This window comes from Thermotoga sp. SG1, assembly GCF_002865985.1.
Taxonomy (GTDB): Bacteria; Thermotogota; Thermotogae; order Thermotogales; family Thermotogaceae; genus Thermotoga.
Genome location: NZ_LNDD01000002.1, coordinates 57672 through 115342, shown reverse-complemented (window position 1 = coordinate 115342; position 57671 = coordinate 57672). Strand labels below are relative to the sequence as shown.

The window sequence follows — 57671 nt, the reverse complement described above, 5'->3', positions numbered from 1 at the left end:
TGAAACAGACAAGGACGATCAATAAATTGAGAATTCTCAACACAATAAGGTTTGAACCGGGGGTCACTCGAAACATGATCTCGGAAAAAACAGGGCTTGATCCCAGCACCGTTACAAAGCTTGTGAACGAGATGAAGAGAAAGAAGATGATCTACGAAAAGGGAATTCTCCCTTCCAAACTCGGAAGGCATTCCAAAAGGTTATATGTGAACAGAGAATTTTCCAGAGCGGTAGTGGTCGATCTTGGAGTGACACACTCTCTTGTGGGACTTTCCTTTTTCGATGGTTCTGTAGAGGTCATCGATGAATTCGACACACCGGATACACCAGAAGAATGCTTTAAAGTTCTGACGGAGAGAATTTCCAGATTCCCCGGTGTGTTTCCTCTCATCGTGATAGGTGTTCCTGGATCTGTTGACAAGACCCACAAAAAGTTGGCATTCGCTCCGAACCTGAACAGATGGCGAGACGTCGATGTAGAGAAGTACTTCAAGGTGTTCGAAGTCTATCTGGAAAACGATGCAAATCTTGCAGCCCTTGCAGAGACGATGAAAAACAAACACTTCGGAGATCGAAAAAACATCGTGTACATTCTCGTGAGGGAAGGAATAGGTGGAGGAATAATCATTGAAGGAAGGTTGTACAAGGGATCGTTCAACGCAGCTGGAGAAATAGGCCACATGAAGATGTACGACAGAGGGCCCTGTTTCTGCGGAAGAGTGGGGTGCTGGGAGGCGAATACATCCATATCCCACTGTGTGCATCAGTACGAAAAGGAAAAAGCCCTTCCTGGAAAGACCATGTACGAGAAATTCGAAGCTCTGTGCAGTCTGTACGAAAGGGACGACCTTGCAAAGAAGATCCTGGACGAGTTCACAACCATCCTGATAGATGGGATTGTAAACCTTGTAAACATATTGAGCCCAGAAATAGTAATCGTTGGAGGAGAAGGAGTGTTTCTTCCCGAAAGTGTTTTTGAGAAAATTGTATCGGAGACAAAAAGACAGGTTCATCCCATGGACAAAGAAGTTTCTGTTGAAAAAGGAAGCTTTTCGAACAAAGAAGTGGTTCTGGTCGGAACTTCGATCCTTTCTTCTATGATGATAAGTGAGAAACTGGTATAAAAGAAAGAGGGGGAACTCCCCCTCATTTCTCTTCGAAGATTCTTATCTTTCCATCTCCACAGGGAATCAAGAGTTGACTGCCTACCTTCACAAAATGTCCCACCTTTTGATCCGATACCTTCAGTTTGGTTTTCAAAGTTAGTTCCGGAAAATCGAAAACATACAGGTTTCCGTTCCATGTTCCGACAAAAAGATTTTCTTCGCTGAAGAGCAAGGAAGATACGGCCTCACCCAGAGAGATCTCCTTCACCTTTGAACCCGTGTTCAAACTCCAGAGTACGATCTTTCCATCTTCACCACCGGACACAAGGTAATTCCCTGAGAACTTTACGACGTTCACATTTCCTTCATGGGCATCAAGAGAGAACACCTTGTCACCCGTTTCCATGGAAAGAACTTCCACATATCCTGTTTTTCCCTTTGGATCTGAGTAAGATACTCCAATCGCAACGAACTTTTCATTCATATCGATAGTTTGAACGATCTCGTGCTCTGTATCTTTTCTCCATATCTCGTTGAAGGAAGGATAATCGAACAGTGCAACACTTCCATCGTAAAAGCCAACAGCAATTTTCCCATTGAAAAGAGCTATGTCCATGGTACTGGTTGTTCCAACTTTTAACCTTTTGATCAGTTTTCCATTTTCTAGGTTGTATATCTTGATTGTGTTGCTGTCCAGACAGGAAATGATGGTGTTTTCAACTATCAGAAGTTTTCTCACACTTGCAAGCGCTTTGATTCTGTGTGTTACCCTTCCTTCTTCCACGTTCCAGACAAGTATCTCTCTATCGTCGCCGCCACTGGCCAGTGTCTTTCCATCGTCTGAAATTGCCAGCGCATTCACCGAAAGTTTGTGCCCAAAGAGAGAGTACTTGAGTTCCAGCTGTGCACTCCAGACGTTCACAATGCCGTCCATTCCATAGGTGACTATGGTGTCATCGTCTGATGAGACCAGAAGGACAAAGTTGTTGTGCGCGTTCACAGATTTTACCGTCTCTCCGTTTTCAACGTTCAGGATCACGGCTTTGTAGTCGTCTGTTACGAAAACAACCATGTCGTTGCCGAGGAAATCAACATCATTCACTGTTATGACATGGTCTTTTTGAAGAACGAGTTTTCCATTCGAAGCATCCCATACCTTCACCGAGTTTCCTCCACACGTGGCTATGAGTTTGCCATTTTCAGAGAAGACAATCTTCTTTATCCCTTCTGGATGGGCTTTGAGAGGAATAGAAAGAGATGGATTCGAAAGATCTCTGATCACAGCAAGTCCATTAGCTAAACCAACCACATACCTGCTGCCACTTGCAGCAATTTGGACGACAGAAGGTCCAAATCTTTGGTTAGATATCTCCTTTCCGTCTGGGAAAGACCATATCTTCACTGTTCCATCGAAGGAGGCGCTGAGGATCTTCCCGTCCGAAACAGTAACAGAAGAAACCCCCTTCATATGACCTTTGAGCAAAGAAATCTCTCCCGTTTCGATGTTTGTAACGCCGACCGTTTTATCGTCAGATGCGCTCACAATGAAACCATCACTGTACACGACACTGTTTACCCTATTTTCATGGACTTTAAATGCCATGTAATAGAATCCATCTTTGTAGACAACGATTTCTCCATTTCCCGTTCCAAGTATGAGATAACCATTTTTAAACGTCATGGCGGAGACTTCACTGAACCCAAGGATCTTCTCCAGGTGGAAAGTCTGTGGAAAGAGAAGCACCGTTGCAAGAACCAGGATACCGAATACCAGTTTTTTCATCGTAAATCAACCTCCCGAATTGAATCTCAAAGCCCCAGCAGATGCTGGGGCTTCTTGTGGCATTTTATCACTTCCTTCATTCCCTGTACAGAACGTAGGCAGAGAGTGGTTCCAGTTCGATCGTTCCTTCTACAACCTCGATCACTTCTGTACCCGCTTTTTGTCCATTCACAACGAGGTTCCACTTTCCTTCCGGAAGTTTGTATGTTTCTTTTTCTAGATTTCCGTTGTAAATCACCACTATGTCTTTCCACGGATCTCCACCTGCGTGATCTTTGAGCATGAACGCAACGATCCTTCTTCCACCAGGCAGAAACTCCAGGTGCTTTTTAATCTCCTCTGCAGTTTTTAGTCTGAATGCAGGATGTTCCTTTCTGAGTTTTATGAGCCCTTTGTAATAATTGAACACATCTATGAACTGAAGCTTTCTTTCGTAGTCGAATCCGTTTATCGAGATGGGAGCGTTGTAGGAGTTGTCGTTGAAGTTCTTCGTCCTGCAGAAATCCTGCCCTCCGTGGAGGAAGGCAACCCCTTGAGAAGTGAGTATTATTGCCCCAGAAAGCTTTTGAGCGTTCTTCAACTCTTCTTCGGTCCATTTTTTCTTTTTGTCTGCTTTTGCGGCAAGGTAGTTTTTATCCCACAAGGTGTGGTTGTCATGACAAGCAACGTAGTTGATGGTCTCTTCGGGGTCTGAAGCAAAACTCTTTATGAGTTTTCCATCGTAGTTGATGCTTCCCACAACACCTCTTTTGATCTTGGTCTCTTTTCCATATCCACCCATCGCAAATCCTTTGACGCTTGGATTGAACACAGAACCTCTTATTGCATCTCTGAACTCATCGTTGAAGGCGGCTACGTGTGTGCCGGTAACATCGTTCTTTCCAAACCTTATGGGAGCACCCCAGCCGCCCCAGGGTTCACCGTAGATGATGATCGTTGGATCGATCTTGTGGAGGGCTTTCTCCAATTCCAACATGGTCTTTTTGTCTATAAGACCCATCTGATCGAATCTGAAACCGTCTATGTGGTACTCTTTTACCCAGTATGTCACAGTATCCACGATGAATTTTCTCATCATGGGTCTTTCACTTGCGATGACGTTTCCTACTCCGCTTTCGTTCAGATATGCTCCTGTCTTGTCGATCCTGTAGAAGTAGTAGGGTACCGTCTGATCGAAGGCAGAGAGTTCTCCAATACCGTAAGTGTGAGGAAACACCATGTCCATAATCACGCCTATACCGTTTCTGTGCAGGGCTTTCACCATCTCTTTGACTTCTCTGATTCTCGTGTATGGATTCTTTGGATCCGTTGAGTATCTCCCTTCAGGTACCATGAAAAGGTAAGGATCGTAGCCCCAGTTGTAGTACTTTTCGAAGTCTTTGTCCAGTTCATCCCCCGTGTAGAAATCGAAGAAAGGCAGTATGTGAACGTGCGTAACACCAAGTTCCACAAGGTGTGAAAGGCCCGTTGTCACTCCACCAGGCCCTTTAGTGTTCCCCTCTGTGAGTCCAAGGTAAAGTCCTCTGTTTTTCACTCCGGAGTTTTCAAGACCGGTTATGTCTGCTATGTGAATCTCGTAGATTATAGCGTCTTCATATCCTCCGATCTGTGGCCCTTTGTCGCTTTCCCAGTCTTCTGGATTCGTTTTAGAGAGATCCACCACGGCGCTCTTTTTGCCGTTTGCGTAAACTGCTTTGGAATAAGGATCGACCGTTGTTCTCACCTTTCCATAACTTTCCAGTTGGTAAAGATAGAAAACTCCATCCAGATTTCCTTCCACCACCGCTTCCCACACGCCGTTTCCTCTGTAGTCCATATCCACTTCTTTGAACGGTTCTGCGTCATCTCCGTTTCTGAAAAGAAGCACCTTCGCCCACTTTGCAACGGGAGACCATACTCTGAAGATCGTTCTCTCAGGAGAGTAAATGGCTCCAAGTTCACCGTCGTAATAGTAATCGTCCAGGATCTCCATCATGATGACCCTTGCAGGTTTGTATCCTTCCACGATCAGCTCCACATCTTTTCTGAGATCTTCTTCCCTCAAAGGCTCAGAGAGAACGACCCTCACGTAGTTTGTCACATCCACATCCGTAGGATCTGCCTTTTCCACCCTGGAGATGGGAATCTCTTTTCCGTCTACTGTAACTTTGAAAAGATCTTTCTTTTTGGTATCAAGCGGGTTTGTTAAAAATGCCTCTATCACTTTGTTCGATCTTGCCTGTGCAAAGAAGATTCGAGGAGATGTGTCTGGTTTTTCGTAGAATATCTCCTCCACTCCTTGAAGGATCCACACTTCTGCTTTTCCGTCTTTTATCTCTATGAATCTGTCTTTTGCAACGTCTTTTGCCTGCCACTCGTTGAGTCTCACGATGATCCCCACCTTTGTAAGATCAAGAGGCAGTTTCACTATAGCAACTTTACCAAAGTCGTCTTCATCTGTAAACTGGTAGGCTTTCCCTTCCTGGGAGACGGGTTCTACAGGCCATATCCAGAGGTTCCATCCGTCGTACTTTCCATCGTACCGGTGGTAGTGAACTATTATGGTGGTTTCGGAAAAGATCAGTGCAGCAAAAAGAAGAACAAGCAGGATCCAGAGTCTGACCTTCATGAAAAGATCACCTCACCTTCAGAAATTGACTTCACCGTAGAAGTTCATATAGATGTTCTTGTAGGCATCGTATATAACACTGAGCCTTGCCTTTGCCGTGTCGTTTCTGAGTTCTCCAAAGACAGAAATCCAGTCAGGATCAGTTTCAAAATTGTTGTAATCACCATATCTGTAGGAAAGACCAAGAACATAAGTATCATCGAACACGTATCCTGCACTCACGGTGTAGGTGTTGTTGTTCATGTTGTAATCTCCATAAAGTTCCAGATTGAAGATATCCAGACTGGCCTTCAGAAGGCCTTTATCGTCGGTGGAGGTTTTCTCGTAATAGAGGTAGTTCAGATCGTAGGCATCGGCATCGATTGAAAGATTCACGAAATAAAGAACAGGCTTGTCGAAAATCGTTCCTGTCCAGATGGTCGTCGTGGCACCGAGAAGATCAAAGGAGAAGAAGCCCAAAAGATTCACCTTTTCCACTCCAAGAAGGTAGTTGATACCAAAATACGCACCGAAGTTTTCTCCTGAAACACCAAGGAGAAATCTTTCTTTTTTGGCATCGGTGTCGAATCCTACATCAGCTATGATCTCGTACGAAAGAACGGAAATTCCCAGACCAAAACCGGTTTTGTGGAACCATCCTTCGTAAGGTGTTTCTTCACCCAGAATGGGTGCGTTGTAGTGACCAAAGACCTTGAAACCATCGCTTTCCACATCTATCTTTGCACTTTCAAGCAAAGATCCACCAGGGTTGAAACTGAGAGTTGCCTTCAAAAGATCGGTTCGCACTCCAAGAGTGAGATTATGAGAGCCTACGAGAGGATTCAAAAACGTATCCGTTGCATACTGATAAGTCAAGTAAATGGAGTATTTTCCAAAGAACGGTGTTTCACCGCTTGTTTTCTCCTCAAGTGGTTCTATCACCAGTTCTCCATCTTTCTCCACGAGCCTGAAGGCACCATTTTTTCCTCCAAAACCATCGGGCACATAGGAAGGAGCGTAAGGATCTTCCTGCCAGACCTGGCTTCCTGCTATCGTGAAGACATATTTGTATTGGTAGGTTCCTGGTGTCAATTTGATCCTTGCTACCCACAGATCTCCCTTTCTTTCCATTGGGTTTGCCGTTGTACTCCAGTTGTTGAAGCTTCCAGCAACATAAGCTTCAGAAGCTTCTGGTTTCTTAACGGCAAAAACGACGTATCCACCTTCCACAGTGAGACCCTCTTTGAGAGTGCTTTCCTGAACAACAGGTTCTTTTTCTTCAGCGATGCTCTTTTCCTTTTCAACAGGAGATTTCACCTTCAGTTCCCCGTTCTCTTCATAGACTTCGAAAACTCCATTTTTTCCTCCAAATCCATCGTCAACGAACGCGAACGCATTTGGATCTGTGACCCATTTTTCTCCGTTGACAACAAACTTGTATTCGTAGATACCAGGACCAAGTTCCAGAACTCCCTCCCACCAGCCGTCCTCTATTGGGTACATTTCTATCTCCTCTGCGTTCCAGTTGTTGAAATTTCCGGCTATGGTTACAAACTCAGCATCGGGGTTGTAGTATCTGATAACCACAACGCCATCTTCAACAAATATGGTGTCTTCCCTTTCTGGATTGGGTTCGTATTCTTTTTCCTCTCCTTTCTTCTGAGGGCCAACGATAAAGAGTTCTCCGTCTTTTTCTACGAGGGTGAATATTCCGTTGTAGCCCCCAAATCCATCGTCCACGTATCCTGGAGCGCGTGGATCTTCCTTCCACATGGTGCCATCTATCACGTACTTGTACTGGTACGTTCCAGGTTCAAGTTCAAGCTCTACTCTCCAGAGTCCGGATTCAACTTCTTCCATTGGAAGGGCCGTTGGACTCCAGTTGTTAAAAGTTCCGGCAAGATAAACCACTTTTGCACCTTCCCACTCGAAGGTGAAAACCACCTTGCCGTTTTCGACGAAGACATCAGAGAACGCGAAGATACTCATCAGCAAAACAGCAAAAAGCAGGATCTTTTTCATGCCCCAAGCACCTCCTTACCACCATGTTGAAAATTCAAGGGTAACCTTTTTCTGAAACGTCGTTTTGCTTGAAAAATCTCCATCACCGAGGGCGATTTTGAACTCAGAATTTCCCTGGGACACCTTCAACTCGTAATAGGCTGTGTACGCCTCTGTGTAGAGCGTGTTCAAGTACTGCCATTTGGCGAAGAAATTTATGCTCCCAAAGGATCTGGAAAGTTCTGCGTAGAAAACCTCTCCCATGGCCGTTGTGGAATCGTGAGCGGGCTTTCCAAACCTGTAGGAGACCTTTCCATTGAAGCCTATAAAAGTGAAGTTCTTTCCAACTTCCATTCCAAAATCGTCCCAGTTGAGAATATCGGAGTCAAACTTCGTTCCTTCTTTCCAGACTTTGAACCAGAGGTCGTTTGCTGAGTACTCAAAACCGTACTTTGGGGTTTTTGACTTGAACCTGTAATCCATCCAGAGTTTGAAATCTCCCAGTGTTGTCCAGAGGTTTGCGAGTATCTCCCCTTTCAGGCTATTGTCGTTCACGAAGTCACAGTAATCCAGACGTGTTTCGGATCCAACGCCAGTTATCTTCGCACCGTGTCTCCAGTCAACGGAAGAGATTCCCATCATGTAGAAGAAATTCTCTGCGCCCACTTTTTCCTCGTAACTCACGCCGATTTCTCCAAAGTATCTCAGGTTGGGCTCCCAGTTGAAATCAAAGTAAAGGTCGTTGACCGTGGAATGTTTTCCTGCCATCATGCTGAAAGAAATATCAGAAAAACCACCACGGTACTGAAGGTACTGAACATCGCCTGCGATCACGCCCCTGAATCCAAAGGATGTGACCTCAACACCGTTTCTCTGCTCTCCATCGTCGTCAAAGGTGTATATTCCCATCCAGTCTCCTGTAGAACCAAACAACCTGTTGTAATATGCCTTCAGGTCTATCAGATCTGTATCGAGGTTTATGTATCCGGAGTCGAGTTTCAGGTCTTTCGTTGTGAACTCACCGGAGAGGTTGTTCCCCGAAAGATAGAGTTCTGTGTAGCTCGACCCGGTTTGATTTTCCAGACCGTAGGAATAGCCAACCTTCATGGATCCTGACGGGGAGAACGAAAACGCATAACTCAAAATCAACACGCTGAAGATGAATATCCAGAGTTTTTTCATCTTTCTCACCTCACTCTACACGTGCTTGAAGCGTGCTTGTCCTTGGATCGTACTCTATGACGAGCGTTCCATCTTTGTCGGCGGTGAAGGTTGCGTCCATACCGTATCCAGCGTTGTAACTTGTCCCATCGAACTGTTCTTCGTACGGCTTCCAGTCCTCGCTTCTTGCGATTTTGTATTTTACCGTTTCACTAGCAGAGATGGTGTATCCCGTGTTCAGTATGAACTTTCCATCTTGAAGGGTCATCTCTTCAGGTGCCCAGTTGTTGAAATCTCCAGCACAGTACCAGGGAGGTGTTTCTTTTTCTGAGTCTCCCACTCCTTTTGCCGTGTTGTTTTCCATCAAGTTCGGTGTTGCGTACACTGTAACGCTATCTCCTACAAGTTGCTTCCACAATGGAATCCCAGAAGAGGTCTTCACCACCTCTCCATTTTCGACGACCACGACCTGATACCATGCGATGTCATTTTCAAAGTTCAAAACGGAGGAAGAAAGCTCCAGGGTGTAAAAATCACCCTGAAGCGTCATTTTGTACTCTGGATTCGGTACTCCGTTTGAAAAGTCCCCAACGACGTAAACCCCATCTGGAAGCTTTATATTGAGCAAAGTCATGCAACCAGAAAGAAACACAACTAGCAAAAGAGCAGAAATTATCTTTTTCAAGATACTCACCTCCTCAATTTACAGAAAGAAAGTACAAGCTTGTGAACGTGTCAGAATCACCCCATTCATTAGCGTTATCACCAACAGTACTATCATCAGGAATACTATCCACAGCTGAAGAATTGTCGCCTCCTGCCACCCAGACAATCAAAGCTATATCCTGCTTTCCACCAATTTTTTCCCAGGGAATAGCGATCTCCATCGTTTGAAGACCATTCGTTGTGTCTCCTGTATGAGCAAATATTCCTGAAATATCGGTTATCGTCTTGTAATCCCAGCTAGAACCATCAAACGTACAGAAATTGTTACTGCCTAAACCAGATCCTCCGTCCCACCAGAAGTAGATCTCATAATCCACAGCATATCCAGCATCGAAGTTTATCTTTCTTCCCCATGCATCATTGTCTCCAGTATAATAACCGCCTGGTTTTGTGTCGATACCTATTCCATAAGCAGCACCCCAAGATTCTGAGTTTCGAGTATCAAATCCTATATAGAGATATGTTGCATCGTAAGTTACATAAAGCTGGTACAGGTCTGCACCGTTTCCTCCACCAGGATTTGTACTCGTTGCAACGGGAGTTCCAAGATCACTCAGATCTCCATCTACAACGATTGTAGTTGAAGGTTCTGGGGTGGTGGGTTCTTCTGGAGTGGGTTCTGTCTGATTTGCCTCTTCTGTCACATTGCCCTGGCTGTCACACACAACGAAGTTCACAACGGATGCTGGCTGTGGAAGACCACCATCCGATGTTGCATCGTGATCAGGATGATTAGGATAGAAGTCTCCAATCCACTGGTTTCCTCCGCCTGTTCCACCACTGATGGCAAAGGCGGCCTTTACCTGATCAACCTGTTCGGTGATGGGAATTGAAAGCTCAACTATTGTAGAACCTGTTCCAAACTGCGCACTCACCTGATCTGTTATCTCTGTCAGCGTGCCGTCTTGCGCTACTCTCCAGACTTTGTAACTGTTATCCTGGGCTACTTCGACTATGATGTCTATGTCTCCATATTCATTCTTGAACTCTCTTGTTGCATTGTTTAAACCCGTGTAAGAAACTGTCTGAGATCCACTCACACCAACAAGGTCGACCAAAGCCAGAAACACGTTTTGATTGCCGTCACCACCAAGAACATATTCGCCAGAAATGTAGACATTTTCTCCATCGAACAAAAGCCCTGCCTTCAAAAGTTCGTTGTCCGAGCCCCACTTTGAATCGTCAGCGGCATCGGATTTTACTTTGTCTCCCCAGTCATTCAAATCCCCATCCACAGAAACCATCCCTTTAACCACCGGCGGTGTCCTCAGACATCCATAGAGCACAAAGGAAACAACCAGCAAAACCAAAAGTAACTTCTTCATTTTCGCACCTCCTCACTCTTTGATGAATATGTATGCCTTCATTGGAGAAACCGTGAATGTTTCTCCGGCTGAGAAAGATCTTTTATTTTCATTCCAAGTGAAACTCTTAAAATCCACCTCAAGGATCATGACCATATCCTTTTCGAAAGTGAAAGTATTTTGCCATGTTGGATCAGGATTCAAAACCACAAGTAATTCTTCATCACTGGAAATCCGATAGAAAGCTATTAGGTTTTTCCAGTCTCTGAAGATTTTCTGATCTCCATTCAAAATGGCGTTGTGCTTTTTTCTGAAATTCAACATGAATTTGAAGAAATTCAAAAGGCTTTGTGAATCTTTTTCCTGTTCTTCAACAGAAAAACCATCAAATGGATCATCGTATATGCATCCGTCAACGTTTGCGTCTCCAAATGTTACATTTTCCTTTTGATACACCTCTTTGGTCCAGAAAGTTTGCCCTTCTCCACTTCCACTTGAATACCATTGCATGGGTTCTCTTAATGGCTCATCGTAGACGGGACCGTACCACTTGAACCCCCTTGTTCCTATCTCTCCTCCGTAGTAAATCACAGGAGGACCTTTTACTGTGAAAATTAGGAAATACCACAGGGCTACGCGCTTTTTTACAGATTCGTAATAGGATGTATCAAACATGTTATATACATCCTGGACGTGTGAGAAGAACCGATTTAAATCGTGGTTTTCTAGAAAAGGGAATGAATTTTCAACCCAGTTGTTTTCCAAAAGCCCATCGATTCCTTCGATGTTGCTTCTTATACCATACATAAGAGCAAAGTTAAAAACAGGGATGGGATAGATCGAAAGGTCGTATGTGCTCCCACTAAGTACTTCACCCACAATTACGGCATCGGACTTTCTAGAAAGAACGTAATCTTTGAACCAATAGAAATAGTTTGCCGATGACTCAATTCCGTCGTCCCAAGACCATCCATATATGTGCTTCGCGGCATCTATTCTGAAACCGTCTACTCCTTTTCCTAACCAAAAATCAACTATATTTTTCACTTCTTCTCTCACTTTTGGATTATCGTGGTTCAAATCTGGCATCGTATGACCAAACAACCCAAAATACCATACCTTTTGCCCTCTTGAATTCACCTTCCAGTGCCAATGATCCTGGCCGGAGTGGTCTTCAAGGCTCATGATGTAGTAGTTCCAGTACGATGAGCTCGTTGTATTCTCTACGGCGTCTTTGAACCAGGGATGTTGATCGGAGGTGTGATTGATTACAAGGTCCATAATAACTTTGATGCCGTTTCTATGAAGTTCTTGAACCATATTTTCAAAGTCTTCCATTGTTCCATAATCATCTTCTACATCGTAGTAATCAACAACGTCGTAACCATGATATGAGACAGACTCATTGAAAGGCATGAACCAGACAGCATCTATTCCCAGTCCTTTAAGGTAATCGATCTTTTGCGTTACTCCTTCGAAATCCCCTATGCCGTCACCATCGCTGTCATAGAAAGACCTTATGAATATTTCATAAATTACTGGATATTTAGGATTAGAAGAGTTGGAAAAGAAGAAAATCAATGGCTGGGATTGTTGTTCAATTGTTCGAGTACAGGAGGAAACGAAGATGAAGAGAATTAAGCACACTATAAGAAGGAATTTTTTCATAAATGTTCCTCCTTTTTGGCAAAACATTACAGCATCAATAAATTAACACCTCCTCGACTGTTTATATTAACCCTGAATTCACATCATGTCAAGAGAGTTAACAAAATTCTGGGTATTATGATCAAAAACTCGATATATTGACAATTTCACGAGGTAGTTTTTATTAATCGTGGATTGACACAAATTGACACAATAAAAAATTGGTGTTAAAATCCTGGGTGGAACGTTGTACGAATTTCGTGATAGTGAAACTTTTATTAACAAAAGGAGGTGTCCACAGTGAAAAGGGTTCTTGTTTTGATGCTGGTTTTGGTGTCTGCCTTGATGTTAGCGCAGGTTAAACTCACCATCTGGTGTTCCGAAAAGCAAGTTGACATCCTTCAGAAACTCGGAGAAGAGTTCAAAGCAAAATATGGGGTACCTGTCGAAGTTCAATACGTTGATTTTGGTAGCATCAAGTCCAAGTTCCTGACCGCCGCTCCACAGGGACAGGGTGCAGATATCATCGTCGGTGCACACGACTGGGTTGGAGAACTTGCTGTCAACGGTTTGATAGAACCCATTCCGAATTTCGCTGATCTGAAAAACTTCTATGAAACGGCTCTAGATGCCTTTTCCTACGGCGGAAAACTCTACGGTGTTCCGTACGCAATGGAAGCGGTTGCTCTCATTTACAACAAAGATTACGTTGCTGAACCACCGAAAACCATGGAGGAACTCATCAATCTTGCAAAACAGATCGATGAAGAATACGGCGGAGAAGTCAGAGGCTTCATCTACGATGTTGCAAACTTCTATTTCTCTGCACCATTCATTCTTGGATACGGTGGATACGTATTCAAACAGACAGATGAAGGCTTGGATGTAACAGACATCGGTCTTGCAAATGAAGGAGCTGTAAAAGGTGCCAAACTCATAAAGAGAATGATAGACGAAGGAATTCTCACACCAGGCGATAATTACGGAACAATGGACTCCATGTTTAAAGAGGGTCTTGCTGCCATGATCATCAACGGTCCGTGGGCTATAAAGTCTTATAAAGACGCCGGTATCAACTACGAAGTTGCACCCATACCAGAACTCGAACCGGGCGTTCCCACAAAACCATTCGTCGGTGTTCAGGGATTCATGATCAACGCAAAATCTCCGAACAAACTGATTGCAATCGAATTTCTCACGAACTTCATCGCTAAAAAAGACACCATGTACAAACTTTACCTTGCAGATCCAAGACTTCCCGCAAGAAAAGACGTCCTTGAGCTTGTAAAAGACAATCCTGATGTTGTTGCATTCACACAGAGTGCTTCCATGGGAGTGCCGATGCCCAACGTTCCAGAGATGGCTCCTGTTTGGTCTGCCATGGGAGATGCTCTGAGCATCATAATAAACGACCAGGCTTCCGTTGAAGATGCATTGAAAGAAGCTGTTGAAAAGATCAGAACACAGATCGAAAAATAAATCAACCCACAAGTAATATAGAGAGAGGGGGTATTCCCCCTCTTTTAAAAATCTAGGGAGGTCTGAGCGCTGTGAGAGGCATTCTAAAAGTCTTTTTGATAATGCTTCTTGCACTCTTCAATGCTGGAATAGCCTGGGCCGGCGTTTTTCTTTTTCAAAACGCTTATTATGAGCTGGGAATTGTGCTTTTAACTCTTCTTGTTCTCATAGATTTCTTCGTATTCAACCCCAGAGCCTATCCCTACAGATACACCATTCCAGCCCTCATCTTGCTTTTCGTACTCGTGTTGTATCCAATATACTTCACCGTGAAGATCGCGTTTACAAACTACGGAACAGGACACTTGATGACACGGCAGGAAGCGATAGAGAGGATTCTATTCGACCCGAATTTCACTTATGTACCAGAAGATGTAAACCCTGTTGCTTACAGGGTTTTCAGCGTTTACGAAGGATTGAAACCAACGGAAGATTTTTTGATCTTGTTTGAAGTTGATGGAAAAGTGTACCTTGCTAAAAAACCTGTTGTAACTAAAAAGAGCGGGAAGGAGGTTCTTTTAAGAGAATCTTCTCTTTTTCCGATAAAAGAAGGAACTGCTCAGCTGGATAGCGCTGCGTACGAATTTGTTCCATGGCCTTTTTCTTCACTGGAGGATGTGGACGCGATCACCTCAAATGGGAAGGTTTACAAACCACTCTATTCTCCCGATGATCCTTCCTTAAAGAAAAACGAGCCGTTTTTCAAGGTGAACATCGCTCAAAAGTACCTAAACAGAGCAGAATTTTGGTACAACGATCAGATGCTAATGCTGAGGATAAGCGAAAGCGGAGAATGGTATTTCTATCCGGTGAAAAGACTCTATTCGCTTTCTTTGGAAGAATCTTTTGAAAACGGAAAGATTGTCACAAAACTGGTGGTGAAAAACAACCTCACAGGGAGAAAACTGATTGAAAAAGACGGTGCTTTCTATGATTACGACAAGAATGGAAAAGAAATCTTCGTTGCCGGATACATGGATTACATTGGTTTCAAGAATTTCTCAAGGATATTCACCGATCCGAAGATTTCCGGGCCGTTTTTCAAAGTGTTCACCTGGACATTTACATGGGCTGCCCTGAGCGTTCTTTTTACGTTTGCAATTGGTCTTTCCCTGGCATTGGTTTTGAACGACAGGACCCTTCGTGGAAGAAACATTTACAGAACATTGCTCATAATTCCATGGGCAGTTCCAGCGTTCATCTCCGTTTTGGTCTGGAGAAATGGTATGTTCAACGAGACTTACGGAATACTGAACAGGTTTGTTTTGCCGCTTCTTGGTTTAGAAGCTGTAAAATGGTTCAATGACCCATTCTGGGCAAAAGTTGCGGTTCTCACCGTTAACACGTGGCTTGGTTTTCCTTACATGATGGCTGTTTCTCTCGGAGCACTGCAGAGTATACCAGAAGAGTTGTATGAAGCAGCAGCAATCGATGGTGCCGGAAAATGGAGAAGGTTCTGGACTATCACCTTCCCTCTTTTGATGACAACAGTGGCACCTCTGCTTGTTGGAAGTTTTGCCTTCAACTTCAATAACTTTGTGAACATATACCTTCTCACCGGTGGTGGTCCTGCAATGGCGGGTGCCACAACACCTGTTGGACACACGGATATTCTCATCTCTTACGTCTACAAACTGGCGTTCGAAGGTGGAAGAGGCCAGGACTTTGGATTCGCAAGTGCCATATCTATAATAATATTCTTTTTAGTCGGTGGAATTAGTTTTGTAAACTTCAAACTCTCTGGGGCATTCGAAGAGGTGAGTGAATGATGGTGAGAAAAAGCAGGCTATTGACACACATTCTTTTGATCGTTCTGGTAATAGTTGTTCTCTTCCCGATAGTCTGGGTGGTGTCCACCTCTTTCAGAAGGGATGAAGCAGCCTTTTCTCCAAAACTCTTTTCTTCCCGTCTTACACTGCAACACTACAAAGACCTTGTGGCACCGGAGAAGAACCTTCCTGTTCTGATCCAGGAGATGCAGAGTCTTGTCTCACGTGTTGAACCATTCAAAGATGTGACAAGAGAAAAAGCAGAAAAACTCATCGAAGATCGCATCAGCAGGTTCGATGGATATCTGAATGAAACTAATAAACTTTTGGAGGATTCTTACAGAAGATACACAAAGATAAAAGAAACCCTCTCAGAAAGAGTAGAAGAAGTGAAAGCTTATACAGAAGGGGTCTTGAGAAAGATAGAAAGCACCGTACAGAAAGAACTAGAAAAAACACCCGTTCCCAATCCTAATGAACTTGCGATCTCTTTGCACGAGAAACTGGCAGGAAAAAGTTTGAAAAGTTCGGAATTTTCCGCTTTGAAAGATGACCTCGAGAGACTGGTTGGCTATCCCGTGAATACACAGGATGATTTTGTAAATGCCTTTTCCGACCTGGAGTTGATCTATCGAAAGGAGATCGGATCAGTAAGGGAAAATATCGAAAAACTTCGCAAAGATATATCAGCAACGCAGGAAAAAATCTCTGAACTTGAAAAACAAAGAACTATCGTCGAAGAAGAAATCCTGGACAAACAGAAAATTCTCAATGTTTTGAAACCAGACATTGACTTTGCCGTCGAGATACTGTCTGATCTTACAGAAATGCTTCGAAACGTTAGTAGAAGCGAAATAAAAAGCACTTTCACTCCTGATGATAGCTCTGTGAAAGACTCTATTGAGAAAGCGATTTTTGAACTGTCTATTTTGCACGAAAAGATATCCACCTTTTCTGACATGGAAGATCTTGCCAGCAAGGTATCAAAAATGAAAGACTCATTTTTGGAGATGAAGGAACTTCTCCTTCAGGATGGAAACATAACAAAAAAATCTCTTTACAAAGACTTCGTCCAGTCATTTGAGGAAGTAATGCCAACCGTAGATGGTGTTTTGAAACAATTGAGTGAAAATGTTGATGTGTTCACTCAAAAAACAAGGGAATTAAAAGCTCTTCAGAACGAACTATCTTTCCTGAATGCCAAACTGGAAGGTTTGAAAAAGAGCCTGGCCACACTCGAAAACACTGTTTCTCAGAAGGAAAGCAACCTGTCTCTAGCAAACAAGTACGTGGATTTCAAGGTGTTCCTCCATGAGATAGAAGATAAAAAGAGAGTCGTTGAAGGAATCAAATCTTTCAACAACGCAGATCAGATAAAGCTTCTATCCCTGTACAGATCTTGCAAAGATTTCGTCAGCCTTTACATTTCCAAATACGGAAATGACAACTTCATTCAAGCGGTAAGAAAAATGGTATCGGAACTTTCCTGGATAGAGGATTACAGAGAATTCAGCAGAAGAGTGGAAACTGGCTACAAAAACGCTTTGAACATCCTTGAAAATACCAGGAGAGTGCTTTACGATTTCAAAAAAAGCTATTCAAACCTTCTCGATCTTTCGTACAGAGGAGTTTTCGTCTCGTCTGAACATCTTCAGATGCTCTACGATATGGTGAAAATGAACTTCGTCCAGGAAGTTCTCACCAACACCGCCGTTGCTTCGAGAAAAGCCGGATCCCTTATGGACATCGTGCCTTTGAAGGAGCTCAAGGGAGATTTCAAGAAGATAGATGGGAACCTTTACAGGATGGCACAAATCTGGGAGCAGAAGACAAGACATTACTTCCTCAGATGGGTTGCAAATTCTGTCGTCGTTGCAGGACTTGTTTCCATAATTACAACAACTGTCTGTGCGCTCGCAGCGTATCCGTTCAGTAGAATGAGGTTCTGGGGAAGACAGTACGGAATCATGGCACTCCTTTTGATACAAATGTTTCCGGCCATCATGTACATGGTCGCTATATACGGACTTCTGAAACTCATCGGGCAGTTCTTACCGTTTTTGGGACTCGATTCCCTGGGCGGTTTGATATTCGCTTACCTTGGTAACATAGCGTACAACATGTATCTCATAAAAGGTTTCTACGATACGATACCCTCATCTCTGGAAGAAGCCGCCATGATAGACGGTGCTACGCGTTTTCAGACGTTCTACAAGATAGTCGTTCCACTAGCACTTCCCATTCTCTCTGTTGTTGTGATATTGACATTCATAGGAACATTCAACGAATTCGTCCTTGCCAGAATCATCCTCCAGGACGTGAAGAACTACACCTATGCCCTTGGTCTCTGGACGTTCTCAACTGGAGCGTATGAAACAGAGTGGGGACTCTTTACAGCAGCTGCTCTTCTTGGTATGACACCCATGGTAATCCTGTTCCTGTCACTTCAGAAGTACATAGTCGGTGGTCTAACGAAAGGATCGGTGAAAGGATGATGTACCCCATACCGAGCTGGGTATATGACAGTATTGTGTACCAGATATTCCCGGACAGGTTTTTCATCGGCAAAGGAAGGACCGTCGAAGACAAAAAAGATCTTTATCTGAAACGAGGGGGAACCATCGAAAGATGGGGAGTTCCCCCTCGAAAACTTCCCAACGCTCAGCACGTGAAGATCTTCTACGGAGGAGATCTGTGGGGAATAGCAGAGAAGATCGATTACTTAGAAGAACTCGGAGTTAACGCAATTTACCTCACTCCCATCTTTCTTTCCGACACGAACCACAAATACGATACGATAGATTATTTCAAGATCGATCCACAGTTCGGAGGAAAACGAGCCTTTGTACACCTTCTGAAAGTTCTTCACAGCAGGAACATCAAACTCATTCTGGATGGTGTGTTCAACCACGTTGGAAGTCAGCATCCCTGGTTCAAAAAGGCAAGGAAGAAAGATCCTGAATACGTGAACCGTTTCTTTCTTTACAGAGACAAGCACAGATCGTGGTTCAACGTGGGAAGTTTGCCCGAACTGAACGTGGAAGTTGAAGAGGTGAAAGAGTACATACTGAAGGTCGTTCAACACTACCTGGAAATGGGTGTGGACGGCTGGAGGCTTGACTGTGGTCACGACCTTGGACCCCTGGTCAACCTATGGATCAACATGAAAGTAAAGGAGTTCTCTTCGGAAAAGTACCTTGTCAGTGAGATATGGACTTACCCTGCAGGATGGGAAATGGTCGATGGATTGATGAACTACAATTTCAGAAGCCTTGTTTTGAGCTATGTGAACGGAGAAACAGATTCCATAGGGACAGAACTCGAAAGGGCCTACAGAGAAACAAAGAACATCTTCGGGTGTTGGAACATGCTAGACAGCCACGATACTCCAAGGCTTGCAACGACGGTCCCAGACAAAGATCTCAGAAAACTCGCTATAGTGCTTCAGTTCACATACCCGGGTGTTCCGCTCGTCTATTACGGAACAGAGATAGGTCTCACAGGAGGAGAAGATCCGGAGTGTCGAGCCACCATGGAATGGAACAGGGAAAAGTGGGATATGGAGTTGTTTGAGTTCTACAAGAAGATGATCAGGTTCAGGAGAACCGATCCTGGCTTGAGATTTGGCGAGTTCATACTTTTGAAAGAAAAACCCCTTGCTTTCATGAGAAAAGCACCACACCCTCTTCAAAACACGATCGTTGTGGTAAACCCTGAAGAGGAAAAAAACGTTGTTCTCTCCCTTCCGGATGGAAAGATCATGAACGCAACTCCTCTTTTCGACATCTTCACCGGTGAGAAGTTCCATGTGGATGGAGGAGTCGTGAAGGTGCCCCTTGGAAGAAGATCGTTCAGGATCTTAAAGCCGATCGACCTCAGAGTTGGAAGGTACAGATTGTACAAGAGAGTGTGAAAAAAATTCTGGTCCTTAACAGCCGGCAAAAGCCGGCTTTTGTTTTTTCTTGACGAAGTACATAAATTTTCTAAAAAATCCTGTACAAGTTGTATAGTGTAATTAGAAGATAAAAGAATGGGGAGGTATTGGTATGCCATCTGTGAAGATCGGTATCATCGGAGCAGGAAGCGCTGTTTTCTCATTGAGGCTCGTGAGCGACCTTTGCAAAACCCCTGGTCTTTCTGGTAGCACCGTCACCCTCATGGACATCGACGAGGAAAGGCTTGATGCGGTTCTGACCATAGCGAAAAAGTACGTCGAGGAAGTGGGAGCCGACCTGAAGTTTGAAAAGACAACAAACGTAGACGAAGCCATCGCTGATGCGGACTTTGTGATAAACACAGCGATGGTGGGTGGCCACACTTATCTTGAAAAGGTCAGAAAGATCAGCGAAAAGTACGGATACTACAGAGGAATAGACGCACAGGAGTTCAACATGGTCTCCGACTACTACACGTTCTCAAACTACAACCAGCTCAAGTACTTCGTGGATATCGCAAGAAAAATAGAGAAACTCTCCCCAAAAGCGTGGTATCTGCAGGCGGCAAATCCTGTCTTTGAAGGGACAACCCTTGTGACAAGAACGGTTCCCATAAAGGCCGTCGGATTCTGTCATGGTCACTACGGTGTGATGGAGATCATGGAGAAACTGGGTCTGGAAGAAGACAAAGTAGATTGGCAAGTTGCCGGTGTGAACCATGGAATATGGTTGAACAGGTTCAGATACAACGGTGAGGATGCCTATCCTCTCCTTGACAGATGGATCGAAGAAAAGTCCAAAGACTGGAAACCAGAGAACCCATTCAACGATCAACTCTCTCCCGCCGCGATCGATATGTACAGATTCTACGGTGTGATGCCAATAGGAGACACTGTAAGGAACGCCTCCTGGAGGTACCATAGAGATCTTGAGACGAAAAAGAAATGGTACGGAGAACCCTGGGGTGGGGCAGATTCAGAAATAGGTTGGAAATGGTATCAAGACACCCTTGGAAGAGTAACAGACATCACCAAAAAGGTGGCAAGGTTCATCAAGGAAAATCCAGGTGCCAGACTATCAGATCTTGGAAATGTTCTTGGAAAGGATCTTTCGGAAAAACAGTTCGTCCTTGAAGTGGAAAAGATTCTCGATCCCGAAAGAAAGAGCGGTGAGCAGCATATTCCTTTCATCGACGCCCTGCTCAACGACAACAGGGGAAGATTCGTGATAAACATCCCAAACAACGGTATCATACAGGGTATCGATGACGATGTAGTTGTTGAAGTTCCAGCAGTTGTGGACAGAAACGGTATCCACCCTGAGAAGATCGACCCACCACTTCCAGAGCGTGTGGTGAAGTACTACTTGAGACCGAGGATCATGAGAATGGAGATGGCGCTGGAGGCGTTTCTCACGGGTGATATAAGGGTCATAAAAGAAGTTCTCTACAGGGATCCAAGGACAAAGAGTGACGAACAGGTAGAAAAGGTGATCGAAGAGATCCTTTCTCTTCCAGAAAACGAGGAGATGAGGAAACATTATCTGAAAAAATAAATTCATCTTCCAGAAAAGAGAAACCGATACAATGAAAGAAACTGAATAGTTTCGAAGATCGCTCTCGGGGCAGGGTGGAATTCCCGACCGGCGGTGAAAGCCCGCGAGCCCCCTTTCTGGGGGTTGACCCGGTGGAATTCCGGGGCCGACGGTGAAAGTCCGGATGGGAGAGAGCGAAGAGTGTAGACCATCAGGGACCCGAGAGGGTCCCTTTTCTCTTTAAAAAAGGGGTGAAAACGTGTACGAAAGGTTCATGAAGAGAGCAATAGAACTTGCAAAGAAAGGACTTGGAAGAGTGAACCCCAATCCCCCCGTCGGTGCCATCGTTGTGAAAGAGGGAAGGATCATATCGGAAGGGTTTCATCCCTATTTCGGTGGGCCACACGCTGAACGGGTGGCGATAGAAAACGCAAAAAGGAAAGGAGAAGACCTGAGAGGATCCACTCTTGTGGTCACCCTTGAACCCTGTGATCACCACGGAAAAACCCCTCCGTGTACAGACTTGATCATCGAAAGTGGGATAAAAAAAGTAGTAATCGGAATGAGAGATCCAAATCCTGTTTCAGGAAGTGGTATAGAAAAACTCAAAAAACACGGAATAGAAGTGGTCGAAGGAGTGCTGGAAGAAGAGGTGAAAAAACTCTGCGAATTCTTCATCACATACGTAACAAAAAACAGGCCTTTCATCGCTTTAAAGTACGCTTCAACTCTCGATGGAAAGATAGCCGACGCTGAAGGAAACTCCAAATGGATTACACAGGACTTGAGACACAAAGTCCACGAGATGAGAAACGTGTATTCTGCCGTTCTTGTCGGTGCCAGAACCGTTCTGAAAGATGATCCCAGACTGACCTGCAGACTGAAAGGCGGAAGGAATCCCACAAGGGTTATCCTCGATCGCCGAGGAATTCTGAGCGGAGAAAACTACAGAGTATTTGAAAACAACGCTCGAGTGATCGTTTTCACAGAAAACGAAGAAGCAAACTATCCGGCCCACGTGGAAAAAGTGCCGGGTGATTGTTCTGTAGATGGTATCCTGAAGGTTCTCTACGAAAAGGGTGTGGACTCTGTTCTTGTGGAGGGAGGTTCTGAGGTGCTCGGGGAGTTTCTCGAATACGCAGATGTAGTTTTTGCGTTTTACTCTACGAAGGTATTCGGAGAAGGACTGGATGTTTTTTCTGGTTACAGATCCTTTGTGAATGATCCACCGAGGTTCAAAATAGTGCGATCAGAACATACCAGTACAGAACTTTTCCTGGAGATGAGACCATGTTCACGGGAATAGTCCAGAGGGTAGAAGAAGGTGTGTTCAGGGAAGGAAGATTATTTTTCAAAAGAACGTGGGAGGTTGAACTGGGAGAAAGCATAGCTGTGAACGGAGTGTGTTTGACCGTTTCTGGAGTCTCGAAGAACGAGTACTGGTTCGATGTGGGAGAAGAGACAAAAAGGAAGACGAACCTTTCTGTGTCTCGATACTACAACCTAGAGAAGGCTTTGACTTTTGGAAGCAGAGTGAGTGGTCATCTGGTCACAGGGCACGTGGACGGTGTGGTACGGTTTGTTGGCTCAGAAAGGCGGGGCGGCAGTGTCTTCATGTTCTTTTCCATGCCAGAAGAAAGGTGGGCTGTGGTTCCCAGGGGCTCCATTGCGTTGAACGGAGTGAGTCTTACCGTTGTTGAAACATCTCTGGACACCTTCAGCGTCCAGGTGATTCCACACACCTTCCACAACACGAATCTTCGGTTTCTGATTCCGGGAGATCCTGTCAACTACGAAATAGACATCATCGCACGTTATCTGAAGGGAGTGGTAGAGAGTGGAAAGTCTGAGAGAATTCTTCGAAAGTGGTAAACCCGCCGTTCTTGTTGACAGGAAGAGAGAAAAAGAAGCAGATTTTGTCTTTCCGGCTCAACTGATCACAGAAGAGGTTGCAAATTTCTTCGTCACTCACGGAAAAGGGCTTTTTTGCATAGCAGCCGATGAAGAGGATCTTCTAAGAAGGGGCTTTGTAAAACTTTCCACCAACTACCGGGCCAACTACTTCTTGCCAGTGGACTGGGGAAATGGAACGGGAATTTCCGCATCCGAAAGGGCAGAAACGTGCAGGAAGGTAGCAGAAGGAAAGTTCTTCCACGAGTTCAGATACCCGGGTCATGTCGCAGTACTCGGAGGTGTGGGATTTCAACGGCGCCAAGGACACACGGAGGCATCTTTAGAAGTCGTACAACTGGCAGGATACAACCGGTATGCAGTGATAATTGAGATTCTGAACGATCGAGGAGATTCCCATGATCTGGATTTTGTTTTTCGTATTGCAGAGAAATTCTCACTCCCTGTTATAGAGATGGAGGAGGTCTGGCAGGAATTCATAAGAAAAAAACAGCTCATAACGAAGAAAGCAGAAGCCCTCCTTCCAACGGATTTTGGTGTCTTTAAGATCGTCTCCTTTGAGAATCATCTTGACCGCAAAGAACATTTTGCCGTCGTCAAAGAACCCTTTGGAGAAGTAGTTCCGGTGCGAATTCACTCGGAGTGTGTAACAGGAGATGTTCTTTCATCTTTGAGGTGTGACTGTGGTTCACAACTTGCGAACTTTCTCAAATACATCTCCAACCACGGAGGTGTTCTGATCTACTTGAGACAGGAGGGAAGGGGGATCGGTCTTTCGAACAAGATAGCAGCCTACTCTCTCCAGGATACGGGACTGGACACGGTGGAGGCAAACAGGGCTCTTGGGTTCTCCGAAGATGAAAGGGATTACGCTCCCGCTGCACAGATATTGAAAGCCCTTGGCATCAGGAAAGTCCTTCTTTTTACAAACAATCAGAGAAAGGCTGTTGATCTTGAAAGATACGGTATCGAAGTTGTTGAAACAAAAAGACTGTACGGAAGGGTGACTTCCCACAACAGGTTCTATCTTTCTACGAAAATGAGAAAACTCGGACACAAACTCGAAGAGATCCTCAGGGAGGTGAATTCATGAAGGTCGTTCAGGGAGACTACAAAGGAGAAGGTCTGAAGATCGCCGTGATCGTTCCCCGTTTCAACGATCTCGTCACCTCAAAACTTCTGGAAGGAGCACTGGACGGTCTCAAAAGACACGGCGTGTCGGAGGAGGATATCACCGTTGTGAAAATCCCAGGAAGCATGGAAGCGATATACACCCTGAAGAAACTCGTGGATCTCAACATTCACGATGCTATAATCGTTCTTGGCGCTGTTATAAGAGGGGAGACTTACCACTTCAACGTGGTGGCAAACGAAATAGGCAAAGCGGTGGCACAGTTCAATATGAGTTCGGATGTTCCGATCGTGTTCGGTGTTCTCACCACCGATACTCTGGAACAGGCACTCAACAGAGCGGGAGCAAAAAGTGGAAACAAGGGCTTCGAAGCAGCCATGGTGGCGATAGAGATGGCAAATCTTAGAAAGAAACTCAGGAGGGATTTTCTTGAATCTCATAGCAACAGCAGGCAATGAAAAGATACGGGATTTCCTTGTGAACGACTGGTACAGATCGTTAAAAGAAAACGTAGACCTGACAGAAACGGACGTTCTGGTCATAAATTATGGACTGTCTGACCTTCCAGAGGATGTGATAGACTTTCCCGCCGTCGAGAAGGGTCTCATAAACAACACAAGGTTTCTTAACCTTGCCCTTTTTCTTGAAAGACACCCTGAGTACGATCAGGTTCTTTTCTGTGATGGTGGTGATGTCATCTTTCAGAGCGATATCTCTCATCTTTTCAAGGAGCACAGAGAAGCGTTTCGAGCAGTTGTGGAACAGATAAGTCCGCCGATAGACCTCGTTGTGAAAAAAGACGATCTTGCAAATGGTGAAGAGATCAAGTCATTCCTTTATGGGAAGAAATTCTTCAACGTTGGAGTGATCCTGGCACCAAGAGAAGGTTTCCTCGAACTTGCGAAAGTGATGAAAATGATCTTGAAAAACATGAACGTCTGGGGTGGAGACACCGTTTTGATAAACTACGTGATATACAAAAGTCCTCACGTTGAACTTCCTTCAAAGTACAACTTCATTCCATCGACGGCAAAAGAAAAGTTCTTCGTGAAAGGCTCAAAATTCTTCCTTGAGAGCGGAGAAATAATTCCCATCGTCCACAACGCAGGAAGGTTCAAGTTGTTAAGACCTGTGAAAAATTTCGGATACGGCCCTGGAAAGAACAAGTTGAACCGGTTTAACATCTGGATGTTCAGGGTATCTTTCTTTGTTGCAAACCTGTTCAGGAAACAATGAATCATTGGGATTTCAAGTATTTCAAAGCGTCCAGTTCATCACCAACGATGAGAACTCCACCTTCGACAGATCTGTAAACTTCCATCGTTCTCCAGAACTCGTAGAAGTCTTTGTCTTTTGAGAAAACCTCCGCGTAAATCTTCACAGCACTTGCCTCTCCTGTTCCCTTTATCTGTTCTGCTTTACTCTGCGCCTCAGCAAGCAAGATCTTTGCGGTTTTATCAGCTTCTGCCCTTATCTTTCTTGCCTCCTTTTCACCCTCTGCTCTGATCTGAGCTGCTATACTGTATCTTTCAGCCTTCATCCTGTCGTAAACCGCCTTTTCGTTTTCTGCGGGAAGGTCAGCGTGTTTCACTCTCACATCGACCACTTCTATCCCGAAGTCTTTCAGATCTTCTCTCGAAAGTTCCGTGACCTCTTTCAGAAGGTCCTCTCTTTTTTCCGAGATGATTTCATCGAAGTTTACTTTTGCGAAGATGTTTCTCACATGAGAATAAACGACATCATCTATTCTGGGAAGGGCAAGTTTTACACTTTTCAGAGATTTTATGAACGTCTCCGGATCCTTTATCCTCCAGAGAACGTAGGTGTCTATAACGAGGGTTTTCTTGTCGGTGGCTATGATCTTTTCCGGTTCGATGTCGTAGAGAAGGATCCTTTTGTCGAACCTCGCCACGTTGTCCACAAACGGCTGTTTGAAGTGAAGCCCTGGCTCTGTCTCAACCGAAACGATCTTTCCAAACCTCAAAACAACTGCCTGCTGAGTCTGATCCAGAACGTAGAACGAAGAAAACAGAAGGATAGCACCCGCTATCACAAATATGATCACCAGAGCCCACACCCAAACCTTCATTTTCCCATCTCCTTCAACAGATCAGAAAGATTCAGAACATTCAGGGTCTCACCACTTCCCACAAAGATAACCTTGTTTCCAGTCTTTTCGAGTATGGACTGGAGGGCATCAAGAAGCATCCTCTTTTTTGTGATGTCCGGTGCCTTTGAGTATTCCTGCAGTATCTCTTCAAACCTCTTTGCTTCTCCGAGCGCTTTCAGATAGACCTCCTGAGCATAGGCTTCTGCCTGTCTTAAAATTTCCTGTGCCTGTCCCTGGGCTTTCGGTACGATGTCGTTGGCGTACTTTCTTGCTTCATTTATGAGACGCTCCTTGTCCTGTCTTGCGTTGTTCACATCGTCGAAGGCATCCACCACTGGATCTGGAGGGACCACTTCTTGAAGATAAACGTTTTCCACCTTCACACCGCAGTTGTAAGAATCGAGAATCTGCTGAAGCATCTGAGCCGTTTCAAAACCTATCTCATCTCTTCCGGTGGTGAGGACATCATCGATGCTTCGCATGGCTACCTTTTCTCGAAGAACAGATTCTGTTGTGAACCTCACGATCGAATCTGCTTCCGTGATGTTGAAGGCGAATGCCACTGGATCTTTCACCCTGTACTGCACCACCGCTTCGACACTCACGAGGTTGTTGTCACCGGTGATCATGATGGACTCTTCTGGAATCGGTTCATAAGATATCCTGTCACCTCTTTGAACACTTCTGAAGCCGATCTCTATCTTCCTCACCGTTGTGACATCGACTGTCACGTGTGACTGGAATGGATACGGAAGTCGATAGTGAATTCCCGAAGGAACAACAGACGTGAATTTACCGAACGTCTTGAGAAGGGCAACTTCGGACGGTCCCACTTGATACACACCGGTGAGAAAGTAGATTCCCAAAGCAATGAAAACAACTATCCACACGTACTTTTTCACCTCTTCACCCCCTATTTATCCACCCTTCCCTTCACAAGATACCAGAGGTAGAGATCGAACTTTCCAAGAGGCTCACCAAACCTTTCTGCCACCCTTCTCAGAATACTCTCAACGTAGAGATATTTGTTTCTGGTCCAGCCCTTTGGAATCTCTTGGATCAAACCGTGCTTTTTCATCAGTCTCAAGACATGCTTGTCCAGGATGGCAAGATCTTCCACCCCCGCGTTTCTGAGAAAGTGACTCGCCTCTTTCCAACCTATTCCTTTTGCGTTCTTGACAAGAAATTCCCTTGAGAGAAAGGGATCTCCGTTCACCAGATCCTTCAATTTTCCTATCAACCATCTGTTTGCCACGATGAATTCTGCTCTCTTTTGAGGATATCTGTGTCCCGCCTCTTTCAATTTCTCTGCGAGCTCCTCAAGAGAAAGGTGAACAAAGCCATCCCCGATTTTTTTCTGAGCTCTTATACCACCTTCTGCGCTCCAGTTCGCTGTGAGGACACAGAAGGACAGTTCGCAGAACAGATCCTCTTCCGTTCCTTCTCTTCCAAGTTTTTTGAACTCCTCGAACCTTTCTTCAACGAGAGGTTTTGCTTCTTTTCTTATCTTTTCCAGTTCTTTCAGAAGTTCCTCCAAACTCTCACTCCCACTCTATGGTTGCAGGTGGTTTAGAAGTGATGTCGTAGACGACCCTTCCTACACCCTTCACTTCCCGTGTGATTCTTCGTGCCGCCTCATCCAGTATATCATGCGGGATCCTTGACCAATCCGCCGTCATTCCCTCAACACTGTTTACGGCTCGAAGTGCGATCACGTACTCGTACGATCTTGCGTCTCCTTTCACTCCCACACTCTTTATCGGCAAAAGAACAGCGAACGCCTGCCACACTTTGTCGTAGTAATCGTGCTTTCTGAGAGTCTCTATGAATATGTAATCCGCCTCTCTGAGTATCTCAAGTTTCTCTTCTGTCACTTCTCCCAGCACCCTCACAGCAAGACCCGGACCTGGGAAAGGATGTCTGTTTATGATCCTGTCTGGAATGCCAAGGTATTTACCCACCTTTCTCACTTCATCTTTGAAGAGGTCCCTCAGCGGTTCCACGAGTTTCAGGTTCATCTTTTCTGGAAGTCCCCCAACGTTGTGATGACTCTTTATCTTTGCCGTTGTCTTACCGGATGCTGCACTTTCTATCACGTCCGAGTAGATCGTTCCCTGAACGAGGAACTCCACGTCGTGTTTCTTTGCCTCCTCCTCGAAAACCCTTATGAACTCCTCTCCGATGATCTTTCTTTTTCTCTCCGGATCAGTCACTCCTTTGAGTTTTTCCAAAAAACGCCTTCTTGCGTCCACAACAACAAGGTTCATATCGAAGTGTTCCTTGAACACCTTCTCAACTTCTTCCCTTTCGTTCTTCCTCAAAAGGCCATGGTCCACAAAGACACACACGAGGTTCTTTCCGATTGCCCTGTGTGTGAGAACGGCAGCAACGGAGGAATCAACACCTCCCGACAGGGCAAGAATCGCTTTTTTGCCGTCCACGGTTTCTCTTATCTGTCTTATCTTCTCTTCGACAAGGTCTCCTATCTTCCAGTTTTTCTGGAGTTTACACACTTTGAAAAGAAAATTTGAAATCATCCGATCACCGTGCTCTGTGTGATGAACCTCCGGGTGAAACTGAAGAAGCCAGAACCTCTTTCCATCTGTGGCAGCAGCGATTACCCCGGTCTCAGACAGAGCGATCGGATGGAACCCCTCCGGGAGTTTCACCACCTCGTCACCGTGACTCATCCACACATGGATTCTGTTTGGGATTCCCTCAAAAAGAGGATCTTCCGAGAGTTCCACGAGGGTTCTTCCATATTCTCCTCTTCCTCTCCTCACCTCTCCACCGAACTCTTTCACAACTAGCTGCATTCCATAGCAGATGGCAAGCACAGGTCCTCTGTACTCGTGAAACCACTCTGGAAGTCCTGGAGCGCCTTCCTCATAGACACTCTTTGGACCGCCCGAGAAGATCACCGCGTCCACCCTGGAAAGGTCCACAGGATCGTCTGGAAAGACCACCTCGGAGTAAACCTCGTTTTCTCTGATTCTTCTTGTTATCAATCGAGAGTACTGTGACCCGTAGTCCACCACGAGTACCAAATCCATCCCCTCCCGACTCTTTTGATTCTATTAAATCATATACAAATTTAACCCGAAGGAAATTTGTGTTGAACTAGAATCGAATCTGGAGGTGGGTGATTTGGTTGTGAGGCTTTTCTTTCTGTTCCTCAGAATATCTGCCCTGACAATAGGTGGAGGATACGCGATGATCCCCGTGATGAAATGGGAACTGGAAAAATCTGGTCTTTTGACGGAGAAGGAATTTTTCCGGATAGTCAGCACAGCACAGGTGATACCAGGTCCCATAGCCTTCAACACGGCCGTTCTGGTTGGGAAAAGACTTTCGGGACTGCCCGGTGCGATCGCATCCGGAGTGGCCGTTTTTCTACCACCGTTTTTTGCCATCGTCGCTGTAGCAGAGATCATACAGTCTTTCTCAGAAGTCAGTTATGTTCAAAGTTTTTTGAGAGGAGCATACGTTGCCATCGTCGGACTTGTGGGAAGTGTTCTTTTCAGACTTGTGAGGAATCAGCGCTGGAATCTGTACAGACTCTCTCTTGTGACGCTTTCTGCTCTTTTTCTGATTTTTTGGGAATCACTTGTCATACCGGTGATCGTTTTGCTTGCCTTTTTACTCTATCTGAAGGAGGAGTGAATCTTGTGGTATCTTGCGTTTGTTTTTCTTAAGGTAGGATTTCTCTCTTTCGGTGGTGGTTGGACAATCGTTGGTGTTTTGAAGGAAGAACTTGTCTCTCGAGGATTTCTCACTCTTGAAGAATTTTCTCAGGCCGTCTCGATCGCTCAGATGACACCGGGACCTGTGGCCATAAACCTGGCAACCTACACAGGATACAAGTTCTTCGGACTTGCCGGAGCCGTCTTGAACACGCTCGCTTTCCTTGGAGCACCGATCCTGGTGCTCTCTTTCGCTATTCTTCTTGGAAAGTACTTGAAGTTTCAAAGAAAGAGATTGATGAAGGCACTTGAAGGTGTCACCACCGCCCTCATGATCGTTACGCTCTTTTCTCTCATGGGGAGTATCAGAAGTCCCATCATGATCATCTTCGGTGTGATTGCCTTTCTGTGCTCCTTCATGAAGGTTCATCCGCTTGTGATCATATTCGGTTGCGGTCTTGTGGGGGCTCTTCTCAGGTTCTGATAAAATATCTCAAGAGAGGGAGGTGCTGAGAGTGGCAGAACTTTCGACCAGATACAATCCAGCCGAGATAGAAACCAAATGGTACAGGTACTGGGAGGAAAAGGGTTACTTCACTCCCAAAGGTGTCGGTGAAAAGTTCTCCATCGTGATACCACCACCGAACATCACAGGAAGAATCCACATGGGACACGCTCTTAACATAACGCTTCAGGATATAGTGGTAAGGTACAAGAGGATGAAAGGATACGACGTTCTGTGGGTTCCGGGTGAAGACCACGCCGGAATTGCCACACAGAACGCCGTGGAGAAGTTCCTTCTTCAAACGCAGGGAAAAACAAGAGAGGAGATAGGAAGAGAAAAGTTCCTCGAGATCACCTGGGAATGGGCGAACAAGTACAGAAAAGAAATCAGAGAACAGATAAAGGCTCTTGGAGCATCGGTGGACTGGACAAGAGAGCGCTTCACCCTCGACGAGGGGCTCAGCAGAGCCGTCAGGAAGGTCTTCGTTGAACTCTACAAAAAAGGTTTGATATACAGAGGAAAATACATTGTGAACTGGTGTCCAAGATGCAAAACCGTGCTCTCAGACGAAGAGGTAGAGCACAAAGAGCACCAGTCCAAACTCTACTATGTGAAATACCCCGTCAAAGACTCTGATGAATACATAGTCGTTGCAACCACAAGGCCTGAAACGATGCTTGGAGACACCGCGGTGGCCGTTCATCCAGAGGATGAAAGGTACAAGGATTTTGTTGGCAAAACTCTCATTCTTCCACTCGTTGGAAGGGAGATCCCGGTTGTTGCGGACAAATACGTTGACCCAAAGTTTGGAACGGGAGCAGTGAAGGTAACACCGGCTCACGACCCGAACGACTACCTCATTGCACAGAGGCACGATCTTCCGATGGTGGAAATCTTCGACGACAACGCACGAATAAACGAAACCGGTGGAAAGTACAGAGGGCTCGACAGATACGAAGCAAGAGAAAAGATCGTGAAAGATCTTGAAGAGCAGGGCTTTCTTGTGAAAATAGAAGACTACACGCATTCCGTTGGCCACTGTTACAGGTGTGATACCGTGATAGAGCCGAAGCTGTCAGACCAGTGGTTCGTCGCCACAAAACCTCTGGCGAAGAGAGGCATCGAAGCCGTTGAAAAGGGAGAAATCAAATTCTTCCCGGAAAGATGGACGAAGGTTTACCTCAACTGGATGTACGAGATCAGAGACTGGTGTATATCCAGACAGTTGTGGTGGGGCCACAGGATTCCTGTATGGTACTGCCAGGACTGTGGACACATCAACGTTTCCGAAGAGGATGTAGAAAAGTGCGAAAAATGTGGTTCCACCAATCTGAAACAGGACGAAGACGTACTCGACACGTGGTTTTCTTCTGCTCTCTGGCCCTTTTCAACGCTTGGCTGGCCCGAGGAAACGGAAGATCTCAATAGATACTATCCAACGGATCTTCTCGTCACAGGATTTGACATCATCTTCTTCTGGGTCGCAAGAATGATCATGATGGGGTACGAGTTCATGAACGAAAAACCGTTCAGTCACGTGTACATTCACCAACTGGTCAGAGACAAATATGGAAGAAAGATGAGCAAGTCCCTTGGAAACGGTATCGATCCTCTTGAAGTGATAGATGAGTATGGAGCAGATCCCATGAGGTTCACCCTTGCCATTCTTGCCGCTCAGGGAAGGGACATAAAACTCGATCCAAGGTACTTTGACGCCTACAAGAAGTTTGCAAACAAGATATGGAATGCCACAAGATTCGTCTTGATGAACCTTGAAGATTACAGAGAAGTTCCACTTGAAAACCTCAAGACAGTGGACAAGTGGATACTCGCAAGACTCAACAAAACGGTCAAAGAGGTGACCAGTGCCCTGGAGAATTACGACTTCAACATAGCGGCAAGAGCCGTATACAACTTCTTCTGGGATGAGTTCTGTGACTGGTACATAGAAGCATCAAAACCAAGACTCAAAACAGGGGAAAGGCACCTTGTTCAAACGATTCTGGTGAAAACACTCGATACCTCTCTGAGACTCCTTCACCCGTTCATGCCGTTTCTCACAGAAGAACTCTGGCAAAAACTCCCCGTTGATGGTGAATCGATAACGATAGCAAAATGGCCCGAAGTGGAAGAAGAACACATCGATGAAACAGCGGAGAAAGAATTCACAAGGCTCATGAACATGATTCGTGGTGTCAGAAACGTGAGGGCGGAGATGAACCTTCCCCAGTCTCAGAGAGTGAAAATTTTCGTAAAAGGACTTGAAATCACGAATGAAATGGATCTTCTCCTCAAGAGTCTCGGAAACATAGAAGAGATAACCATTGTGAATGAAAAGCCTCAAAAAACAGCAACCGCATACGTTGAGGAAAACGTGGAAGTGTACGTCAATCTTGGTGGCCTGATTGATTTCGAAAAAGAAAAAGAGAGATTGAAACAGAATATGGAAAAAATCAAGAAAGAGATCGATCGCCTCGAAAAGAAACTTTCCAACAAGGACTTCCTGGAAAAAGCCCCCGAAGAAGTGGTCGAAGAGACAAAAGAGAGGCTGGAAAGCAACATAGAACGCATCAAAAGACTGGAAGCAATACTGAAAGATCTAGAGTGAAAAAGAGGGGCTTTGGCCCCTCTTTGATTTCAATGATGATGACCTTTGTAATCTGAATCCTTCTACTCTCCACTCAGGTATTTTCTCACTACTTCCTCCACTGTTCTTGAAGCTCCTCTTATTACTTTTACACCGGAGGATTCAAAAACAGAAACTGCTTTCTTTCCAATTCCTCTTGCTATGACAAGGTCTGCTCCTTTTTGCCTCACAAAATTCGGAACAGCACCGGCAACATGATCCTGCGCGAAGGGGTTTTCTTCAACAAAGATATCCAGTATTTTACCATCTTCCACTTTCATGAACGCAAAATAGGGGGCTCTTCCGAAGTGTTCCGAGATGGGAGAGTCTTTTCCCTTGTTTTCGGAAACGGGAATAACAATGATCATCGCTTCACCTCCTCCATGGTTCAGGATTAGTTTCCGTTTCTTTTGTTGATAGATGTTCATCAGAGAGCAGGGGTTTTATAATTTCAAAAGCTTTTTTACGATTTTATTCTGTGCGACCAATTTCTTTATGTAAGAAACATCAGGAAAACTTATTGCTTCTGTTGGACAAAGATTCATACATGTCTGACATGCAACCATGCAATTGTAAGGACATGCTACCATCACTTTCCCTTCTTTTCTGTCAAAGTCAAATACTCGCCTTCCACAAGTTACAAAGCAAATGCCACACGATGTGCATTTGTCGTAGTCGATGACTGGATACCACTCTATTGCTTTTCTATCTACACCCCACCAGGGAATTTTAGAAAGATCACGCACTTCTCGTCCAAGGACATCTTTTCCAATCACCGGAGTGTTCTTGGATTCCATTCCAATCTCCCTCCCAAGCCTGTTTTTTATCTTTTTGCAATAGGGAGGGAGCATTAATAACCACACCACCAACACCAGCACACTTTTCTCATGGTTTTCACCTCAAAGAAATTATATACATTTTGCATATATTTGTCAAATAAAAAAAAGAAACATCCTGGCTTGAAAAATTACTGGGAGTTCTTACCGAGAAGAGATTGAAACGAGGAAAGGAAAGATTCTGTTTCCATACCTCTAAGGAAGTATTGAAACAGGAGTTTATTCAGTCTCGGAAGTCTCTTCTGTCTCGTTTCCATACCTCTAAGGAAGTATTGAAACCAGCAACTGGACGAATCCATGTTTATGAATTCATGGGGTTTCCATACCTCTAAGGAAGTATTGAAACGGGAGTATCATGTCGAGAAGACTGTTCAACGCCCTTGTAGAGTTTCCATACCTCTAAGGAAGTATTGAAACCCGCCGCCAAGCTGACATTGTACACCTCATAGCCAAGTTTCCATACCTCTAAGGAAGTATTGAAACATTCTTAGAACTCGTACAGGCTCCTCAGGTGTAGACGGTTTCCATACCTCTAAGGAAGTATTGAAACAAGAAAATTCACGACGGTGAAGACAGAGAGGAGATGTTTCCATACCTCTAAGGAAGTATTGAAACGTTCTTACAGAAAGATATACAATTTTTCCTTGCAGTGTTTCCATACCTCTAAGGAAGTATTGAAACCAGGTACCGGGACGTTGTGGAGGAGGGATCAGAAAGTTTCCATACCTCTAAGGAAGTATTGAAACTATGCTTGCCCAAGCCGCTTTGGAAACGGGCTGGGGGGTTCCATACCTCTAAGGAAGTATTGAAACCTTGTGCATTTGCGAGCATCTCGCTCCCCCGGAGACGTTTCCATACCTCTAAGGAAGTATTGAAACGGGCGGGAACAGTCTCACACCACGTTTGTGAAGGACGTGTTTCCATACCTCTAAGGAAGTATTGAAACGAGTTGACGAAAAAAACAACGAAGTATTCGTTCCAAGGTTTCCATACCTCTAAGGAAGTATTGAAACTTTCCTCCACTTTTAGACTCGTATCCTCAAGGACTAGTTTCCATACCTCTAAGGAAGTATTGAAACTCACGCTCCCCATTACAAGCGATGCAAGAACAACGCGTTTCCATACCTCTAAGGAAGTATTGAAACTACTTACTCACCGCCTTCTTTTTCACCGTCCAGCTTGTTTCCATACCTCTAAGGAAGTATTGAAACTCTTGGTTTGTCCAAGCCCGATGTTCTGCACCACACGTTTCCATACCTCTAAGGAAGTATTGAAACAAGGTGACTGTGAAGAAAATAGGCGAGCGTCTGTATGCGTTTCCATACCTCTAAGGAAGTATTGAAACGAATAAAAAGCCTTGAAAAGAGCTTTACAGAATACGGTTTCCATACCTCTAAGGAAGTATTGAAACCTCGAACATTAGAAGGAGCCACAACGGCAAACTTGAAGTTTCCATACCTCTAAGGAAGTATTGAAACCAGACAAACCCACCTTTTCACGTAGCTCCCTCAATGTTTCCATACCTCTAAGGAAGTATTGAAACGGAAATGGATCATGTTTCTCTTGTCTTCAAGGGGTGGAACAGTTTCCATACCTCTAAGGAAGTATTGAAACTTGAAACAGTTGCTGAATTTGTAGCATCGTTCAGATAGTTTCCATACCTCTAAGGAAGTATTGAAACTTTCATTCACTCGCACAATCCCACGCACAAATATAGTTTCCATACCTCTAAGGAAGTATTGAAACTGGAAAAGGATTTTATCACTGAAGAGGGAGAGATTGTGTTTCCATACCTCTAAGGAAGTATTGAAACACGACACGCTGCTTCCGATCCTGACCGAGCAGATAGGTTTCCATACCTCTAAGGAAGTATTGAAACTACGAGTCTAAAAGTGGAGGAAATAGATATAGTTGTGTTTCCATACCTCTAAGGAAGTATTGAAACGGGGTTCATTACTCACGAAAACCGAATCAGATTCATGGAGTTTCCATACCTCTAAGGAAGTATTGAAACTCGTGACCGTGGATGTTCCACCACCAATGACCACGGGTTTCCATACCTCTAAGGAAGTATTGAAACGGAGTGGAAAAAATTATTTCAAGAAATAGGAAAAACGTTTCCATACCTCTAAGGAAGTATTGAAACACTTGTTTTGCAGAAATTTCCACGGGTTATAGAATTGTTTCCATACCTCTAAGGAAGTATTGAAACATGACGGAGTTGTCAGAATAACGTTCGAGATAACAAAGTTTCCATACCTCTAAGGAAGTATTGAAACGTGGTCGGTTGCGGGATTTCTTCAATCGCACCTAGTTTCCATACCTCTAAGGAAGTATTGAAACCGGCTGGAACGAAGTAGGCTGGAGAGAGGAGGGGGAGTTTCCATACCTCTAAGGAAGTATTGAAACTTGACAACGTGGCAAGATAGTGGTATAAAAAAAGGTTTCCATACCTCTAAGGAAGTATTGAAACTTGACTGGAAGTGGATTTTGATAGGAGGTGGTGTAAGTTTCCATACCTCTAAGGAAGTATTGAAACCACCTCCCCATAGCATGTTACTCATTGTATCACCTCCGTTTCCATACCTCTAAGGAAGTATTGAAACCTGTCTCAATAAGACCAATGACCAAGTCGTCACTAGTGTTTCCATACCTCTAAGGAAGTATTGAAACCTTGCAGAACTGATTCTCGAAGAGTTCAATCGTGTGCTGTTTCCATACCTCTAAGGAAGTATTGAAACCCGTTGGATTTCAAAGAAATTATACCACAGAACATATCAGAAAGCAAGAGTATATAAGAAGATAGAGAGGGTGTTTCATCATAGGTGATTCTAACACACAGAAAGGGTCAGTCAAGTACTGTTTGGAAAAATGGAATAATTGCATAGTCAATGAAAAGCCTAAACCATGGCAAAAACAAAAGATAAATTACCCTAACCTAGGTCGGGCCATTTTGGGGTGTTTCAGGGGAAAATCAACTAGTTCTTGTTTTCACAAATTCTCGTAAAAAGGTCTACCTTAAAGTGTTAAAGGATAAGTATGTCGCTTCTTTATTTGTCGTCAAATCATAAGTTCATGTTCAAGTTATTTCTGAGTAGTTGTTTTTCTTTTTCGCTCATTATTCCTTTTTTATTGCATAGCTTCCGGTACCACAAAGGCGCATGAAATTTTCCGTTACCGGTAATTGCATACTCTATATCACACATCCAGTGCCAAATACAAACACATCCCACTTTGTGAATAAATGGAACTTACCTAGTTTTTATGAATAAAACATAATTTTAGTAGAACAATCAATTTTTAACTAACATCTACACAACATCTCTTGTCAGTTGTTTACAGCAGGTGTAAAATTAGTTGGGGGTGAGAACAATGAGAGTTCTCATCATAGGAGTTGGCAACATCGGGAAACAAATTTTGAAGATGACTCACTTTGAGAAAGTTTATGCCTTCGACAAATTCCAAAAAGATAACATTCCAGATATTTACTGGCTTGAGGAGTTCCACATTCCGGAGGATGTGGATACAGTGATCGAATGTGCTTCCCCAGAAGCGGTTAAAGAGTACTCCTTTCAGATACTAAAAAGCCCCGTGAACTATCTGATCATCAGCACCAGCGCTTTTGCCGACAGAGCTTTCAGAGAGTCGTTTTTCGAAGAACTTAAGGTTTCACCCGCAAGGGTGTTTTTTCCTTCCGGCGCGATCGGTGGACTTGATTTGCTGGCAGCGATAAGAAAAAACGTACAGCAAGTGTTCATCGAGACGAGAAAACACCCGAGAAGTCTTGGGATAAACATTGAAGGAGAAACGACCGTCTTCGAGGGAAGTGTGGAAGAGGCTGCAAAGCTTTTTCCCAGAAACATAAACATCGCTTCAACTGTTGGCCTCATCGCTGGCTTTGAAAAGGTAAAGGTGATCATAAGAGCCGATTCTTCTCTCTCAAACAACGTACACATCATAAGTGTTATTTCCGATGTTGGAAAATATGAATTCAAAATAGAAAACCTGCCATCTCCAGAAAATCCCAAAACAAGTATGGTAACGGTTTATTCCATTTTGAAAACCATCGAAAGTCTGAACTCCAAAATTGTCTTTGGATGAGGAGGGACGAAAGTGGTAGACAAAATCCTGAAACTGAAGAAAGAAAAAGGCTATGTGATACTTGCTCACAACTACCAAATTCCAGAACTTCAAGATATAGCAGATTTTGTTGGAGACTCACTGCAACTTGCAAGGAAGGCCATGGATCTGGAAGAAAAAAAGATTCTTTTCCTCGGTGTGGATTTCATGGCAGAACTGGTCAAGATACTGAATCCCGAAAAGAAGGTCATAGTCCCCGACAGAAGTGCAACCTGCCCTATGGCAAATCGCCTGACACCAGAGATGATCAAGGAGTACAAAAAAAGGTTTCCAGATGCTCCTGTTGTCCTTTACGTGAACAGCACAGCCGAGTGCAAGACTCTTGCGGACGTCATATGCACCTCCGCAAACGCGGTAGAAGTTGTGAAAAGAATCGAATCGGACGTGATTCTCTTTGGTCCGGACAGAAACCTGGCAGAGTACGTGGCCGAGAAGACAGGGAAGAAAATCGTTGCCATGCCCGAAGATGGTCACTGCCCCGTTCATCAGTTCAGCGAAAGTTCCGTTGATGTTGCAAAGAAAAAATATCCAGATGCCAGGGTAGTGGTTCATCCAGAGTGCCCAAAACCGGTCAGGGACAAAGCCGATTACGTCGGAAGCACCGGCCAGATGGAAAGGATACCAGAGAAAGACCCTGCAAAGACCTTTGTGATAGGAACAGAAATTGGTATGATCCATAAACTGAAAAAGAAATTCCCAGACAGAAACTTTGTTCCACTGGAAAGCGCCATTTGTGTGAACATGAAGAAAAACACTTTGGAAAACACACTTTTGGCACTTGAGACAGAAAGTTTCGAAGTCACTCTTCCTGAAGACATCATCGAAAAAGCCAGAAGACCCATCCTCAAAATGTTTGAAATCATGGGGTGATAATGTGGAAAAGCTCCTGGAGATCCTTTCATCACATGTGAAGGAAGACGAGGGAAATCTGGATATTGCTTCTTTTCCCCTTCGAAACACGATATCCAAAGCGGCCGTTTTTCTGAAAACAGAAAACGTGGTCGCTTCCGGAATAGAACTTGCCCAGAGATTTCTGGAAAAGTACCATCTGAAATCTATCTTCTACGTGAAGGATGGTGAGTTCATACCCAAAAAGGGTGAAATAGGTGAAATAGAAGGCAACACGTACAACCTGCTTTTGATCGAAAGAACTCTCCTCAACACATTGTCACTGATGATTTCAACAGCCACCGTTACAAGAAGGTTTGCCAGAAAACTCAAACACGCAAAGATAGCCGCCACGAGGAAGACGATTCCTGGTTTTTCTCTTTTTCAGAAACTTGCCGTGATGCACGGAGGAGGAGACACCCACAGGTTCAATCTGGGAGACTGCGTCATGATAAAGGACAACCATCTGAAACTCTACGGAAGTGTGGAAAAAGCGATCCAGGAAGTAAAAAAAATCTCTTCCTTCACCAAAAAGATCGAAATCGAGGTTGAAAACATGGAAGACGCCTTGAAGGCCGTTGAGATGGGAGCAGATATCGTCATGCTGGACAACATGTCGCCGGAGATGGTAAAGAAGGTATCGAAGAAGATCAAAGAAATGAACCCAAACGTCGTGGTGGAGGTGTCCGGAGGAATCACAGAAGAGAACGTATCGGATTACGATATGGAAACAGTGGATGTGATCTCAACAAGCCGCCTGACTTTGAGTGAAGTCTTTGTGGACCTTTCACTTGAGATTCAGCGATAAAGATTTAGTATGAGTCCGTTGATCTCTTCTATCCTGGCAGCCAGATTTATCGTCTGCCACTCGTTCTTCATAATCTTTTCGGTGAGGTTCATCAGTTTTTCGTTCACTTCCTCCACTACAACGTGTAGTTTTGCCTTTCCACTTGTCATATCGAAACTACCGGACAGTTTGTAGAGCTTTTTCTCAACAAGTTTCAGAAATTCCCTTATGGCGTTTTTATACCTTTTCAGGTTAGAGGGAGTGGGAGACCTCACAAGTTCATTCCCGGACTCGATCACTTCCTCGACGGCTTCTTCGAGGAGTTTTTCAAATTGCTCAACACTGATGTCTTTCATTATATCGAAAAATTCCTTTTTCTCTACCTCTCCGGTTCTGGAAGTTCTCTTGGATTTTTTCCCTTTGACCTCCTGGTTTTTCAGAGATTCCCCTCCGAGAGGGTCTATCCTCACCTTTTCATCTCCTCGGTGATAACTTCCAGTTTCTCAGGGTCAAGGTACAACCTCTGATACTCTTTTCCCTGAACCTTTACGATGACAGGCGCTTTCGTTATTGTCGGTGCCTCGAAGATGTCGATCGCATAACTCGATACCTTTTCCAGGAACTTGTACAGGGAAAACCTGTTCAGGTTGTTGAATCCAAAATTCTTCACCCAACTTCCCACAAACAGAAAATCGAAGAATTTCACCTTTCTCTTCGAAAGTTCTTTGACAAAATCCGCGAAACTTTCAACCTGTCTTCCAAAAAGATTCTGAGAGAGTTTCAAAAACTCCTCTTTCGACATCACCGAGTAGAAGACCCTTTCCGCCTTTACTTTCAGCAGGTTTTCTATCTTTTCGAGATCGCTCAGAGGTCTTTCAGAAAAGAGCGACTCTTTTCTTTCTGGATCGTAGGACTCCTTTGGGAAGGAAACGACGTAGACCATCCTTTTGGCGTCATCTATTCTCACAAAATAGCTTTCGTCTTCAACTCTGAAAAGATAGTGTATTTCTTCAGCTCTGTAATCTGGAGAAGAATGGAAAGATCTGTAATAGAGAAATCCAACGGCGACAACAGCTACCACCACAAAGACAACGATGAGTAGTATCTTACTCGACCTCTTCATCCACATGACCTCCTCTGCTCATGAGAATGCTGTTCCAGAGCTCTACCGTCTCAGGTATGAGCAAAAGATCTCTCCCAACCGCGTAGAAGATCTTATTCTTCAAAACCTGGAAGAATCCCTCCTCCAAGTTTCGAAACGCTATCTTCCTTAGAGCATCAACCCCTGGGAAGTCTCGTGTGAACTCCAAAGAGTCGGCTATGAAGAGGATCTTTCCTATTTCCCTGAAACCAACATGTCCTGAAGTATGATAAGCAACGGCCATGAGTATCTCTTCGTCGTCCACGCCGAAGCGTCTTTTCAAAAACTCTGCCGCTACCTTTCCATGGAGCAAAACAGGGTGAGCCTTTTCCAGATCCGATATTTCCAAACCGTAAGCCCTGGACATCTTCAAGAGTTTTCGGGGTGGCACGTCTCTGAACATATCATGTGACAAAGCGGCAAGTTCCAGTCTGTTCAGATCCACGTTGTATATCTCTCCCAGTCTTTTCGAAAAATCCACCACAGACTTTACATGAACGATCCTTTTTTTTGAAAGGATTCTGTTCAGGATCGCTTCCAGTTCATCTATGACCAGTGTCATTTTCTACCACACCTCTCTCTCTGTTTCCTCTACCTCCATACCGGGATAGAGTTCCAGATAATCTATGATGGCGTCAAACACCCTCTCTATGAATGCCTTGTCTGTGTTCACCATGGCGATTCCTATCTCGAAGAAGTTCTTCGAATCGTGTGCCCCAACTTCGGAAACGGATATGTTGTACTTTTTTCTCAGGTCGTTCATGAGTCTTTTCAGTATGCCTCTTTTTTCTTTCAAGGACCTCACACCGAAGAGTCTGACTCGCAAACTCACCACACCTATGTTCATTCTACCACCTGCTCTCAGTAGAGCACGAAAGAAAGTATCAGAGGTTCTCTTCCAACTTCTATCCTCGCTCTGGAATTTTTCACGCTCACTCTCACAATATCATCGTTGAACACATTCTTGGAGTGAATACAGACGCTTTCCCATATGCCGGAAAAATCCAGAGTAACGGATGTGTTCTCCAAAAGAGGATTCAAGACACAGAGAATAAACCTGTTTTTGTACCTCCAGAGATAGGATATCACCCTCTCCGGCTGATCGTTTCTTATGAAGATCATCTCCCCGTCTGAAAACACGTTCGTTTTGAGCCTGTAGTGGGCAAGTTTTCTGTGTAGGGAAAATATTTTGTTTTCTTCTCCTGGGATGGGAAGCGTGTACTCGTTGAATATGTCAAGATCTTCCTTGAGACCGTATTCCTGTCCGTTATGAACAAGAGGTACTCCCTTCACTGTGAAGAGAAAAGCGATCCAGTGCATCAGTGATTCTTGAGAGATGAACTTCGCTACTCTGGGTTGATCGTGGTTTTCCAGAAACCTCATCTTTATGTATCCTCTTGGATAAATGTGATCCTGCATCCTCAAAAAATCGATGTACTCCCTTAAACTGTTTTTCCCTTCTATGAAATCCCTGAACCTGTAATAACCGTCGTAGTCGTAAGTGATGTCAAACGCCTGGTACATGTATGGGTCATGAGTTTCAGATATCCATATGAGTCTTTTCACAGGATCAAGACTTTTTCTTGCCTGAATCCAGAAATCCAGAGGAACAAGGCCTGCCACATCACATCGAAAGCCATCCACGTCGAACTCCTCGACCCAGTACTTCATCATGCTGATCATGTACTCCCTCAACTCTCCGTTCGAATAGTCAAAATCGACGATATCTGACCAGTCAGGAACCTTTCTTGCGAAGTTTCCGCTCTCGTCTCTGAGAAACCACTCGGGATGTTTCTTCACTAAGACGTTATCGACGGCAGCATGGTTCAACACCATGTCCATCAGAACGTACATGTTCAGTTCGTGCGCTCTCTTCACAAAATTTTTGAAATCTTCTTTTGTTCCGATTAAAGGATCTATCTCGTAGTAGTCTCGAATAGCATACGGAGAGCCAAGGGTTCCTTTTCTTTCTTTCACACCGGTAGGATGAATGGGCATCAACCACACCGTGTTGATGCCCATCCCTTTCAGTCTTTCCAGATCTTTTTCAAGAGAGAGAAACTTTTTCCCTTTTTCACCCGGATAAGCCCTTGCGAAGGCTTCGTATATTATCAGGTTTTTGAGGTTCATATCATTTCTCCTGTTCCTGCATCTCTCTTCTTCTCTCTTCGATGATCCTCTCCTGAATGTTCGGAGGCACTATCTCGTACCTCTGGAATCTCATGGTGAAGTAACCTCTTCCACTGGTGATGGAAGAAAGTTTGTTGGAAAAGTCAAGCATCTCTGCAAGGGGAACTTCCGCTTTCACCTTCACCATGCCCTTGCCGGAAGGTTCCATACCAAGAGGCCTTCCTCTTCTGCTGGAGATCTCACCCATCACGTCTCCTGCGTTCTCTTCGGGGACGAAGACCTCCACCTCCATGATTGGCTCCAATATCACAGGCTTTGCCGCTTCCATTCCTTTCTTGAAGGCCTGTATCGCTGCTATCTGGAACGAAATATCGGAGGAGTCCACTTCGTGATAGGAACCATCGAAGAGGATGACCCTGACGTCCGTGACAGGATAGCCTGCAAGGACACCCTTTTTCATCGCTTCTCTGATACCTTTATCGACGGAAGGAATGAAGTTTCTGGGGATCACACCTCCAACGATCTTGTCAACGAATTCGTATCCCTGACCCCTTGGCAGAGGTTCCAGTTGTATCTTCACGTGTCCGTACTGACCATGACCACCAGTTTGTTTTTTGTGTTTGTGCTCTGCAATGGCTGTTGCGGTGATTGTTTCTCTGTATGCGATCTTCGGCCTTCCAATTTCGACATCGACTCCGAAGATTTTCTTCAGTCTTTCCACCATAACGTCAAGGTGCATTGCACCAAGACCAGAGATCACCGTTTCACCAGTCTCCGGATCGTACTCCCACACAAAAGTGGGATCGGAATCGGAGAGTCTGGACAGTCCTCCACTGATTTTGTCGATGTCCGACTTGGACTTTGGATGGACAGAACGAGAGAACATGGGCTCCGGGAAAGAAGGAGCGATTATCTTCACCCTTCTATCCTTGTGGGCAAGTGTTTCTCCAACAGCACCCTCTTTGAGTTTCAGAAGTACCACAATTTCGCCCGGTCCAATAGATTCGACTTCTCTTTGCTGCTTGAGAACGGGAAGATAAATGTGTCCAACTTTTTCCGAGGTGTCTTTCTGAACGTTGACGATGGTATCTCCACTCTTCAGAGTGCCCGCTATGACTTTTGCAAAGGTTATTCTTCCGACGAACTGGTCAACAACAGATTTGAAGATGTAGGCACAGAAGGGTTCTTCTTCAGAAAAAGGTATCTCCACTTCTTTACCGTCTTCCATCGTTGCCCTGTAGGGGCTCGCCTCTGCCGGGGAGACACCTATGTTTTCCAGATAGTCCAAAAGCACATCAACGCCGATTCCGTTCAGAGCAGAACCTGCTATCACAGGTACCAGTTCACCTTTTCTGTAGCTTTCTCTGAGGACTTTCACGAGTTCGTCGTATCCTATTTCTTCTCCATCGAGGTATCTCATCATGAGCTCTTCGTCCTGCTCCACTATGTCTTCGAGGATCTCCGATCGCAACTCATTGAACTCAGATGGCATATCTTCTTCCATCGGCTCTTCTCCGTTGTATCTGTAAGCCTTCTTCTTCAGAAGGTCAACAACACCTTCAAAATTCTCCGCTGCACCGATTGGAACAACAAGGGGCAGTATTTTCCTTGAGAATCTTTCTTTCAACTCCGCAACGACGTTGTCAAAGTTTGCCCTTTCCTTGTCCATTTGGTTCACAAACACCATAATGGGTTTTTTCATCTCTTCGGCCAGGTTCCAAGTCCTTTCCGTCTGTATCTCCACACCCGCCACAGCGTTCACCACTGACACTACGTTTTCCGCAACAAAGATCGCATTTATGACTTCAGAGATGAAATCTGCAAACCCCGGGGTATCTATCAAAAACATTCTCTTGCCCTTCCATTCAAAAGATGCCACGTGTGAGGAAAAACTCGCACCTTTCTCCTCCTCAACGGGATCGTAGTCCACGTACTTCGTTTCCGGCCTGTCGATCATATTCAACTTGTGGAGAATGCGAGAAAGAAGCAAAGACTTCCCAGACCCGTTGTGACCTATCAAAGCTGCTGTGCGCACATTCCGGATGTCTCCCATCACTCACCCACCTCCGTGCTTTTTTTCTCCCAAACAACGATCCCCACAGGTATGGCTGCCGTGCTATTTTCTGCCTTTCCAAAGAGGTTTCCGTCCACCGCCATTACTGAAGAACTTCCCCCATCGACACACATGGCATCTTCGAACCCTCTGGAAAGAAGAAAATCAACGAGTTCATCGTAGTTCAACCCTCTCGTTATATGATTATAACCTTCGAAGACGATAAACCAAAGCTTTCCATTTTTTGTAGCAACAACCGTCCTCGGTGCCTTCGCATAGGCGATACCACCACCGTATCTTGCCTTTTCTTCCTGGGCATCGGGAATCGGAGCACCATTTTGTATCAGAAGAGGGCCTCCCTCCACTGCCTGTCTTATTCGAATCGGCAGATTCGGCTGAATCGAAAGATAAGCCCTGTCTCCTATCTTCAGGTTGGAAAGGTAAGTTTCGTATTTCTTCGAGACGGCTATCACACTCTCTGAACCTTCTGCTTTTTCCTTGTATCCAAGATATTTCACCGTGTTTTCTTCCACGACGAAATACAACTTGTCATCTTTTTTTGGAATAGTACCTGAGAACTCCTTCGTGTAAACCAGAACTTCTCCCTCTCCGAGCGTGTTGATTCCCTTGACGAGAAAGAGTACATCGTTCACCGTCAGGGTGACATCCACAAGTACCCTTCCTATGAACACGTCTCCTTCTTCTGTAATCGCAAAAATGGGTCTTCCGGAAAACATCGTAGAATAAGGCTTCCCATCTATCACGACAAGGCCAATGGGAAACTTCGTCACAGGATCAAAATAGTTTCCGTTTATACCAGCCACACCACCGACCCTCTTCACCATATCGTCCAGTTTTTCAAGCGAACCAAAGCCCTTTTCGGCTATGACGGGTTTCACCTCGACCTTTTCTGGATCCATGATCAAGTAGTTCACAACCGTTTTTTCTCCCTTTCCGAATTCCTCTATCTTACGTTCGAACACAACACCATCGGCTATCTCAAGCTTCCCGAAAAACCCTTCGATCAGAGCCAGTTGACAAACGAGGCGGTTCTTCTCAAAAGTCAACTTCACATCGGGATAGAAGTTTCCCACACTGGCAGTGAGGGTGATCTCATTTTTCCCCGGCTTCACCTCTATTCCCTCTGAGACCATGGGGATGTTTTCCACCACAGGAGAGATCTTCAAGACAACCCTGCCCATGCTCTTTTCGACTTCCACCATGTCCAGTACGAGAACACCCGTGTAAGAGATGATTATCCTGTCTTTTTCTTTTGTGGCGGAAAGAAGAATAGGCAGGGAGTTGTAGATGAGAACATTTTCTCCTTTTGTATGAATTTGAAAGTCTTCCATAAGCTCCTTTACTGCATCGATCGGAAGAAAGAGTTTTCCTTCTAGAAAAAGGGGCGGAGAAAGTTTCTTCACAAAATCCAGTACCATCTCTTTTTCTTTCACAAAAAGCACGTGATCATCGTAGACAACGTAGTGATAACCATTTGCGTGTATGTAACCAACACCAACCGGCGAAAGATCTTCCACATAAACGTAGTAGACACCATCCCTGAAGACGCTTCTTATGGGAAACGCCTCTTTTCCGCTGATCACATAGGAGGCAAAGGAAAGACAGGCAAGAAGAAGAAAAATGAACATCAATTGTTTCATTTGATCACCTCTTCTACCACTCTGAAGGGCTCCGGTGGGGTATCAGATATCACATAGGCTTCTTTCAGAAGTTTCATAGCACCTTGTAGGTCGCTCTTTTTTGAAACATAAAGTTTTGCGATAGTTTCTCCCTTTTCCACGAAGTCTCCCAGTTTTTTCTCAACGACTATTCCCACACTGTGATCTATTCTATCCTCTTTTTTCTTTCTTCCGGCACCCAAGAGCATGGAGGCCGTTCCTACTTTTTCGGTGTCTATGAAGGATACGTATCCTTCTTTTTCGGCCTTGAACTCTTCTACTCTCCTCGAAACAGGCAAAAACTTCCATGGATCGTCAACCACTCTCTCGTCTCCGCCCTGTGCTTTTACGAGTACGCGAAACTTCTCGAGGGCTTCTCCCGTTTCGATCTTTTTCTTCAAAATCTTCTTCCCATCTTCAAATTCAGAAACTCCCGCAAGCTCGAGCATCAAAGCTCCAAGGGTGATTGAAAGCTCCTCTAGATCTTCTGGGCCATTTCCTCTGAGGGTTTCTATAGCCTCTACCACTTCCAAAGAGTTTCCTATGAAACGGCCCAGTGGCTGGTTCATGTTCGAAAGGACGGCGGCCGCTCTTCTACCGTGACGCCTTGCTATTTCCAGCATCAAACTGGCAAGTTTTCTGGATTCTTCTATGTCTTTTATGAAGGCACCCGTTCCAAACTTCACATCCAGAACGAACGCATCGCTTCCGGCCGCAAGTTTTTTGCTCATTATACTCGATGCAATCAGTGAGAGTTCATCAACGGTCGCCGTGGAATCACGCAGAGCGTATATTTTTTTGTCCGCAGGAACAAGATTTCCTGTCTGCCCAACAATCGCTATACCGTATTTTTTCACGTTTTCAACGAACTCATTTATAGAAAGTTCCGTCCTGAACCCCGGTATGGACTCCAGTTTGTCGATCGTTCCTCCAGTGTGCCCAAGAGCACGCCCGGACATCTTTGCGATGGGAACTCCACAGGAGGCAACGAGTGGAGCAACGACAAGGGTGGTCTTATCACCAACTCCTCCCGTCGAGTGTTTGTCGACCTTCTTTCCAGGTATTTCTGAAAGATCCAGGATCTCTCCAGATCTCATCATAACTTCGGTGAGATAGTAGGTCTCTTCTTCATCTAGGTGGCGAAAAAAGATCGCCATCAGAAACGCTGCCATCTGATAATCTGGAATCTCTCCTTTCACGAATCCTTCCACCATGAACTTTATTTCTTCTTTGGATAGTTTTTCGCCGTTTCTCTTCTTCAAAATAACATCGTAAGCCCTCACGTTTATCACCTGTCCTTGGGCAGATACACTCTCATGAGGGTACCCTGTCCAACTTCGCTTTCTACTTCTATCTTTCCACCGTGTCTGTCGACGATCGTTTTCACTATCGTCAGTCCAAGGCCGGTACCTCCCATCTTCCTCGATCTTGCTTTATCCACCCTGAAGAACTTCTCAAAGATTCTATTCTGCGCCTCTTTAGGGATACCTGGACCAGTATCTTCCACCTCTATAACGGCCCATTCAGGTGTATCGTAAGCTCTCACCCAGACTCTCTTTTCTCCTTTTTCTTTGAGAGAAGTGTACTTGATAGCGTTGTCTACAAGGTTCAGGAGCATCTGGATGAGTCTTTCTTTGTTTCCTTTGACAGTAACATCCTCGCAATCGATCTCAAGCTTTACTTCGTTTTCCTCCGCAATGGGCTGAACTATCCTGTATACGTAATCCACCACTTCACATAGATCGAGCTCTTTCATCTCAAACTCAAAAGAGCTTTCTTCCATCTTTTCAAGGTCCAGCAGATCGTTTATGAGGTGTGTCATGCGCGCTGATTCTTCCTCTATGATTTTGAGAAACCTTCTGACGAGTTCTTTGTTTTCGAGGTCGTCTTCCAGCAGCGTTTCTGCGTATCCATGGATGGAAGTGAGAGGCGTTCTGAGTTCATGTGAGACCGTTGCGATGAATTCGCGCCTCATTTCATCCAGCTTCCTTTCCTTTGTCACATCATGGAAGAGAATGACAAAGATCTTGTCACCGCTCCTCAGGTCAACTGGAATCACCTTCACGTGAAAGTACTTCTTGTCGTTTTCTATGTATGTAACCAGTGTTCCTTCCTGCGGTTCCAGGCTTTTTATGGTTTCTTCGACCATTTCGTTTATGTAGTAATCCTCGAATATTTCGTAGTAGCGCCTTCCCTCAGGATTGATCCTATCCTGAACGAGTCTGCGAGCGGCTTCGTTCAAAAATGTGATGTTGCCCTCTCTGTCGAGGATGAATATGGGTTCACTGAGACTGTCGAGTATGGTGAGAAAATTGTCCCGGCTAACTTCCACACGGGCGATTCTATCCTTCAAATTGTCGATGTACTTTTTCAAACGTTCGAAAAGATAAAGTGGGGGAACATCCCTTTCCCCCAGCATATCCGCCACTTTTTTTATGAATATCCTATACTCAGATAATCTCTTTCTGAAGAAGAAAACAAGCAGGGCGAACAGCACGATTCCTGCTACGATCAAAAACAATTCCATGGATCACTCTTCCTTTCCTGGATCTCTGAACTTGTAACCTTTTCCACGAACGGTGATGATGTACTTCGGATTCGATGGATCTTCCTCTATTTTCGTTCTCAACCTTCTGATGTGCACATCAACCGTTCTTGTGTCACCGTAATAGTCGTATCCCCACAGTTTGTCAAGAAGTACATCCCTGCTGAAAACCTTTCCCTCGTTTTCCGCCAGAAATCTCAAAAGCTCGAATTCCAAAGGCGTGAGGTTCACTTTCTTTCCTCTTACCTTCACTTCGTATTTCTCCACATCGATCTCGAGGTCTTTGGCTGTGATCTTTTTTGGTCTTTCTTCTTTGCTCTGCACAGCAACAGACAGTCTTCTGAATATAGCCTTCACCCTCGCAAGGAGTTCTCTCACACTGAAAGGTTTCGTTATGTAATCATCGGCTCCAAGTTCCAGTCCAAGAACCTTGTCGAACTCTTCACCCTTTGCGCTCAGAAAGATGACAGGGGTGTTTCTGTATTTTTCCATGGATCTGATCTTTCTGACCAGCTCGAAACCATCCATTCCTGGAAGCATGATATCCACTATGAACATATCCACGTCTTCTTCGTTGGCAAGCTTCAGCGCTTCTTCTCCATCGTACGCCTTCAGAACGTCATAACCTTCCTTTGCCAGGTTGTATCCTACCAGTTCCAGAATTGCAGGATCGTCATCGACAACAAGGATCTTCTTCTTCGCCATTTTCAATCCCCCTGAGAGGGGCACACCTCCTTTCATGTGATTTCTATACTATTTTAACATTACGATTCAGATTTTGAAGACAGTCTCTTCCTGAACGTGTACCAAGAGGCAACGAACACAAACAGAAGAAAAAGTGAAACATAGAAAAGCACCATCGATTTGTTCTCGAAAAAGCTTTCCGGGCGAAATTCCATGTTGAATAGCCCTGCCAGATATTGAAGGACCAGAGCTGCCAAAACAGCGGAACCTACTATCACCGAAAGCATTCTTGCAAAGTCCTTTTCCTTTCTATAGGCCGTGATTCCTGCAAGAAAGCCTATCAGAACAGATAAGCCCAGCACTATCCAGTCCATATACTGCACATTCTGGATGTTGAAAGAATTCACCATGAAGTTTATCACATAATAGGCAAGAAAAGAAACAACAACGAAAGCTGCTAGAAAAACCAGGTACTTGTACAGAACGTATATCACAACCGCTGTCAAAACACCAACAGCCACCATGACGATCGTTCGTACGTTCTCATTGGAAAGATAATTGTTCAAGACCTCTATCTTTGATAGAAGAGGAAACACGAAGTTGATTCCCATCACAAATCCCAGCACGGCAAACGCAACGTGTTCAACGTACCTGGAGGCGAACATCAGAAAGAGGGCTGCAGGAAGGGAAAAGTACCAGTTCTCAACAACCAGTTTCAAAAAATCCCCTATCACCCTTTCCATAGGTATCCCTCCTCAATATTAAAACCAGAAACGCCCCACTGAGGGGGCTGGATTTCAAAGCAGAGGACAAAGTCACTCCTGAACCGCTTCGGCTTTTTCCAGGCTCTTCAGATACTCGTTCACTTTTTTGAAGAGTCTTTCCTTTCTCCTCGCTCCCTGGTTTTTGTGAATAACTCCCTTTGATACTGCTTTATCGATGGCAGCCTGTGCCTTCTTGGCGAGCTCTAGAACCACTTCCTTTGGCTCTCCGTTTTCAATAGCTTTGATGACTTCCTTTATTCTGTTTTTGAAAAAGGTCTTATAAGCTTTGTTCCTCTGTCTTCTTTTTTCAGAAACCCTGACTCTCTTCTTAGCAGATTTCGTGTTAGGCACTACTCAATCCCTCCCTCACATGTTGAAGGCTCTTTTCAGTTCATCGACCATATCAAGCTTTTCCCAGGTGAACTCCTCCTCGTTTCTGCCGAAATGACCGTAGGCGGCTGTTTTTCTGTAAATGGGTCTAAGAAGATTGAGTTTCTTTATTATAGCCCCCGGTCTGAAATCGAAGAGCTCTGTGATCACTTTGAGGAGCTTTTCTTCGTCAACTTTTGCTGTTCCAAACGTGTCGATCAATATGGAAACGGGTTTTGCGACACCTATGGCATAAGAGAGCTGTATGAGGAACTTATCTGCAAGACCTGCAGCAACCACGTTCTTCGCTACATATCTTGCCATATAGTGAGCCGATCTGTCAACTTTCGTTGGATCCTTACCGCTGAAGGCTCCTCCTCCGTGTGGTACCCATCCTCCATAGGTGTCAACTATTATCTTTCTGCCGGTGAGACCCGTGTCAGCCATTGGGCCACCAAGAACGAACCTTCCAGTTGGATTGACAAGAATTTTCATTTTGTCATCTCTGTATTCTTCCGGTATGACAGGATTTATAACGTGTTCGATGATCGCCTCTCTCAGATCCGCCTGGGAGATGTCGGGATCGTGCTGTGTGGATATGAGGACGGTGTCGACACGCACCGGTTTGTCGTCCTCGTACTCTATCGTCACCTGTGTTTTCCCGTCTGGCCTGAGGAATGGAAGAATACCCTTCTTCCTGACCTCAGCAAGTCTCATGGCCAAACGATGAGCTAGCGTGATTGGAAGTGGCATGTACTCGGGTGTCTCGTTTGTAGCGTAACCGAACATGATTCCCTGGTCTCCCGCACCAAGTGCCTCCAGTTCGTCCGCTACCTCTTCTCCGCTCTTTACCTCAAGAGCTTTGTCCACACCGAGTGCTATGTCTGGAGACTGGCTGTGTATGCTTGTGAGCACTCCACACGTTTCTCCGTCGAAACCATATTTTGCCCTCGTGTATCCTATCTCAAGGATCGTTTTTCTCACGATATCTGGTATCTCCACGTACGCCCTCGTTGTAACCTCTCCTGCTACAATGACCAGCCCTGTGGTTACGAGTGTTTCAACTGCGACTCTGCTCCTTGGATCCTGCTCGAGCATAGCGTCCAGTATAGCATCCGAGATCTGATCTGCAACCTTGTCAGGGTGACCTTCTGTGACACTTTCACTGGTGAAAAGTCTTCTCATCTCCCATCCTCCTTTCGCTGGTCGTATGACAGCCTTGATAGTTTATCATATCTTCTCTTAAAAGAAGGTTACGTTATTGTTTTTGAGCGTCTTCGTACTCTTCTTTGGTGATGAAACTGCCACCCTCGATGGAGACCGACACCGGCTTGTAAGAAGATGTGAACGTGGCAACAAGATGGATCTTGTTGGGGCATTTGGAGCCCACGTAGAGCTTATCTATCCTGTAGGGAACGCCTGGATTGTCATAGTCCACAATGAAGTCGTATCCTCTCCTCAGATGACTTCTGAACATCTCTCCACACCGTTCACACTTTATGTAAACAACCAGGGCCCCTTTTTCTCTGTAGAAAGGATCCCTGTCCAGGTTCTTTTTCCTTTTCCCGAAGAATAAAAAGAGCACCTCTTCACCTCCTTTGCAGATAGAAGGAAAACTCCTTTTTCATACCCCATGTATCCTCCAGCACGATGGTGTACTTGGCAAAGTCTGGGAATTTTCCGATTTCTGGAAATTTATTGACCTTCACAAGGGAGGAGAACGTCTCTGGAAAGAGTTTGTACCAGAGTTCAAATCTGTACGCCGCCGATACGGACTTTCTGTCGTACACTCCCCAGACATTTGTAAACTCAGACCATGGGATCTGTTCAAAGGAGATCTGATAGATCTCTTCTCCTTCCATCAGAAGTGAGATCTTTTTGAGCCCCAGAGTGTTGTTGAATCCTCTTGAATAGGCCTTTATGGAAAGAACCGGGAAGTTTCCAGTGAAAGGGTAGGTTCTGTTTTCAATGAAGTCATAAACGTTGTCTCCTATTTTCAACTTTTCCAGGAAGATATCTTCGTCCACGGGCTTTTGAAGGTTCAGAAAATTCGATGGATCGTAAGAGATTTCTTCTTTTTTATCTCTTATCTCAAAGTGGGCGTGCGGTATGGGCGCTTCCCCGGTAGTACCGGAGTATCCTAGAACTTCTCCCTTTTCAAACCAGATCTCTCTTTCTGGAAACTCCACAACGATCCTCACATCTCCAAATTCTTCTTTCAGAGAATCAACGATCACTTCGAGTTTCTTTGCAAACCTGCTCAAATGAGCGTACAGTGTTCTGTAGCCGTTTTCATGTTCCAGAACCACCGTATAGCCGTATATATCGTCTCTGTCGATCTCGAGTCTGACAAGCCATCCCCTCTCAGAAGCGTAGATGGGAACGCCTTCCTTCAAACCAGTGGAGAAATCCATTCCCATGTGAAAATGAGGTCCTCTGTTTCCACTTCCTCTGTACTCCCCAAAAGTCGCAGAAACACGCGGAGAATCAACAGGTGGAGAAAAAGAAAAGACCGAGGAAAAAAGGACGACTAGAACCACCATCAAAAGCCATTTTTTCACAGTGATTCCCTCCTCATTCTCTGGCAGATTTTGCAATATCCATCAGTTTCTTTCTCAGAAGAAGTCTTTTTGCAGGTTTTATCCTGTCTATTATAAGCACTCCGTTCAGATGATCGAACTCGTGTTGAAAGACCCTCGCAGGATACCCCTCTAGTTCCTCTTCAACGAACTCTCCACGAACATTCTGATATCTCACCTTCACCTTCTTACTCCTTTCTATTTCGACGAAGATCTCGGGAAAGCTCAGACAACCCTCTTCCGCTATTTCCGTTTCAGAACTGGCTTCGAGGATCTCGGGATTTATAACCGCCACAGGGCCGTTTCCCACATCCATCACAAAAAACCTCTGGGATATTCCAACCTGAGGTGCCGCAAGTCCCACGCCATCGTAGTGATACATCGTCTCTATCATCCTCTCTATCGTTCGCTTCAAAACTTCATCGAACTTTGTTACGGGTTTTGCCCTTTTTCTCAAAACAGGATCTCCGAAGACCCTCACTCTGTACACGATTCATACACCTCCCTGAGTTTCCTGAGACAACCTTCGTTGGTGAGAAACGGATGTATGGGTGTTACAGAAACATAACCTTGCCGAACCACCTTGTAATCCACGTCCTCTCGATCGTCGTCTTCCACCACTTCTCCCATCATCCAGTAGTACTTCTCTCCAAAGGGTGATATTCTCTCTTCGAAATAGTCGTTCCACCTTCTTCGACTCTGTTTTGTCAGTTTCCAGCCCTTTATTTCACCGATGGGAACGTTTATGTTCAGCATGGTGAAAGGATCAAGAAGTGAGAGATCGAACTCCTTCAAAAAGCCTATCAGGAATCTTGCCGCTCCTTCGAAATCGGGACTTTCGTAACTTGCACTTGAGATCGCTATCGATGGTATGTTCATCATGGCACCTTCCATGGCTCCGGAAACGGTACCAGAGTAGAGGATGTCCATTCCCATGTTCGGACCTCTATTGATCCCACTCACCACGAGATCCACTCTCTTTTCCATGATCACGTTGTAGCCGAGTTTGACACAGTCTGCAGGTGTCCCCGTTGTGGAGTAAGCCACCACGTCTTCACTTATGAAAACCCTTTTCATCCAGAGTGGAACGTGTATGGTGATGCTGTGTCCCGTTGCACTTCGCTCTTTGTCCGGTGCCACAACGAAGACTTCGTGCTCTTTCGAAAGGTACTCCGCCAGCAGGATTATTCCTTTAGAATTTATCCCGTCATCGTTCGTCAAAAGTATCCGCATCCTCTACCTCCCATTTGGTTTCTTTTCCAATTTTTTTCCAGAGTTTCCACTTGAATGGCACCTCTACATCTTCGAACCCTTTATCCATGAACACTTCCCAGCTTCCGCAAAAATCAATTCTACCATCTCTCATGTGCAGTATCACATCGAAATCTTCCAGATATTCCAATTCGTGAGTGGCAATGATAATTCCCTTCCCCTCTTTTTTGAGATCTTCTATCACTTTTGATATCTCTCTCTGAGAGGGAGGATCGAGCATGGAAAGAGGCTCGTCCAGAGCCAGAAAATGTGTATCGCGCGCCAGCATGGAGGCGATGGCCAGTCTCTGTTTCTGACCTCCAGAAAGATTTAAAGGATCCTCTTTTTCTAACCCGGCGAGTCCCACAAGTTCGAGAACCCTTTTTATTCTCCTTTGCATCTCATCCCTGTCGAGACCGAGTATCTCAAGAGAAAAAGCCACGTCTTCTTCAACAGTGGCACCGATTATCTGTGAAGATGGATTCTGAAAGACGTATCCAACGTTTTTTCTGAGCGTGAGAGGATCGGCAGGTGTTCCGTCTATGAAAACGTTTCCTTTTGCCTCCAGAAGACCCGATATCACCTTCAACAAGGTGGTCTTTCCAGAACCGTTTTTTCCGACCAAGATGTAGAGTTTTCCCGTTTCGAACTCCATGCTCACGTTTTCTAGCACACGTCTTCCGCTGTATTCAAAAGAGACATTACTCAACGTTATCTTCATCTTCCTTCAGTCCTTTTACTGATCTGTAAACCCTTATCCCACCGGTTTTGCAGAGCTCCTCTACGTTTCCGAAAACCTCTCTCATGTACTCCTTTATACGTCTTCCACCCTTGTTGTGGTAAGCCACCATTTGAAGGCTTCCACCGTCTTCCAGAAACTCAGGTGCCCTTTCCACGATCTCCATCCACACCTCTTTGCCAGCAACTATGGGCGGGTTGCACACGATCATGTCGAACTTCATGCCTTCCCATGGTTCGTAGAGATTTCCCCATCGTATATCGACTTCCACGTTGTGGTCTTTTGCGTTTATCTTGGTGAACTCCACCGCCCGTTTATTTATATCGCTCATGTAAACCTCCAGATCTGGATACTCTTTTTTCAGGACGATCCCTATCACACCGTACCCACATCCCAGATCGAGCACCCTTTTTCCGTGAACCTTCATGTTCTCAAGGAGAACCTTCGTTGCCTTGTCTATCCTACCGTAGGAGTACACGCCTGAAGGTGTCTTGAAGACATACTCGTGTCCATTCTTCAACACGAGTTTTGCTTCTCTGACCCTGAGTTTCGATGTGGGTTCCACCGTGTAGTAATGTTCGAACTTTTTCTCACCCATCTTTTTCACCTCTCCTCAGGTCTTCCTCAAGATTTTCCAGTGTCTCAAAAAGAAAGGATGCAAACTTTGGATTTTCTGGGGCCCACAGCCCGTCTTTTTTCAACTTGCCGGTGTCTATTTCATAGCCTCTCCCGTCTTTTTTCCTCAGCACGTACCAGTTCACGTTCGGATCAGATAGAATCAGACTCACCAGTGTGCTTGCCAGATCTCCTATGGGCTGGCAGTCAACACTTTTCAAATTGAAAGAAGCCTTCACAACCGTTCCTTTCCCAGGATGAGTCCACAGACTGACCCTACCTCCAGATTGTTCTGCTGCCTGCTTGAGGAAGGGAAGACCAAGCCCCACTTTTCTCAAACGGGGATCTCTTGTTGTGAAGAACGGATCGAACACCTTCTCCGGATCCTCTATTCCCGGTCCATCGTCTTCCACGGTGAACGTGAACCATTCGTCAGTTTCTTCTATTATTATCTTTACATTTCTGGCACCTGCCTTCACCGAGTTCTGAGCAACGTCCATCAAATGATCTGCTATCGTTCTTAGCATCCCTTCACCTCTCAACACCAAGAAGTGCAAAGATCTTTGCGTCCTCCACCATATGGGATATCCTTCTGTACTCGTTTGGTTGATGTGCAGTTTCCTCTATGGTACTCCAGACAACAGCAGGCCAGCCTTTTTTTCTGAAGAAAACCGCACAGGTGCCTCCCCCGATACCACCAGCCCTGGCCTCCAGACCTCTTAGACTTCTCAAAATACTCGAAAGTTTCACAACGAGTTCAGAATCAACCGGCGTGGGATCTGGAGCAGGCTGTTTCACCACCACCTCAAGTTCCGCTCCTCTTCCGTCAAGGATCGACTCCACGGTGGACAGAACGTCGTCAAGATCGTAGCGCGGAAGGACTCTGCAATCGAAGTAGAAGACGAATCTTCCTGGAACCGTGTTCACGTTATCCACGGTCTTTTCCGAACGGGTTGGCTCGAAGGTGCTGAGTGGCTCGTCGAAGAGTTCGTCTTTTTCTGAATATTTCCTGTGGAGTGTCTCATCCAGCTCCGTTATGATCTGCGCTCCTTTTCTGAGGGCGTTCTCTGTGGTCCTCGGCCTTGAGGCATGACCCTGCTTTCCGTTCACCGTCACTTTGAACCAGAGAATGCTCTTTTCTGCAATCTCTATGAAGTCTCCCCTCTCGTTTCCAGCATCGGGCACCAGAAACATGTCATCTGGCCTGAAAACACCCTTTTCTATGAGGCACTGGATTCCATATCTGCTTCCTGCTTCCTCATCGGCAACGAGCGCAAGACCAAAGTTGTACTCGGGAACTACGCCTAATTCCATGAGGGCCTTCCCCGCGTATATAGAAGCAACCATCGACCCGCCGTTGTCCTCAGCACCTCTTCCATACACCCTGTCATCTTTCACAACGGGGGTGAAAGGATCCGTCTTCCACAGCGAAAG

The 57671-nt window shown here is 45.0% G+C and carries 51 protein-coding genes, 1 CRISPR repeat array and 1 riboswitch (2 of these 53 cut by a window edge); of the genes, 17 read left to right on the top strand and 34 right to left on the bottom strand.

Annotated elements, in window-relative coordinates:
- Positions 1 to 1124, top strand: the 3' portion of a protein-coding gene (locus tag AS006_RS02680) for an ROK family transcriptional regulator (RefSeq protein WP_101512838.1). Its footprint begins 25 nt before the window's first position; the window shows 1124 of its 1149 coding nt (coding positions 26–1149); its start codon lies beyond the left edge, outside the window; it ends in the stop codon at positions 1122 to 1124.
- A gap of 22 nt (positions 1125 to 1146) precedes the next feature.
- On the opposite strand, the gene AS006_RS02675 is transcribed toward AS006_RS02680, so the two are convergent.
- From AS006_RS02675 to AS006_RS02645, 7 genes are all read right to left on the bottom strand, one after another.
- The gene (locus tag AS006_RS02675; protein ID WP_101512837.1) at positions 1147 to 2889 is read right to left on the bottom strand and encodes a WD40 repeat domain-containing protein; all 1743 of its coding nucleotides are present in this window, start codon (positions 2887 to 2889) and stop codon (positions 1147 to 1149) included.
- Positions 2890 to 2965: 76 nt separating this feature from the next.
- A complete protein-coding gene (gene pulA / locus AS006_RS02670) occupies positions 2966 to 5497 on the bottom strand; it encodes a type I pullulanase (RefSeq protein WP_101512836.1) in 2532 nt (843 codons plus the stop codon).
- A gap of 18 nt (positions 5498 to 5515) precedes the next feature.
- Complete coding sequence (locus tag AS006_RS02665) at positions 5516 to 7498, bottom strand: glycogen-binding domain-containing protein (protein ID WP_101512835.1); 1983 nt, start codon at positions 7496 to 7498, stop codon at positions 5516 to 5518.
- A gap of 15 nt (positions 7499 to 7513) precedes the next feature.
- The gene (locus tag AS006_RS02660; protein WP_101512834.1) at positions 7514 to 8659 is read right to left on the bottom strand and encodes a hypothetical protein; all 1146 of its coding nucleotides are present in this window, start codon (positions 8657 to 8659) and stop codon (positions 7514 to 7516) included.
- A 10-nt stretch (positions 8660 to 8669) separates the two neighbouring features.
- A complete protein-coding gene (locus tag AS006_RS02655; protein WP_101512833.1) occupies positions 8670 to 9332 on the bottom strand; it encodes a hypothetical protein in 663 nt (220 codons plus the stop codon).
- Positions 9333 to 9336: 4 nt separating this feature from the next.
- Positions 9337 to 10689: a hypothetical protein gene (locus tag AS006_RS02650; protein ID WP_101512832.1), complete on the bottom strand. Its 1353-nt coding sequence runs from the start codon at positions 10687 to 10689 to the stop codon at positions 9337 to 9339.
- A 12-nt stretch (positions 10690 to 10701) separates the two neighbouring features.
- Entirely contained in the window at positions 10702 to 12336 is a 1635-nt protein-coding gene (locus AS006_RS02645) for an alpha-amylase family glycosyl hydrolase (protein ID WP_101512831.1), read from the bottom strand.
- 279 nt (positions 12337 to 12615) lie between these two features.
- On the opposite strand from AS006_RS02645, the gene malE reads away from it, so the two are divergent.
- From malE to AS006_RS02595, 10 genes are all read left to right on the top strand, one after another.
- Positions 12616 to 13794, top strand: coding sequence for a maltose/maltodextrin ABC transporter substrate-binding protein MalE (malE, locus tag AS006_RS02640; protein WP_101512830.1), 1179 nt, complete (start codon positions 12616 to 12618; stop codon positions 13792 to 13794).
- Between the two features lie 71 nt (positions 13795 to 13865).
- Positions 13866 to 15602 (top strand): ABC transporter permease subunit, encoded by a 1737-nt coding sequence (locus tag AS006_RS02635; RefSeq protein WP_101512829.1) that lies wholly within the window; start codon positions 13866 to 13868, stop codon positions 15600 to 15602.
- Positions 15599 to 18097, top strand: a complete 2499-nt coding sequence (locus tag AS006_RS02630; protein WP_101512828.1) for a sugar ABC transporter permease — start codon at positions 15599 to 15601, stop codon at positions 18095 to 18097. Before AS006_RS02635 ends, AS006_RS02630 begins: the two co-directional genes overlap by 4 nt.
- Entirely contained in the window at positions 18094 to 19515 is a 1422-nt protein-coding gene (aglB, locus tag AS006_RS02625) for a cyclomaltodextrinase (RefSeq protein ID WP_101512827.1), read from the top strand. Before AS006_RS02630 ends, aglB begins: the two co-directional genes overlap by 4 nt.
- Positions 19516 to 19648: 133 nt before the next feature.
- Entirely contained in the window at positions 19649 to 21091 is a 1443-nt protein-coding gene (gene aglA / locus AS006_RS02620) for an alpha-glucosidase AglA (protein ID WP_101512826.1), read from the top strand.
- Positions 21092 to 21147: 56 nt separating this feature from the next.
- A riboswitch (FMN riboswitch) is annotated at positions 21148 to 21270 on the top strand.
- Positions 21271 to 21329: 59 nt separating this feature from the next.
- Positions 21330 to 22376 carry a bifunctional diaminohydroxyphosphoribosylaminopyrimidine deaminase/5-amino-6-(5-phosphoribosylamino)uracil reductase RibD gene (ribD, locus tag AS006_RS02615; RefSeq protein ID WP_101512825.1) on the top strand — a complete coding sequence of 349 codons (1047 nt, stop codon included), beginning with the start codon at positions 21330 to 21332 and terminating at the stop codon, positions 22374 to 22376.
- On the top strand, positions 22361 to 22942 hold the full coding sequence (locus tag AS006_RS02610) for a riboflavin synthase (protein WP_101512824.1): 582 nt from the start codon (positions 22361 to 22363) through the stop codon (positions 22940 to 22942). The genes ribD and AS006_RS02610 overlap by 16 nt, the downstream gene beginning before the upstream one ends.
- A complete protein-coding gene (locus AS006_RS02605; protein WP_101512823.1) occupies positions 22908 to 24074 on the top strand; it encodes a bifunctional 3,4-dihydroxy-2-butanone-4-phosphate synthase/GTP cyclohydrolase II in 1167 nt (388 codons plus the stop codon). The genes AS006_RS02610 and AS006_RS02605 overlap by 35 nt, the downstream gene beginning before the upstream one ends.
- On the top strand, positions 24071 to 24571 hold the full coding sequence (gene ribH / locus AS006_RS02600; protein ID WP_101512822.1) for a 6,7-dimethyl-8-ribityllumazine synthase: 501 nt from the start codon (positions 24071 to 24073) through the stop codon (positions 24569 to 24571). The genes AS006_RS02605 and ribH overlap by 4 nt, the downstream gene beginning before the upstream one ends.
- The gene (locus AS006_RS02595) at positions 24543 to 25349 is read left to right on the top strand and encodes a hypothetical protein (RefSeq protein WP_199167306.1); all 807 of its coding nucleotides are present in this window, start codon (positions 24543 to 24545) and stop codon (positions 25347 to 25349) included. Before ribH ends, AS006_RS02595 begins: the two co-directional genes overlap by 29 nt.
- Before the next feature lies 1 nt (position 25350).
- Here the strand turns inward: AS006_RS02595 and hflC are convergent, their stop codons facing one another.
- From hflC to guaA, 4 genes are read right to left on the bottom strand one after another with little or no spacing between them, the layout of a single operon-like run.
- Positions 25351 to 26202 (bottom strand): protease modulator HflC, encoded by an 852-nt coding sequence (hflC, locus tag AS006_RS02590; protein WP_101512820.1) that lies wholly within the window; start codon positions 26200 to 26202, stop codon positions 25351 to 25353.
- On the bottom strand, positions 26199 to 27125 hold the full coding sequence (gene hflK / locus AS006_RS02585; RefSeq protein WP_101512819.1) for an FtsH protease activity modulator HflK: 927 nt from the start codon (positions 27123 to 27125) through the stop codon (positions 26199 to 26201). Before hflK ends, hflC begins: the two co-directional genes overlap by 4 nt.
- An 11-nt stretch (positions 27126 to 27136) precedes the next feature.
- Positions 27137 to 27760, bottom strand: a complete 624-nt coding sequence (locus tag AS006_RS02580) for an N-glycosylase/DNA lyase (protein WP_101512818.1) — start codon at positions 27758 to 27760, stop codon at positions 27137 to 27139.
- 4 nt (positions 27761 to 27764) lie between these two features.
- A complete protein-coding gene (gene guaA / locus AS006_RS02575; protein WP_101512817.1) occupies positions 27765 to 29270 on the bottom strand; it encodes a glutamine-hydrolyzing GMP synthase in 1506 nt (501 codons plus the stop codon).
- Between the two features lie 100 nt (positions 29271 to 29370).
- Between guaA and AS006_RS02570 the strand changes: the two genes are divergently transcribed.
- From AS006_RS02570 to AS006_RS02560, 3 genes are read left to right on the top strand one after another with little or no spacing between them, the layout of a single operon-like run.
- The gene (locus AS006_RS02570) at positions 29371 to 29886 is read left to right on the top strand and encodes a chromate transporter (RefSeq protein ID WP_101512816.1); all 516 of its coding nucleotides are present in this window, start codon (positions 29371 to 29373) and stop codon (positions 29884 to 29886) included.
- Positions 29887 to 29889: 3 nt separating this feature from the next.
- A complete protein-coding gene (locus AS006_RS02565; protein WP_101512815.1) occupies positions 29890 to 30390 on the top strand; it encodes a chromate transporter in 501 nt (166 codons plus the stop codon).
- A 31-nt stretch (positions 30391 to 30421) separates the two neighbouring features.
- Positions 30422 to 33019: a valine--tRNA ligase gene (locus tag AS006_RS02560; protein WP_101512814.1), complete on the top strand. Its 2598-nt coding sequence runs from the start codon at positions 30422 to 30424 to the stop codon at positions 33017 to 33019.
- Between the two features lie 62 nt (positions 33020 to 33081).
- Here the strand turns inward: AS006_RS02560 and AS006_RS02555 are convergent, their stop codons facing one another.
- On the bottom strand, positions 33082 to 33405 hold the full coding sequence (locus AS006_RS02555; protein ID WP_101512813.1) for a NifB/NifX family molybdenum-iron cluster-binding protein: 324 nt from the start codon (positions 33403 to 33405) through the stop codon (positions 33082 to 33084).
- A gap of 75 nt (positions 33406 to 33480) precedes the next feature.
- Positions 33481 to 33834, bottom strand: coding sequence for a ferredoxin family protein (locus AS006_RS02550; RefSeq protein ID WP_233185606.1), 354 nt, complete (start codon positions 33832 to 33834; stop codon positions 33481 to 33483).
- 222 nt (positions 33835 to 34056) lie between these two features.
- A CRISPR array of direct repeats spans positions 34057 to 36615; the repeat unit is 30 nt; unit sequence GTTTCCATACCTCTAAGGAAGTATTGAAAC.
- A gap of 630 nt (positions 36616 to 37245) precedes the next feature.
- On the opposite strand from AS006_RS02550, the gene nadX reads away from it, so the two are divergent.
- From nadX to nadC, 3 genes are read left to right on the top strand one after another with little or no spacing between them, the layout of a single operon-like run.
- Complete coding sequence (nadX, locus tag AS006_RS02540) at positions 37246 to 37974, top strand: aspartate dehydrogenase (RefSeq protein WP_101512812.1); 729 nt, start codon at positions 37246 to 37248, stop codon at positions 37972 to 37974.
- Between the two features lie 12 nt (positions 37975 to 37986).
- A complete protein-coding gene (gene nadA / locus AS006_RS02535; RefSeq protein ID WP_101512811.1) occupies positions 37987 to 38883 on the top strand; it encodes a quinolinate synthase NadA in 897 nt (298 codons plus the stop codon).
- Positions 38884 to 38887: 4 nt separating this feature from the next.
- A complete protein-coding gene (gene nadC / locus AS006_RS02530) occupies positions 38888 to 39709 on the top strand; it encodes a carboxylating nicotinate-nucleotide diphosphorylase (protein ID WP_101512810.1) in 822 nt (273 codons plus the stop codon).
- On the opposite strand, the gene AS006_RS02525 is transcribed toward nadC, so the two are convergent.
- From AS006_RS02525 to AS006_RS02425, 21 genes are all read right to left on the bottom strand, one after another.
- Entirely contained in the window at positions 39700 to 40158 is a 459-nt protein-coding gene (locus AS006_RS02525; protein WP_101512809.1) for a YaaR family protein, read from the bottom strand. The genes nadC and AS006_RS02525 overlap by 10 nt on opposite strands.
- Positions 40155 to 40811, bottom strand: coding sequence for a hypothetical protein (locus tag AS006_RS02520; protein WP_101512808.1), 657 nt, complete (start codon positions 40809 to 40811; stop codon positions 40155 to 40157). Before AS006_RS02520 ends, AS006_RS02525 begins: the two co-directional genes overlap by 4 nt.
- On the bottom strand, positions 40795 to 41391 hold the full coding sequence (gene yqeK / locus AS006_RS02515) for a bis(5'-nucleosyl)-tetraphosphatase (symmetrical) YqeK (RefSeq protein WP_101512807.1): 597 nt from the start codon (positions 41389 to 41391) through the stop codon (positions 40795 to 40797). The genes AS006_RS02520 and yqeK overlap by 17 nt, the downstream gene beginning before the upstream one ends.
- A 3-nt stretch (positions 41392 to 41394) precedes the next feature.
- The gene (locus AS006_RS02510; RefSeq protein ID WP_101512806.1) at positions 41395 to 41676 is read right to left on the bottom strand and encodes a DUF503 domain-containing protein; all 282 of its coding nucleotides are present in this window, start codon (positions 41674 to 41676) and stop codon (positions 41395 to 41397) included.
- 14 nt (positions 41677 to 41690) lie between these two features.
- Entirely contained in the window at positions 41691 to 42959 is a 1269-nt protein-coding gene (locus tag AS006_RS02505) for an alpha-amylase family glycosyl hydrolase (protein ID WP_101512805.1), read from the bottom strand.
- A 1-nt stretch (position 42960) separates the two neighbouring features.
- Positions 42961 to 45012, bottom strand: coding sequence for an elongation factor G (gene fusA / locus AS006_RS02500; RefSeq protein WP_101512875.1), 2052 nt, complete (start codon positions 45010 to 45012; stop codon positions 42961 to 42963).
- On the bottom strand, positions 45012 to 46673 hold the full coding sequence (locus AS006_RS02495) for a phosphodiester glycosidase family protein (protein WP_101512804.1): 1662 nt from the start codon (positions 46671 to 46673) through the stop codon (positions 45012 to 45014). The genes fusA and AS006_RS02495 overlap by 1 nt, the downstream gene beginning before the upstream one ends.
- Positions 46670 to 47974, bottom strand: a complete 1305-nt coding sequence (locus tag AS006_RS02490; protein WP_101512803.1) for a pyrimidine-nucleoside phosphorylase — start codon at positions 47972 to 47974, stop codon at positions 46670 to 46672. The genes AS006_RS02495 and AS006_RS02490 overlap by 4 nt, the downstream gene beginning before the upstream one ends.
- Positions 47975 to 47979: 5 nt before the next feature.
- Positions 47980 to 49218: a cell wall metabolism sensor histidine kinase WalK gene (locus AS006_RS02485; protein ID WP_101512802.1), complete on the bottom strand. Its 1239-nt coding sequence runs from the start codon at positions 49216 to 49218 to the stop codon at positions 47980 to 47982.
- Positions 49219 to 49221: 3 nt separating this feature from the next.
- Positions 49222 to 49941: a response regulator transcription factor gene (locus AS006_RS02480; protein WP_101512801.1), complete on the bottom strand. Its 720-nt coding sequence runs from the start codon at positions 49939 to 49941 to the stop codon at positions 49222 to 49224.
- 59 nt (positions 49942 to 50000) lie between these two features.
- On the bottom strand, positions 50001 to 50663 hold the full coding sequence (locus AS006_RS02475) for a hypothetical protein (RefSeq protein ID WP_101512800.1): 663 nt from the start codon (positions 50661 to 50663) through the stop codon (positions 50001 to 50003).
- A gap of 72 nt (positions 50664 to 50735) precedes the next feature.
- Positions 50736 to 51035: a 30S ribosomal protein S20 gene (gene rpsT, locus AS006_RS02470; protein WP_101512799.1), complete on the bottom strand. Its 300-nt coding sequence runs from the start codon at positions 51033 to 51035 to the stop codon at positions 50736 to 50738.
- A gap of 15 nt (positions 51036 to 51050) precedes the next feature.
- Positions 51051 to 52238, bottom strand: a complete 1188-nt coding sequence (gene metK, locus AS006_RS02465; protein WP_101512798.1) for a methionine adenosyltransferase — start codon at positions 52236 to 52238, stop codon at positions 51051 to 51053.
- Positions 52239 to 52311: 73 nt separating this feature from the next.
- A complete protein-coding gene (locus tag AS006_RS02460) occupies positions 52312 to 52638 on the bottom strand; it encodes a hypothetical protein (RefSeq protein ID WP_101512797.1) in 327 nt (108 codons plus the stop codon).
- Positions 52639 to 52642: 4 nt separating this feature from the next.
- The gene (locus AS006_RS02455; protein WP_101512796.1) at positions 52643 to 53614 is read right to left on the bottom strand and encodes a M23 family metallopeptidase; all 972 of its coding nucleotides are present in this window, start codon (positions 53612 to 53614) and stop codon (positions 52643 to 52645) included.
- 13 nt (positions 53615 to 53627) lie between these two features.
- Positions 53628 to 54122, bottom strand: coding sequence for a peptide deformylase (def, locus tag AS006_RS02450; RefSeq protein ID WP_101512795.1), 495 nt, complete (start codon positions 54120 to 54122; stop codon positions 53628 to 53630).
- Positions 54110 to 54865, bottom strand: a complete 756-nt coding sequence (surE, locus tag AS006_RS02445) for a 5'/3'-nucleotidase SurE (protein WP_101512794.1) — start codon at positions 54863 to 54865, stop codon at positions 54110 to 54112. The genes def and surE overlap by 13 nt, the downstream gene beginning before the upstream one ends.
- The gene (gene ecfA1, locus AS006_RS02440) at positions 54840 to 55604 is read right to left on the bottom strand and encodes an energy-coupling factor ABC transporter ATP-binding protein EcfA1 (RefSeq protein ID WP_101512793.1); all 765 of its coding nucleotides are present in this window, start codon (positions 55602 to 55604) and stop codon (positions 54840 to 54842) included. Before ecfA1 ends, surE begins: the two co-directional genes overlap by 26 nt.
- Positions 55585 to 56220, bottom strand: a complete 636-nt coding sequence (locus AS006_RS02435) for a class I SAM-dependent methyltransferase (protein WP_101512792.1) — start codon at positions 56218 to 56220, stop codon at positions 55585 to 55587. The genes ecfA1 and AS006_RS02435 overlap by 20 nt, the downstream gene beginning before the upstream one ends.
- Positions 56213 to 56764 carry a HAMP domain-containing sensor histidine kinase gene (locus AS006_RS02430; RefSeq protein WP_101512791.1) on the bottom strand — a complete coding sequence of 184 codons (552 nt, stop codon included), beginning with the start codon at positions 56762 to 56764 and terminating at the stop codon, positions 56213 to 56215. Before AS006_RS02430 ends, AS006_RS02435 begins: the two co-directional genes overlap by 8 nt.
- Before the next feature lie 4 nt (positions 56765 to 56768).
- Positions 56769 to 57671, bottom strand: the 3' portion of a protein-coding gene (locus AS006_RS02425; protein ID WP_101512790.1) for a M20 family metallo-hydrolase. 288 nt of this gene lie beyond the right edge of the window; 903 of the gene's 1191 nt are visible here — the last part of the coding sequence; the start codon falls outside the window, past its right edge; its stop codon occupies positions 56769 to 56771.

What these genes read in the sequence shown, in the direction of transcription:
- AS006_RS02675 (WP_101512837.1), bottom strand. Translation starts at nt 2,889, where the DNA reads ATGAAAAAACTGGTATTCGGTATCCTGGTTCTTGCAACGGTGCTTCTC.
- pulA (WP_101512836.1), bottom strand. Translation starts at nt 5,497, where the DNA reads ATGAAGGTCAGACTCTGGATCCTGCTTGTTCTTCTTTTTGCTGCACTG.
- AS006_RS02665 (WP_101512835.1), bottom strand. Translation starts at nt 7,498, where the DNA reads ATGAAAAAGATCCTGCTTTTTGCTGTTTTGCTGATGAGTATCTTCGCG.
- AS006_RS02660 (WP_101512834.1), bottom strand. Translation starts at nt 8,659, where the DNA reads ATGAAAAAACTCTGGATATTCATCTTCAGCGTGTTGATTTTGAGTTAT.
- AS006_RS02650 (WP_101512832.1), bottom strand. Translation starts at nt 10,689, where the DNA reads ATGAAGAAGTTACTTTTGGTTTTGCTGGTTGTTTCCTTTGTGCTCTAT.
- AS006_RS02645 (WP_101512831.1), bottom strand. Translation starts at nt 12,336, where the DNA reads ATGAAAAAATTCCTTCTTATAGTGTGCTTAATTCTCTTCATCTTCGTT.
- AS006_RS02630 (WP_101512828.1), top strand. Translation starts at nt 15,599, where the DNA reads ATGATGGTGAGAAAAAGCAGGCTATTGACACACATTCTTTTGATCGTT.
- aglB (WP_101512827.1), top strand. Translation starts at nt 18,094, where the DNA reads ATGATGTACCCCATACCGAGCTGGGTATATGACAGTATTGTGTACCAG.
- aglA (WP_101512826.1), top strand. Translation starts at nt 19,649, where the DNA reads ATGCCATCTGTGAAGATCGGTATCATCGGAGCAGGAAGCGCTGTTTTC.
- AS006_RS02610 (WP_101512824.1), top strand. Translation starts at nt 22,361, where the DNA reads ATGTTCACGGGAATAGTCCAGAGGGTAGAAGAAGGTGTGTTCAGGGAA.
- ribH (WP_101512822.1), top strand. Translation starts at nt 24,071, where the DNA reads ATGAAGGTCGTTCAGGGAGACTACAAAGGAGAAGGTCTGAAGATCGCC.
- hflC (WP_101512820.1), bottom strand. Translation starts at nt 26,202, where the DNA reads ATGAAGGTTTGGGTGTGGGCTCTGGTGATCATATTTGTGATAGCGGGT.
- AS006_RS02555 (WP_101512813.1), bottom strand. Translation starts at nt 33,405, where the DNA reads ATGATCATTGTTATTCCCGTTTCCGAAAACAAGGGAAAAGACTCTCCC.
- AS006_RS02550 (WP_233185606.1), bottom strand. Translation starts at nt 33,834, where the DNA reads ATGGAATCCAAGAACACTCCGGTGATTGGAAAAGATGTCCTTGGACGA.
- nadX (WP_101512812.1), top strand. Translation starts at nt 37,246, where the DNA reads ATGAGAGTTCTCATCATAGGAGTTGGCAACATCGGGAAACAAATTTTG.
- AS006_RS02520 (WP_101512808.1), bottom strand. Translation starts at nt 40,811, where the DNA reads ATGAAGAGGTCGAGTAAGATACTACTCATCGTTGTCTTTGTGGTGGTA.
- yqeK (WP_101512807.1), bottom strand. Translation starts at nt 41,391, where the DNA reads ATGACACTGGTCATAGATGAACTGGAAGCGATCCTGAACAGAATCCTT.
- AS006_RS02510 (WP_101512806.1), bottom strand. Translation starts at nt 41,676, where the DNA reads ATGAACATAGGTGTGGTGAGTTTGCGAGTCAGACTCTTCGGTGTGAGG.
- AS006_RS02505 (WP_101512805.1), bottom strand. Translation starts at nt 42,959, where the DNA reads ATGAACCTCAAAAACCTGATAATATACGAAGCCTTCGCAAGGGCTTAT.
- fusA (WP_101512875.1), bottom strand. Translation starts at nt 45,012, where the DNA reads ATGGGAGACATCCGGAATGTGCGCACAGCAGCTTTGATAGGTCACAAC.
- AS006_RS02495 (WP_101512804.1), bottom strand. Translation starts at nt 46,673, where the DNA reads ATGAAACAATTGATGTTCATTTTTCTTCTTCTTGCCTGTCTTTCCTTT.
- AS006_RS02485 (WP_101512802.1), bottom strand. Translation starts at nt 49,218, where the DNA reads ATGGAATTGTTTTTGATCGTAGCAGGAATCGTGCTGTTCGCCCTGCTT.
- AS006_RS02480 (WP_101512801.1), bottom strand. Translation starts at nt 49,941, where the DNA reads ATGGCGAAGAAGAAGATCCTTGTTGTCGATGACGATCCTGCAATTCTG.
- AS006_RS02475 (WP_101512800.1), bottom strand. Translation starts at nt 50,663, where the DNA reads ATGGAAAGGGTGATAGGGGATTTTTTGAAACTGGTTGTTGAGAACTGG.
- metK (WP_101512798.1), bottom strand. Translation starts at nt 52,238, where the DNA reads ATGAGAAGACTTTTCACCAGTGAAAGTGTCACAGAAGGTCACCCTGAC.
- surE (WP_101512794.1), bottom strand. Translation starts at nt 54,865, where the DNA reads ATGCGGATACTTTTGACGAACGATGACGGGATAAATTCTAAAGGAATA.
- ecfA1 (WP_101512793.1), bottom strand. Translation starts at nt 55,604, where the DNA reads ATGAAGATAACGTTGAGTAATGTCTCTTTTGAATACAGCGGAAGACGT.
- AS006_RS02435 (WP_101512792.1), bottom strand. Translation starts at nt 56,220, where the DNA reads ATGGGTGAGAAAAAGTTCGAACATTACTACACGGTGGAACCCACATCG.
- AS006_RS02430 (WP_101512791.1), bottom strand. Translation starts at nt 56,764, where the DNA reads ATGCTAAGAACGATAGCAGATCATTTGATGGACGTTGCTCAGAACTCG.